The 57,671-nt window shown below is 38.0% G+C and carries 61 protein-coding genes and 1 tRNA gene (1 of these 62 running past the window's edge); 14 read left to right on the top strand and 48 right to left on the bottom strand.

Going from position 1 to position 57,671, the window contains the following annotated elements; translation table 11 throughout:
- From FG382_RS16535 to FG382_RS16495, 9 genes are all read right to left on the bottom strand, one after another.
- A protein-coding gene (locus tag FG382_RS16535) for an alpha/beta hydrolase (RefSeq protein ID WP_142540002.1) crosses the window boundary here: on the bottom strand, positions 1–293 show its 5' end (the start). 454 nt of this gene lie to the left of the window's left edge; only the first 293 of its 747 coding nucleotides appear in the window; it begins with the start codon at positions 291–293; the stop codon falls past the left edge of the window.
- A 96-nt stretch (positions 294–389) separates the two neighbouring features.
- Positions 390–617 carry a preprotein translocase subunit SecG gene (gene secG / locus FG382_RS16530; protein WP_142540001.1) on the bottom strand — a complete coding sequence of 76 codons (228 nt, stop codon included), beginning with the start codon at positions 615–617 and terminating at the stop codon, positions 390–392.
- Positions 618–882: 265 nt separating this feature from the next.
- Complete coding sequence (eno, locus tag FG382_RS16525; protein ID WP_142540000.1) at positions 883–2,175, bottom strand: phosphopyruvate hydratase; 1,293 nt, start codon at positions 2,173–2,175, stop codon at positions 883–885.
- Positions 2,176–2,177: 2 nt separating this feature from the next.
- On the bottom strand, positions 2,178–3,716 hold the full coding sequence (gene gpmI / locus FG382_RS16520; protein ID WP_142539999.1) for a 2,3-bisphosphoglycerate-independent phosphoglycerate mutase: 1,539 nt from the start codon (positions 3,714–3,716) through the stop codon (positions 2,178–2,180).
- Entirely contained in the window at positions 3,709–4,470 is a 762-nt protein-coding gene (gene tpiA / locus FG382_RS16515) for a triose-phosphate isomerase (protein ID WP_142539998.1), read from the bottom strand. The genes gpmI and tpiA overlap by 8 nt, the downstream gene beginning before the upstream one ends.
- 15 nt (positions 4,471–4,485) lie before the next feature.
- The gene (locus FG382_RS16510) at positions 4,486–5,670 is read right to left on the bottom strand and encodes a phosphoglycerate kinase (RefSeq protein WP_142539997.1); all 1,185 of its coding nucleotides are present in this window, start codon (positions 5,668–5,670) and stop codon (positions 4,486–4,488) included.
- Positions 5,671–5,772: 102 nt separating this feature from the next.
- Positions 5,773–6,780 (bottom strand): type I glyceraldehyde-3-phosphate dehydrogenase, encoded by a 1,008-nt coding sequence (gene gap / locus FG382_RS16505; protein WP_142539996.1) that lies wholly within the window; start codon positions 6,778–6,780, stop codon positions 5,773–5,775.
- A gap of 12 nt (positions 6,781–6,792) precedes the next feature.
- Complete coding sequence (locus tag FG382_RS16500; protein ID WP_142539995.1) at positions 6,793–7,830, bottom strand: sugar-binding transcriptional regulator; 1,038 nt, start codon at positions 7,828–7,830, stop codon at positions 6,793–6,795.
- 247 nt (positions 7,831–8,077) lie between these two features.
- Entirely contained in the window at positions 8,078–8,308 is a 231-nt protein-coding gene (locus FG382_RS16495) for a glutaredoxin family protein (RefSeq protein ID WP_142539994.1), read from the bottom strand.
- Between the two features lie 109 nt (positions 8,309–8,417).
- Here FG382_RS16495 and FG382_RS16490 point away from each other — a divergent pair, with 109 nt between their 5' ends.
- Together FG382_RS16490 and FG382_RS16485 are read left to right on the top strand one after the other, a co-directional pair.
- Entirely contained in the window at positions 8,418–8,942 is a 525-nt protein-coding gene (locus tag FG382_RS16490) for an RNA polymerase sigma factor (RefSeq protein ID WP_142539993.1), read from the top strand.
- Positions 8,917–10,080 carry a hypothetical protein gene (locus FG382_RS16485; protein ID WP_142539992.1) on the top strand — a complete coding sequence of 388 codons (1,164 nt, stop codon included), beginning with the start codon at positions 8,917–8,919 and terminating at the stop codon, positions 10,078–10,080. Before FG382_RS16490 ends, FG382_RS16485 begins: the two co-directional genes overlap by 26 nt.
- A gap of 43 nt (positions 10,081–10,123) precedes the next feature.
- Here FG382_RS16485 and FG382_RS16480 read toward each other — a convergent pair whose 3' ends face one another.
- The 3 genes from FG382_RS16480 to FG382_RS16470 form a co-directional block, all read right to left on the bottom strand.
- A complete protein-coding gene (locus tag FG382_RS16480; protein WP_211356412.1) occupies positions 10,124–10,570 on the bottom strand; it encodes a GNAT family N-acetyltransferase in 447 nt (148 codons plus the stop codon).
- A 106-nt stretch (positions 10,571–10,676) separates the two neighbouring features.
- The gene (locus FG382_RS16475; RefSeq protein WP_142539990.1) at positions 10,677–11,501 is read right to left on the bottom strand and encodes a TPM domain-containing protein; all 825 of its coding nucleotides are present in this window, start codon (positions 11,499–11,501) and stop codon (positions 10,677–10,679) included.
- Complete coding sequence (locus FG382_RS16470) at positions 11,501–12,079, bottom strand: LemA family protein (protein ID WP_142539989.1); 579 nt, start codon at positions 12,077–12,079, stop codon at positions 11,501–11,503. Before FG382_RS16470 ends, FG382_RS16475 begins: the two co-directional genes overlap by 1 nt.
- Before the next feature lie 154 nt (positions 12,080–12,233).
- On the opposite strand from FG382_RS16470, the gene FG382_RS16465 reads away from it, so the two are divergent.
- Positions 12,234–13,181, top strand: a complete 948-nt coding sequence (locus FG382_RS16465; RefSeq protein WP_142539988.1) for a catalase family peroxidase — start codon at positions 12,234–12,236, stop codon at positions 13,179–13,181.
- 64 nt (positions 13,182–13,245) lie between these two features.
- Here the strand turns inward: FG382_RS16465 and FG382_RS16460 are convergent.
- A tRNA-Arg gene (locus tag FG382_RS16460) sits at positions 13,246–13,317 on the bottom strand.
- Between the two features lie 166 nt (positions 13,318–13,483).
- On the opposite strand from FG382_RS16460, the gene clpP reads away from it, so the two are divergent.
- Entirely contained in the window at positions 13,484–14,080 is a 597-nt protein-coding gene (clpP, locus tag FG382_RS16455; protein WP_142539987.1) for an ATP-dependent Clp endopeptidase proteolytic subunit ClpP, read from the top strand.
- A 281-nt stretch (positions 14,081–14,361) separates the two neighbouring features.
- Here clpP and FG382_RS16450 read toward each other — a convergent pair whose 3' ends face one another.
- The 23 genes from FG382_RS16450 to FG382_RS16340 all read right to left on the bottom strand — a co-directional run bounded on the left by FG382_RS16450 (position 14,362) and on the right by FG382_RS16340 (position 38,330).
- Positions 14,362–14,619, bottom strand: coding sequence for an HPr family phosphocarrier protein (locus tag FG382_RS16450; RefSeq protein ID WP_142539986.1), 258 nt, complete (start codon positions 14,617–14,619; stop codon positions 14,362–14,364).
- Between the two features lie 19 nt (positions 14,620–14,638).
- Complete coding sequence (whiA, locus tag FG382_RS16445) at positions 14,639–15,580, bottom strand: DNA-binding protein WhiA (RefSeq protein ID WP_142539985.1); 942 nt, start codon at positions 15,578–15,580, stop codon at positions 14,639–14,641.
- 63 nt (positions 15,581–15,643) lie between these two features.
- A complete protein-coding gene (locus FG382_RS16440; protein ID WP_142539984.1) occupies positions 15,644–16,600 on the bottom strand; it encodes a gluconeogenesis factor YvcK family protein in 957 nt (318 codons plus the stop codon).
- Between the two features lie 4 nt (positions 16,601–16,604).
- Complete coding sequence (rapZ, locus tag FG382_RS16435) at positions 16,605–17,489, bottom strand: RNase adapter RapZ (protein ID WP_142539983.1); 885 nt, start codon at positions 17,487–17,489, stop codon at positions 16,605–16,607.
- On the bottom strand, positions 17,482–17,964 hold the full coding sequence (locus FG382_RS16430; protein WP_142539982.1) for an NUDIX domain-containing protein: 483 nt from the start codon (positions 17,962–17,964) through the stop codon (positions 17,482–17,484). The genes rapZ and FG382_RS16430 overlap by 8 nt, the downstream gene beginning before the upstream one ends.
- Before the next feature lie 198 nt (positions 17,965–18,162).
- Positions 18,163–19,113: a thioredoxin-disulfide reductase gene (trxB, locus tag FG382_RS16425; RefSeq protein ID WP_142539981.1), complete on the bottom strand. Its 951-nt coding sequence runs from the start codon at positions 19,111–19,113 to the stop codon at positions 18,163–18,165.
- 69 nt (positions 19,114–19,182) lie between these two features.
- On the bottom strand, positions 19,183–20,709 hold the full coding sequence (locus FG382_RS16420; protein WP_142539980.1) for a tetratricopeptide repeat protein: 1,527 nt from the start codon (positions 20,707–20,709) through the stop codon (positions 19,183–19,185).
- A gap of 75 nt (positions 20,710–20,784) precedes the next feature.
- A complete protein-coding gene (gene hisIE, locus FG382_RS16415) occupies positions 20,785–21,411 on the bottom strand; it encodes a bifunctional phosphoribosyl-AMP cyclohydrolase/phosphoribosyl-ATP diphosphatase HisIE (protein WP_142539979.1) in 627 nt (208 codons plus the stop codon).
- Positions 21,408–22,163: an imidazole glycerol phosphate synthase subunit HisF gene (hisF, locus tag FG382_RS16410; RefSeq protein WP_142539978.1), complete on the bottom strand. Its 756-nt coding sequence runs from the start codon at positions 22,161–22,163 to the stop codon at positions 21,408–21,410. Before hisF ends, hisIE begins: the two co-directional genes overlap by 4 nt.
- Entirely contained in the window at positions 22,157–22,900 is a 744-nt protein-coding gene (gene hisA, locus FG382_RS16405) for a 1-(5-phosphoribosyl)-5-[(5-phosphoribosylamino)methylideneamino]imidazole-4-carboxamide isomerase (RefSeq protein ID WP_142539977.1), read from the bottom strand. Before hisA ends, hisF begins: the two co-directional genes overlap by 7 nt.
- A 271-nt stretch (positions 22,901–23,171) precedes the next feature.
- Entirely contained in the window at positions 23,172–23,768 is a 597-nt protein-coding gene (hisB, locus tag FG382_RS16400) for an imidazoleglycerol-phosphate dehydratase HisB (protein WP_268238279.1), read from the bottom strand.
- Positions 23,765–25,048 (bottom strand): histidinol dehydrogenase, encoded by a 1,284-nt coding sequence (hisD, locus tag FG382_RS16395; protein ID WP_142539976.1) that lies wholly within the window; start codon positions 25,046–25,048, stop codon positions 23,765–23,767. Before hisD ends, hisB begins: the two co-directional genes overlap by 4 nt.
- Before the next feature lie 9 nt (positions 25,049–25,057).
- Positions 25,058–25,687 (bottom strand): ATP phosphoribosyltransferase, encoded by a 630-nt coding sequence (gene hisG, locus FG382_RS16390; protein ID WP_142539975.1) that lies wholly within the window; start codon positions 25,685–25,687, stop codon positions 25,058–25,060.
- Entirely contained in the window at positions 25,680–26,858 is a 1,179-nt protein-coding gene (locus FG382_RS16385; RefSeq protein ID WP_142539974.1) for an ATP phosphoribosyltransferase regulatory subunit, read from the bottom strand. Before FG382_RS16385 ends, hisG begins: the two co-directional genes overlap by 8 nt.
- A gap of 180 nt (positions 26,859–27,038) precedes the next feature.
- Positions 27,039–27,548, bottom strand: coding sequence for an acyltransferase (locus FG382_RS16380; protein WP_142539973.1), 510 nt, complete (start codon positions 27,546–27,548; stop codon positions 27,039–27,041).
- Positions 27,545–28,201: a pyrophosphatase PpaX gene (gene ppaX / locus FG382_RS16375; RefSeq protein ID WP_142539972.1), complete on the bottom strand. Its 657-nt coding sequence runs from the start codon at positions 28,199–28,201 to the stop codon at positions 27,545–27,547. The genes FG382_RS16380 and ppaX overlap by 4 nt, the downstream gene beginning before the upstream one ends.
- Positions 28,198–29,136, bottom strand: coding sequence for a nucleoside recognition domain-containing protein (locus FG382_RS16370; RefSeq protein WP_142539971.1), 939 nt, complete (start codon positions 29,134–29,136; stop codon positions 28,198–28,200). Before FG382_RS16370 ends, ppaX begins: the two co-directional genes overlap by 4 nt.
- 17 nt (positions 29,137–29,153) lie before the next feature.
- Positions 29,154–29,963 (bottom strand): prolipoprotein diacylglyceryl transferase, encoded by an 810-nt coding sequence (gene lgt / locus FG382_RS16365; protein WP_142539970.1) that lies wholly within the window; start codon positions 29,961–29,963, stop codon positions 29,154–29,156.
- A gap of 24 nt (positions 29,964–29,987) precedes the next feature.
- Complete coding sequence (gene hprK / locus FG382_RS16360) at positions 29,988–30,923, bottom strand: HPr(Ser) kinase/phosphatase (RefSeq protein WP_142539969.1); 936 nt, start codon at positions 30,921–30,923, stop codon at positions 29,988–29,990.
- A gap of 956 nt (positions 30,924–31,879) precedes the next feature.
- Positions 31,880–33,001 carry a DUF4097 family beta strand repeat-containing protein gene (locus FG382_RS16355; RefSeq protein WP_142539968.1) on the bottom strand — a complete coding sequence of 374 codons (1,122 nt, stop codon included), beginning with the start codon at positions 32,999–33,001 and terminating at the stop codon, positions 31,880–31,882.
- Between the two features lie 101 nt (positions 33,002–33,102).
- Positions 33,103–35,970 (bottom strand): excinuclease ABC subunit UvrA, encoded by a 2,868-nt coding sequence (gene uvrA, locus FG382_RS16350; RefSeq protein ID WP_142539967.1) that lies wholly within the window; start codon positions 35,968–35,970, stop codon positions 33,103–33,105.
- 5 nt (positions 35,971–35,975) lie between these two features.
- A complete protein-coding gene (uvrB, locus tag FG382_RS16345) occupies positions 35,976–37,958 on the bottom strand; it encodes an excinuclease ABC subunit UvrB (RefSeq protein WP_142539966.1) in 1,983 nt (660 codons plus the stop codon).
- Between the two features lie 132 nt (positions 37,959–38,090).
- Complete coding sequence (locus tag FG382_RS16340; protein ID WP_142539965.1) at positions 38,091–38,330, bottom strand: IDEAL domain-containing protein; 240 nt, start codon at positions 38,328–38,330, stop codon at positions 38,091–38,093.
- Positions 38,331–38,508: 178 nt separating this feature from the next.
- Between FG382_RS16340 and FG382_RS16335 the strand changes: the two genes are divergently transcribed.
- Entirely contained in the window at positions 38,509–39,051 is a 543-nt protein-coding gene (locus FG382_RS16335; protein WP_170206556.1) for a competence protein ComK, read from the top strand.
- On the opposite strand, the gene FG382_RS16330 is transcribed toward FG382_RS16335, so the two are convergent.
- Entirely contained in the window at positions 39,048–39,413 is a 366-nt protein-coding gene (locus FG382_RS16330; protein ID WP_142539963.1) for a YhjD family protein, read from the bottom strand. The two genes, FG382_RS16335 and FG382_RS16330, sit on opposite strands and share 4 nt — an antisense overlap.
- Positions 39,414–39,657: 244 nt before the next feature.
- Entirely contained in the window at positions 39,658–40,887 is a 1,230-nt protein-coding gene (locus FG382_RS16325) for an EAL and HDOD domain-containing protein (RefSeq protein ID WP_142539962.1), read from the bottom strand.
- Between the two features lie 251 nt (positions 40,888–41,138).
- Between FG382_RS16325 and FG382_RS16320 the strand changes: the two genes are divergently transcribed.
- Positions 41,139–42,575, top strand: coding sequence for an FAD-binding protein (locus FG382_RS16320; RefSeq protein WP_142539961.1), 1,437 nt, complete (start codon positions 41,139–41,141; stop codon positions 42,573–42,575).
- A complete protein-coding gene (locus tag FG382_RS16315) occupies positions 42,572–43,105 on the top strand; it encodes an MFS transporter (protein ID WP_142539960.1) in 534 nt (177 codons plus the stop codon). Before FG382_RS16320 ends, FG382_RS16315 begins: the two co-directional genes overlap by 4 nt.
- Positions 43,106–43,115: 10 nt before the next feature.
- Here FG382_RS16315 and FG382_RS16310 read toward each other — a convergent pair whose 3' ends face one another.
- A complete protein-coding gene (locus FG382_RS16310; RefSeq protein WP_142539959.1) occupies positions 43,116–43,919 on the bottom strand; it encodes a class I SAM-dependent methyltransferase in 804 nt (267 codons plus the stop codon).
- 223 nt (positions 43,920–44,142) lie between these two features.
- Here FG382_RS16310 and FG382_RS23545 point away from each other — a divergent pair, with 223 nt between their 5' ends.
- Positions 44,143–44,262: a putative holin-like toxin gene (locus FG382_RS23545; protein WP_425328528.1), complete on the top strand. Its 120-nt coding sequence runs from the start codon at positions 44,143–44,145 to the stop codon at positions 44,260–44,262.
- 265 nt (positions 44,263–44,527) lie between these two features.
- Here FG382_RS23545 and FG382_RS16305 read toward each other — a convergent pair whose 3' ends face one another.
- From FG382_RS16305 to FG382_RS16290, 4 genes are all read right to left on the bottom strand, one after another.
- Positions 44,528–45,319, bottom strand: coding sequence for an aminoglycoside adenylyltransferase domain-containing protein (locus FG382_RS16305; RefSeq protein ID WP_142540166.1), 792 nt, complete (start codon positions 45,317–45,319; stop codon positions 44,528–44,530).
- A gap of 18 nt (positions 45,320–45,337) precedes the next feature.
- On the bottom strand, positions 45,338–45,901 hold the full coding sequence (locus FG382_RS16300) for a DJ-1/PfpI family protein (protein WP_142539958.1): 564 nt from the start codon (positions 45,899–45,901) through the stop codon (positions 45,338–45,340).
- A 94-nt stretch (positions 45,902–45,995) separates the two neighbouring features.
- Entirely contained in the window at positions 45,996–46,433 is a 438-nt protein-coding gene (locus FG382_RS16295; protein WP_142539957.1) for a GNAT family N-acetyltransferase, read from the bottom strand.
- A 70-nt stretch (positions 46,434–46,503) separates the two neighbouring features.
- The gene (locus tag FG382_RS16290) at positions 46,504–46,977 is read right to left on the bottom strand and encodes a GyrI-like domain-containing protein (protein WP_142539956.1); all 474 of its coding nucleotides are present in this window, start codon (positions 46,975–46,977) and stop codon (positions 46,504–46,506) included.
- A 420-nt stretch (positions 46,978–47,397) separates the two neighbouring features.
- Here FG382_RS16290 and FG382_RS16280 point away from each other — a divergent pair, with 420 nt between their 5' ends.
- The 5 genes from FG382_RS16280 to FG382_RS16260 all read left to right on the top strand — a co-directional run bounded on the left by FG382_RS16280 (position 47,398) and on the right by FG382_RS16260 (position 52,528).
- Positions 47,398–48,312 carry a DoxX-like family protein gene (locus tag FG382_RS16280; RefSeq protein ID WP_142539955.1) on the top strand — a complete coding sequence of 305 codons (915 nt, stop codon included), beginning with the start codon at positions 47,398–47,400 and terminating at the stop codon, positions 48,310–48,312.
- Positions 48,313–48,924, top strand: a complete 612-nt coding sequence (locus tag FG382_RS16275; protein WP_142539954.1) for a DUF4166 domain-containing protein — start codon at positions 48,313–48,315, stop codon at positions 48,922–48,924. It abuts the gene before it with no gap.
- On the top strand, positions 48,914–50,479 hold the full coding sequence (locus FG382_RS16270) for a YndJ family protein (protein WP_229677437.1): 1,566 nt from the start codon (positions 48,914–48,916) through the stop codon (positions 50,477–50,479). Before FG382_RS16275 ends, FG382_RS16270 begins: the two co-directional genes overlap by 11 nt.
- Before the next feature lie 101 nt (positions 50,480–50,580).
- The gene (locus tag FG382_RS16265) at positions 50,581–51,207 is read left to right on the top strand and encodes a LysE family transporter (RefSeq protein ID WP_142539952.1); all 627 of its coding nucleotides are present in this window, start codon (positions 50,581–50,583) and stop codon (positions 51,205–51,207) included.
- 88 nt (positions 51,208–51,295) lie between these two features.
- Positions 51,296–52,528: an MFS transporter gene (locus tag FG382_RS16260; RefSeq protein WP_142539951.1), complete on the top strand. Its 1,233-nt coding sequence runs from the start codon at positions 51,296–51,298 to the stop codon at positions 52,526–52,528.
- 29 nt (positions 52,529–52,557) lie between these two features.
- Here the strand turns inward: FG382_RS16260 and FG382_RS16255 are convergent, their stop codons facing one another.
- The 5 genes from FG382_RS16255 to FG382_RS16235 all read right to left on the bottom strand — a co-directional run bounded on the left by FG382_RS16255 (position 52,558) and on the right by FG382_RS16235 (position 56,573).
- Positions 52,558–53,349 (bottom strand): class I SAM-dependent DNA methyltransferase, encoded by a 792-nt coding sequence (locus FG382_RS16255; protein ID WP_188713354.1) that lies wholly within the window; start codon positions 53,347–53,349, stop codon positions 52,558–52,560.
- The gene (locus tag FG382_RS16250; protein ID WP_142539950.1) at positions 53,349–54,200 is read right to left on the bottom strand and encodes a hypothetical protein; all 852 of its coding nucleotides are present in this window, start codon (positions 54,198–54,200) and stop codon (positions 53,349–53,351) included. The genes FG382_RS16255 and FG382_RS16250 overlap by 1 nt, the downstream gene beginning before the upstream one ends.
- 14 nt (positions 54,201–54,214) lie before the next feature.
- Positions 54,215–55,675, bottom strand: coding sequence for an amidase family protein (locus FG382_RS16245; RefSeq protein WP_142539949.1), 1,461 nt, complete (start codon positions 55,673–55,675; stop codon positions 54,215–54,217).
- Entirely contained in the window at positions 55,675–56,109 is a 435-nt protein-coding gene (locus FG382_RS16240; protein WP_142539948.1) for an NUDIX hydrolase, read from the bottom strand. The genes FG382_RS16245 and FG382_RS16240 overlap by 1 nt, the downstream gene beginning before the upstream one ends.
- Before the next feature lie 140 nt (positions 56,110–56,249).
- The gene (locus FG382_RS16235; protein WP_142539947.1) at positions 56,250–56,573 is read right to left on the bottom strand and encodes a DUF378 domain-containing protein; all 324 of its coding nucleotides are present in this window, start codon (positions 56,571–56,573) and stop codon (positions 56,250–56,252) included.
- Positions 56,574–56,735: 162 nt separating this feature from the next.
- On the opposite strand from FG382_RS16235, the gene FG382_RS16230 reads away from it, so the two are divergent.
- Positions 56,736–57,215, top strand: coding sequence for a GyrI-like domain-containing protein (locus tag FG382_RS16230; RefSeq protein WP_142539946.1), 480 nt, complete (start codon positions 56,736–56,738; stop codon positions 57,213–57,215).
- Positions 57,216–57,671 lie beyond the last annotated feature (456 nt).

Raw genomic sequence — 57,671 nt, 5'->3', positions numbered from 1 at the left:
AATACGCCTCCAAGTGAAAGTCCGGCTACCGCAATCTCTTCATAGCCTTCTGCTTTTAAACGGTCATACCCACGCATGACATCCTTCCACCAATCTTTCGGACCGGTTTCAAGCAGCTCCTCCGGCGGAACTCCATGCCCTTTATAGTGAGGGGCAAGGGATGTGTAGCCGTTTTTCTCTAAGAAACGTCCAAGCATGCGAACGTCCGATGAATTCCCAGTGAAACCATGCAGCAATAGCACAGCACGTTTTCCAGCTTCAAAGAAAAATGGTTTTGGTGTTGTAATTTTCATATAGAATACCTCCAATCAACTAGCCCAAACTTAGTATGTAAAAGAAAACGCCTAACCAATCAGATGTCGGTCAGGCGGTTCGGTTCAACTCAATTATTAAAACTTTGTAACAGCAATAGTCAAAATAAAAAATAACACTGCAAGTACAATCGTTATTCTATGTAACACAAGGTCCATACCTCGGGCTTTTTGTTTTCCAAAAAGTTGTTCCGCTCCACCAGAGATGGCTCCTGAAAGACCAGCACTTTTCCCCGATTGTAACAATACAACAACGATTAATGCGAGCGATACAATGACAAGTAAAACCATTAGTAACGTATGCATTTGTTCCACCTCCTGATAAAACGTTCACAACATAAGTAATTTTACCAAAAAGTGTGTGAAGTTACAACTCTTTAAGTAAATTAATCTATCTGATATTTTCCATTTTACTGGCTATTCCAACTAAATGACTCAAAATTACAACTAAACCTGCAAATTTTCCAACTAAATGCTTCAAAATTCCAACTAACCACACCAAATTTCCAACTAAGCCTGAGCCAACACAAAAAGGGAGCCAGCAATAGCTGCTGACTCCCTTCAAACATGATTATTTTAAGTTATAAAAAGTATCTTTTCCTAAGTATTGAGCTGTGATATCTAGTTGATCTTCGATACGAAGTAATTGGTTGTATTTTGCTACGCGGTCTGAACGAGATGGTGCACCCGTTTTAATTTGACCAGCGTTTGTAGCAACTGCGATATCTGCAATTGTTACGTCTTCTGATTCACCAGAGCGGTGAGAAATAACTGCTGTATAGCCTGCACGTTTAGCCATTTCGATCGCATCGAACGTTTCTGTTAAAGTACCAATTTGGTTTACTTTTACAAGGATTGAGTTTCCAACGCCTTGCTCTATTCCTTGTGACAATTTTTTCGTGTTTGTTACGAATAAGTCGTCTCCTACTAGTTGCACTTTTTTACCTAATTTTTCAGTAAGTAATTTATGTCCAGCCCAGTCGTTTTCATCTAAACCGTCTTCGATTGAAACGATTGGGTATTTTTCGCAAAGCTCTTCATACCAAGCTACCATTTCTTCTGAAGTTTTTACTACGCCTTCACCAGCTAAATGGTATTTTCCGTCTTCTTTATTGAATAATTCAGAAGCGGCAACATCCATTGCAAGAAGTACTTCTTCCCCTGGTCTATAACCTGCTTTTTCAATCGCAGTCATGATCGTAGAAAGTGCTTCTTCGTTAGATTTTAAGTTAGGAGCAAATCCACCCTCGTCTCCAACTGCTGTGTTTAATCCTGCATCTTTTAGTACTGCCTTTAAGCTATGGAAAATTTCAGCTCCCATACGTAGTGCATGACGGAAAGATTCTGCTCCGACTGGCATTACCATGAATTCTTGAATGTCCACGTTGTTATCAGCATGTTCTCCACCATTTACAATGTTCATCATTGGAACTGGTAGTTGTTTCGCATTGAAGCCACCTAAATATTGATACAACGGAATATCTAAGTAATCTGCTGCTGCATGTGCAACGGCAATCGATACACCTAAAATTGCGTTTGCACCAAGGTTACCTTTGTTGTCTGTACCATCTAGTTCAATCATTGCGTGATCGATTCCAACTTGGTCAAGTACGGAAAAGTTCTCTTCTAATTCGGCTGCAATGATGTTATTTACGTTATCAACTGCTTTTAAAACACCTTTCCCTAGGTATCTTGCTTTGTCACCATCACGAAGTTCTACTGCTTCATATTCACCAGTAGATGCGCCAGATGGAACGATTGCACGACCAAATGCTCCGCTTTCTGTAAAAACCTCTACTTCTACTGTTGGGTTCCCGCGTGAATCTAATACTTCACGAGCTTGTAAATGTGTAATAATTGGCATTTTTAACTCTCCGTTTCGATTAGTGTTTTACCTGTCATTTCAGGTGGTGTTTCTATCCCTAACAAGTGTAACATGGTTGGTGCTAAATCGGCTAAAATTCCGTCAGAACGAAGCGAAATTTCTTTTTGGGTGACAATAACTGGCACTGGATTTGTCGTGTGCGCTGTCATTGGCTGCCCTTCTAGCGTCGTTACTTCATCTGAATTTCCGTGGTCTGCTGTTATAATAGCACGTCCACCTTTTGCTAAAATAGCATCTACTACTTTACCTAAACATTCATCCACTGCTTCAATCGCTTTAATCGTTGGCTCCAGCATTCCACTATGCCCAACCATATCTGGGTTGGCAAAGTTTAAAATAATGGCATCGAACTTATCATTCGCAATTTCCGAAAGCAGTGCGTCCGTTACTTCATATGCGCTCATTTCCGGCTGCAAGTCATACGTTGCGACCTTAGGTGAATTTATCAGAATACGCTCTTCCCCAGGGAATGTTTCTTCTCGTCCACCGCTCATGAAAAAAGTAACATGTGGGTATTTTTCGGTTTCGGCAATTCGAAGCTGTGTTTTCCCGTTCTTCGCGAGTACTTCTCCGATTGTGTTATACAAATCATTTTTTTCAAACACTACATCGGAAACCACATCGTCACTATAGTGCGTAAATGTGACGAACTTAAGGTTTGTCGGATGCTTTTCACTAAGCTTAAAGCTATCGAATGTAGGTGTGTTCAATGCCATCGATAATTGAATGGCACGATCCGGACGGAAATTAAAGAAAATAACTGCATCCCCAGAATCGATTGTGACAGCCTGTTTTGCATTTTCTTCTACGACAAATGGTAAAACGAATTCATCTAAAATATCTTCTTCATATGATTTTAATATCCCAGCTGTCGCAGATTCGGCCGTTCTTCCGATTCCATCTACTAATGCTCGGTAAGTAAGCTCTACACGGTCCCAGCGACGATCACGGTCCATCGCATAATAGCGGCCGCTAATAGAGGCAAATTTCCCGATACCGATTTCCTTCATTTGCTTTTCGGTTTCTTCTACAAAACCTACTGCCGTTTGCGGCCCAACATCACGACCATCTAAAAATCCATGGACAAACGCTTCTTGTAGCCCTTGCTCTTTTGCTAGCTTGAGTAAAGCAAATAAATGAGAATAGTGACTATGAACGCCACCGTCCGAAAGGAGCCCCATCAAATGGAGCTTGCCTCCCGTTTGATTTACATGCTCGATTGCAGCTAATAGCTTCGGCTCTAAAAAGAATTCACTTTCTCGAATAGACTTATGAATACGCGTTAAGTTTTGGTAGACAATTCTTCCCGCTCCAATATTCAAATGACCAACTTCGGAGTTCCCCATTTGTCCTTCTGGCAATCCTACTGCTTCTCCAGAGGCGATTAATGTAGCATTCGAAAAGTCTTTCCAATAACGGTCATAGTTTGGTTTCTTCGACTGTGCAACCGCATTTCCGAATTCTTCGTGGCGCAGTCCGAATCCATCTAAAATGATTAAAGCTACTGGACTTTTAGGCATTTTGTCCAGCCTCCAATAATTTTACGAAAGAGTCTACTTGTAAGCTTGCTCCTCCAACTAAAGCACCATCAATATGCTCTTTTGAAAGAAGCTCTTCAATATTTTCTGGTTTCACACTGCCACCATATTGAATGCGCACGCTGTTTGCCACTTCTTCTCCAAATCCATCGAGAATGGTTTCACGAATCGCTTGACACACTTCATTTGCATCATCAGCAGTAGCTGTTTTACCAGTGCCGATTGCCCAAATTGGCTCATACGCGATAACAGAAGCTTCCACATTTTCCTCAGAAAGCCCTTCTAAAGCAGCCATTACTTGAGCAGAGACAATATTTACGGTTTCATTTTGTTCACGCTGTTCTAACGTTTCACCTACGCAAATAATAGGAGTTAAATTATTTTCAAACGCAGCTTTTACTTTTTGTTGAACAGACTCATCTGTTTCATTGAAATATTGGCGTCTTTCCGAATGTCCGATAACGACATAGCTAACACCAAGATCTTGTAGTTGGTGTCCACTCACTTCACCAGTAAATGCACCTTCTTTTTCTTCATGCATTGTTTGAGCACCAACTGCAACAAACGAATCATTTGTCGCTTGTACAAGCTGATCCAAAAAGATTGCCGGTGCACAAATAACCGCATCCACCTTGCTGCTATCTACTTGTTTGTCTTTTAACTGTTCTACAAAATCCTTCGCTTCTGAAAGTGTTTTATACATTTTCCAGTTTCCTGCTATGATCGGTTTACGCATCTAAAATCTCCTCCATTACTTATCGTTTAAAGCGGATACGCCTGGTAAGTCTTTCCCTTCCATAAATTCAAGAGAAGCTCCTCCACCAGTAGAAATATGATCCATTTTATCGGCAACCTCGAATTTTTCAACAGCAGCTGCAGAATCTCCACCACCGATAATGGTATATCCAGCCGTTTCAGCCATTGCGTCCGCTACCACTTTTGTCCCATTCGCAAAAGCCTCCATTTCAAACACACCCATTGGTCCGTTCCAAATGATCAGCTTGCTACTTTTAATAACATCCGCATATAGAGCAGCCGTTTTCGGCCCAATATCTAATCCCATCCAGTCAGAAGGAATTTGGTTTATATCTACTACTTTTGTGTTTGCATCTTTTGAGAATTCATCTGCCACGACTACATCGACCGGCATATAGAATGAAACACCTTTTTCTTTCGCTTTTTCGATAAAGCCTTTTGCTAATTCAATCTTATCCTCTTCTAATAGAGAGTTTCCAACATCATGTCCTTGGGCTTTCGAGAACGTGTACGATAAGCCTCCACCGATAATAATATTATCTACTTTATCTAATAGGTGATCGATAACACCGATTTTATCTTTTACTTTTGCCCCGCCAATAATGGCAGTAAATGGACGTTCAGGAGTTGATAAAGCTTTTCCTAAAACTTCTAATTCCTTTTCCATCAATAATCCCGATACAGCTGGCAATAATTTCGCAATACCTTCTGTCGTTGCGTGGGCGCGGTGTGCTGCTCCAAATGCATCATTCACATACACATCTGCAAGGGATGCGAATGCTTTTGCAAGTTCAGGATCATTTTTTTCTTCTCCTGCATGGAAGCGGACGTTTTCTAATAACACTACATCCCCATCTGCCATTGCAGAAACCGCTTGTTCCACTGCTTGTCCAATGGATTCATCTAATTTTGTTACAGGCTTATTCAAAAGTGTCGCTAAATGCTCTCCTACTTTTGTCAAACGTAGCTCTTCTTTTACTTCCCCTTTTGGGCGTCCCATATGACTAGCTAAAATGACTTTCGCCCCTTGTTCGATCAAATAGTTAATCGTCGGGATTGCCGCACGAATACGAGTATCATCTGTAATAGCTCCATCTTCCATTGGTACGTTAAAGTCTACTCGACAAAACACACGCTTTCCTTGTAAAGTTACATCGCTTAATGATTGTTTTTCCTTCATGAATTAAGCCTCCCAATTATGCCAATTATGTAAAAAAAGAAGGAGCAAGGGTAACCCTTGCTCCTTTTACCCTCTTATATTATAGAGGTTATCTCTTACAAATTAAAGTCCGCGCTCAGCCATCAGTAATGCAAGGTCGATACAACGAGCAGAGTAACCTGATTCGTTATCATACCAAGACAATACTTTCACCATATTATCTCCTAGTACCATTGTAGAAAGTCCATCTACTGTTGATGAAGCAGTGTTTCCATTATAGTCAATTGAAACTAATGGAAGCTCACTGAATGCTAGAATTCCTTTTAATTCATTTTCTGATGCTTCTTTTAATACATTATTAATTTCTTCTACTGTTACTTCTTTGTCTAGTTCCGCTACAAAGTCTACTAAAGAAACATTAGGTGTTGGTACGCGGATTGCCATACCATCTAATTTTCCTTTTAGTTCAGGAAGTACTTTCGCTACTGCAGAAGCTGCTCCCGTTGTTGTTGGGATCATCGATTCTGCTGCTGCACGAGCACGACGGTAATCGCTATGTGGTAAATCTAAAATACGTTGGTCATTTGTGTATGAGTGTACTGTTGTCATCATTCCACGTTTAATACCAAATTTGTCAGATAACACTTTTGCAAGTGGAGATAGACAGTTTGTCGTACAAGAAGCGTTTGACACAATATGATCTGTTGTTGGATCATATTTGTCCGCATTTACGCCCATAACAAATGTCGGCATATCATCTTTTGCTGGAGCAGATAAAATAACTTTTTTCGCACCTGCTTCAATATGTTTTCCAGCTTTGTCTTTCGTGCTGAAAATTCCCGTAGATTCGATGACGATATCGATTTCTAGCTCTTTCCAAGGAAGTGCAGCTGGGTCTTTCTCTGCAAGAACGCGTATTTTTTTACCGTTTACAATTAAATATTCGCCTTCTGATGATACTTCTGCATTTAAAATGCCGTGCACTGAATCATATTTCAATAGATGTGCAAGCATTGCAGCATCTGTTAAGTCATTAATTGCTACTACTTCTATTTCGCTTTTTTCTAATGCTTCTCTAAATACTTTACGCCCGATACGTCCGAATCCATTAATCGCTAATTTTACTGTCATATTAAATTCCTCCTAATTGGTTTGTTCAATGATTTTCATCATTTCATTTGCTGCACCTTCATCTGTTACTAGGACAGTTTGCTGAGGTGCTTGTTTAAAATAAGACAATAATGCTTTTGCTTTTTTGGCACCACCAGCAACTGCTAGTAAATGCTCTATATGTTGTAGCTGTTTTAACTGAATACCAATCGTTCGAATCCGGTGAACCGCTTCACCTTGTTCATTAAAATAATACCCAAATGCTTCACTTATTGAACCTTCTTCTTTTAGGCGCTCGATTTCATGCTCGTTTGTATTTCTTCTACGAGCCATTTCTTCCGCATCGCCAATGCCATGAATGACAATATTCGTTCTTTCATATAGATCCATCATTTCTTGTATGAATGGCTCTTTCTTCATCGTAGTGTACGCTTCTTCACTCAAACTATCCGGCATATACAAGGTTCGGTAGGATCCATTCATTTTCCCCGCAAAAAGGGAAGCAATGGTATTTGCTTGAAACGAAACGTCTTTTCCGACTCCGCCTCGAGCAGCGATAAACAATAATTGTTTCCACTTCGTTGTTTCATGTACAAAATTCGCGATGGAAGCAATGGTAGAACCACCCGTGACAGCGACAATTTTTTCGTCTGTCAAAATACTTTCTAAATACTTTGCTGCTTCTTGCGACAAAAGCATGGTCGCATTCGTATTAGTATCTACATTTCCGGGAACAATAATTACTTCTTTTATGTGTAAATGTTTTGCCAGTTGTTGTTCTAGTTGTAATCTTCCTGACCATACTCTTACAACTTCTTTTAAGTCGATTAATAATTGTGTACCTTTAGAAGTTATTGCAGCTCCGTCTCTTGAAATATCAATTAAACCTTGATTTCTCAAAGTATCTAATTCTTTTCGAGTGTCTCTTTCGGACAAACCTAGCTGTTCTCCTAAAACTCGCCTGCCAATTCCTTTCGTAAGTTGAATCGTTTGAAGTATTCGATACCTCTTTTGCAACAACTCACTCATTTCCGGTATTAGCTTTAGCTGAGCAGTGAGCAATGATTCCATTTTTCACTTCCTCATTGGTTGTGACGTTTTTGTCCCACTTAATTAAAAAATGTCCCACTTAATTAAAAAAAAAGTGAATTTCTATAAATTATCATATAATATCTTATGCAATTTTGCAATAATAGTGCATAACTTGTTGCTAGAAATCCTCCGCTCCATGGGGATCTTGCGATTCTGGACTCCTATGTTGCGATTTGTCCTCTCTGTCTTGCGATTCCCAAATACTACAAAAAAATCTGGTGCATTCTTAAAGCAATGCATCCAGAATAGCTGGGTAATCCACTTGTCCATATTGAATTATTTCATTTTCAAATACAACGACAGGAATCATCAGCATGTATTTTTCATGAAGTGCATCATCTTCCTCGATGTTATACTCCTTTATTTCAAACGGTACATCCTCTTGCACTAGCTTCAGAACTATTCTTGCATCCTCACATAAATGACAGCCTGGTCTTGTGTAGAAATGGACAATCATTTTATAACATCCTCCCCAATAGCATTTATTCCATTTTAATAAAAGGTTAAAATTAAAGCGATACTTTTTATTCGTTCCTTCGTCTATAGCAGTAAGGGGAGGTCAAGAGATGGAAATGGAACAGCTATACAAAGAGCACAGTGATCAAGTTTACAGCTATATATACTTTCTTGTCCGACATAAAGAATGTGCAGAGGATCTTACGCAAGAAACCTTTTATAAAGCATATAAAGGATTGGACTCCTTTCAGAAACAGGCTTCTACTGCCACTTGGCTATTGAAAATAGCGCGTAATGTGACCTATGACTATTTGCGAAGGAAAAGAATTATCCAATTTTTCTCTTTTGAAAAAGCGCATGATTTGGAGACAAACGCAATATCGCCAGAGAGACGGTTTGAACAAAAAGAGCAGCTTGTGAGAATGTATGATTCCTTAAGTAAGCTTAAAAAAGACTATCAGGAAGTCCTGCTACTACGCAAGGTACAGGAATGTTCGATTCAAGAAACTGCCTATATACTTGGCTGGACCGAGGCAAAAGTAAAGATGAAAACGACACGAGCATTTGAAGCACTAAAAAAGGAATTTCATCAGGAAGGAGGTCACGCAGATGGAACCATCAAACGAATTCGATGAGCTTTTTGAGGAAATGAAAGAGGTAAAGCGTTCAGAAAAAGCAAAACATAATACATGGCTTGCCTTGAAGAGTAAAATAGAAGAAACGAGAAAACGCACGATATTTCCAGCATTCATATCATTAGCAATTATAGCAACCGCCTCTTTTCTCTTCATTACTTTTTTGAAACCCTCGGAGACGGAGAAATCAGCTGAATCTCTTTCCAATGAAGAAACTATAAAAGCAGTATTAGAAAGAGAATATAACGGTCCAAATATGGAAATTTCCCAGTTAATGAACGATTGGATGGACTTACAAAGCGAAACCGAAACGCAAAAGCAAGAGGACTACAATCATCTACTGGAATCAAAGGAATACAAAGATTTCATGAATTATTATCCAGCCACTTTTGGTGCATACTTTACAGAGAATATGCTGACAAAAGCGATTAGGACAAATTTGGTATTCAAATATAATTTCTATCTAATAGACAATGACATTGAAATGAAACTAGAGAATGTCAAAATTGCACAGGAAAAAGCTCACCCAAATATTTATCGCCCCATCATAGAGGTTTCCTTAACAAATAGCAAAGGACAGAAAATTTTTCATACAGTGCGAGAAGAATTTATTTTTTCCAAAACAGAGCCTGGAAAAATCGGTGGCTATAATGGAGTAAAAGATGGCGGGAGTATGGAACTTCGAGAAAAAATAGAAAACTTTGATGCATACGTTGAAAATAATGAAGATGTGCGAACCCCATCGATTGATGTTTCTTATGACACACTTTGTTTCAATGGTCGCTTGCCCGTCCCACAAGGTACAGTAGAATTTAAGTCTGGTTGTACATCCGATAGATCCCAAATCAATTCCGTCATGACTATCATGGAGAATTTTTTTGTTAAAGAAGTAACAGAAAAAGAAGCCATGGAGAGAAGCGAACTGTTCACTCAAATTGGAAACTATCAGATTTACTTAACAAACAGTGCAGATAAAGACAATACTTTATATACTATTACATCATTCTCCGACGGATTCCTCGTATTCTCTCCAGGCTCTAGCCTTGGAATTACTGGTGACATTACTACTGAATCGAAAGTTTTCTTCTATGAGGAGATCAAGCAGAGACTAGATGAATTTGCTGATAACAATAATTAAAAAAACCAACTCATCGTTGGTTTTTTTCTTGTTGAAGGCTTGCTCAAAATTTCAATATAAACTCTACTTCCCCTTCATTCATGTTGCCCGTTTTTTGGAAACCAAAGCTTTCATATAACTTGATAGCTACTTCATTGTCTGGCTTCGTTGATAGATAAATTGTTTCACAGCCGTCTAGCTGTTTCATTTCGTCCAAGATCAACTGTATAGCCTCTCTGCCATAGCCTTTTCCCTGACATGTACGATCAATCATTAAGCGACAGATCCAGTAATTCTTCGTATCCTCATCTAATCCATACATTGCAAAGCCAATAACCTTCTCATCTACCTCAACGCCTTTAACGATCCATCCTGTTTCGTAAATCGATTGCACGATCGATAATGCATTGGAGGCTACAAATTTTTCTACTACGGTTGCCTTTCCATCCTCATTAGTCGTTAAAAGAACCGTTCTTAACCAATTATCCTTGTTGATCTCTACTAGTTTCAATCCCAAATCCCCCAATCGTCTCTTCCAGTTTATTTTATCAGGAGTAGGAATTTAAGCATATAACTACACGAAAAAAAGCCCTAAAAAGGGCTTTTCTATTTATCATCTACCATTTGCGGCCTGCTCCACCGCCTCCGGAGCTACCACCCCCGAAGCCGCCGAAACCTCCGCCTGAACTTCTTCCGCCAGAGCCTCCGAACCCGCCAAAGCCACCCCCGAAGCTTCCTGGTCCAAACATTCGTGTACTAGAGCGTCTTCCACCTGAACCCGGTCTTCCACCACCGCCTCCGCGTCCACCAGTTATAATGGTGATAATCATATAAATCACGAAGATAACGATAATAATCGTGGAAAACGAAAATCCTCCGCCGGAAGCTGCTGGATCTTTCGGTTCTTCAAGTTCTCCGTCCCAGCCGTATTCTGTTGCAACTTCATTGTATAAAACCTGGTATGTGGAGAGAACTGCATCATCAACGGCCCCTTGCTCTAGGTATGGATAAGTGTAATCATCCAAGATACGTCCGAGTTTTCCATCAGGCAACGCACCTTCGAGACCTTGACCTACGGCAATATATACATCTCGATTATCTTGCTTTGTAGGGTCTGTTTCGATCACAAACAAAACACCATTGTTTTTCTCTTTATCACCGATCCCAAACTCTCGAATAACGTCCACACTAAACTGATTGACATCTTGCCCATTTAAGGAATTAATAATCATGACGACAATTTGTGAGCCTGTCGCCTTATCCAATTTCAGTCCGAGCGCTTCTACTTCCTGCTTTGTCTTTTCTGATAAAAAGCCCTCATAATCCTGTACATAGGATTCCCCAGGTATCGGCTTAGGTATATCCGATGCTGCTACTGCTACGATTGGCACAAAAAGAAATAAAAGTAGCGCAGCTAGGAGCAGACGCGCAACTTTTTTCATTATTCTCCATCTCCTTCAAAGTCCACTACTGGAGCATCCTGTGCAGCTGCGTCTGCTTTAAAATATTCTTTTTCATCAAAGCCAAAAATAGAAGCAACTATACTTCCTGGCATACGTTTTACCTTTTTATTGTAGTCCGATACTACTGCATTATAGTCTTGTCTTGCTACAGACAAACGATTTTCTGTACCCGCAAGCTCATCCATTAATTGACGGAAGTTCGCATCCGCTTTTAACTCTGGATAATTTTCTACCACTACTAATAATCTGCTTAAAGCACCAGATAATTGGTCATTGGCAGCTGCTTGATCCTCCGGAGTAGTCGCTCCTGCTAATTTCGAACGAGCGTCTGCGATATTACTTAGTACTTCTTTTTCATGAGAAGCAAAACCTTTCACCGTATTCACTAGGTTTGGAATTAAGTCCAAACGACGTTGCAGCTGATTTTCTACTTGTGCGTATGCTTTATTTACATCTTCTTCGGCATCGACAAAGCCGTTTTTACTTGAGAATAAAACTACTGCAATAATCGCTATAATCGCGATAATGATGACTAGCGGTCCTAAAAATTTTTTCATTCTATTCACCTCTAACTTAAGTATAGTATTCATTTACCTTTAAAAAGCTATTGTGAAACATAATCTGCATTCATAGCTTGTTCATTTCTTTTGATTAATATAAAAAATTTAGGGTAAGGATGAATAGACCGATCAATAATCGGAGGTGATTCACATGAATAGTATGAACAATACGGGTGATTCCATGCCAACAGATGCAATTGACACACTGGAAAAGATTCAAGGTAGGTTTCCGGGAGCACGTCGCGCACATGCGAAAGGGTTGTTTTTCGAGGCAACGTTTAGACCTAATGGGAATGCCATAGCCTATACAACAGCTGCACATTTGCAAAAGGAAGCGGTTTCTGCAACTGTCCGGTTTTCCAACAGTCCGCCAAACCCGACCGCTTCGGATTTTCTTTCACCTTTTAAAGGGATGTCTGTGCAATTTCATTTGCCTGATGGAACAGCAAGTCATCTAATTAGCACCACCATACCTATTTTCATAACAAAAGATCCAAAAACCTTTATAGATATGTTGAAAATTTTGACGGCAACTAAAACTGGTATGGATAAAGTGGATTTAGGAATAGGTGTGCTGAATATTATTAAAAAGTACCCAGAGCGAAAAAATATCTTGCTTGCCCTGCAGGAACAATTTAAACAGCCACCCATAAGCTATGCGCTGCTCCACTATTACCCAATACACGCTTTCTATTTTGTCAATCAAGATGGAAAACGCCAAGCGATCAAATATGAGTGGCAGCCTGTACAAGAAAAAGAAGCATGGCTAGAGCAACCAGCAGCAAAAATAACCTCTCCCGATTATCTTGAGGAAGACCTTCACGAAAGATTAAAAAATGGACCGGTTTCTTTTAACCTAGTCATTCGTTTAGGCACAAAGGATGACGCTACTGATGACCCAACAGTTGATTGGTCAGAAGACAGGCAACAAATAGTAGTTGGTCAATTAACATTGAACAAAGCTCTGTTTCCAAATGAGCCTATTTTGTTTGATCCGACTATAGTGACAGAAGGAATTGAGCTCACTGCAGATCCTATTCTTCATTTTCGTCATGATGCCTATGCGGTCTCTTATGAACGTCGGATGAAAAATGAATAGAAAAAACACCTGAAGCGTGGTAACTAACTTCAGGTGTTGATGTCTTGCACTTTTTAAAATAATACGCCCCCGGAGGGAATCGAACCCCCATCTCAAGAACCGGAATCTTACGTCATATCCATTAAACTACGGAGGCAAGCGACTAATCTATTATACAAATGATTTATAAATATTTCAACTTAACTTTTTAGTGCTTAATATTTGACCTTCCTTGACCTTAATGTGTATGATAAAGTTACAGCTGAGATATACTTTTCAGTAATCAATAATAGACAATACCACCTTTGAAGGAGGCAATCAGGATGAATTTAATTCCTACAGTAATCGAACAAACAAATCGTGGAGAACGTGCGTATGATATTTATTCACGATTATTAAAAGACCGAATTATTATGCTTGGAAGCGGCATTGATGACAATGTAGCTAACTCAATCGTTGCACAGCTTCTATTTTTAGAAGCGGAAGATCCAGATAAAGATATTTCTATCTACATTAACAGCCCAGGCGGTAGCATCACAGCTGGTATGGCAATCTACGATACTATGCAGTTCATCAAACCAGATGTTCAAACAATTTGTATCGGTATGGCTGCTTCAATGGGAGCATTCCTTCTTACAGCTGGAACACCAGGAAAACGCTATGCGCTTCCAAATGCAGAAGTAATGATTCACCAACCACTTGGTGGAGCACAAGGGCAAGCAACAGAAATCGAAATTGCTGCAAAACGCATTTTATTCTTACGCGATAAATTAAATACAATTATTTCGGAACGCACAGGTCAACCAATCGAAATAATTGCTAGAGACACAGATCGCGATAACTTCATGACTGCTGAACGTGCAAAAGAATATGGTTTAATCGACCACATCATCGAACGCAGTGAAATGAAAAAATCATAATAAAAATTGTACCCAAGGAAATTTACTTTCCTTGGGTATTTTTATTGGGTGAAACATAAATCCTCTGATGCGGCAAAGTACAATTTAGATACTCGCAACCTATACAGAAAACAAGCCGCAACCATCGGCGTCTCACTCCAAGTAAACCTGCATTTTTGTGAATTAGTTGCTTTCAATGACTATTTGGTTGCTCTCACGCTGAATTGGTTGCTTTCGGTATTTAAGACACAAAAAAAGCCATCCCCGAGTCCAAATTGACCGAATGGGACAGCCCTTTTCTATTATTCCTCGTGCGCAATAAATTTTGCTAATGTTTCTACCGCTTCTTCCTCGTCGGAGCCTTCTGCGCTTAAGTTTACAGTAATTCCTTTGCTTATTGCTAAGCTCATGATGCCCATAATACTTTTAGCATTTACTTTTTTCTCATCTTTTTCTAAGTATACATCCGCAATATAACGATTAGCCTCTTGTACAAATAACGCTGCTTGTCTTGCTTGTAATCCCGATGGTAATTTCACTTGGACTTGTTTTTCTGTCATCAATATACGCTCCATTTCACTAAATTGTTTCGCCTCTACGAAGTGCATCTGCGATTTCATCTATTTTTCGTAATCGATGGTTAATACCGGATTTACTAACATTTCCAGTGGAAACCATTTCCCCTAATTCTTTTAATGTTACATCTTGATATTCTACACGTAAACGTGCAATTTCTCTAAGTTTGTCTGGTAATTGGTCGAGACCGATAGAGCTTTCTATATATCGTATATTCTCTACTTGGCGAATAGCTGCACTGATCGTTTTATTTAGATTAGCCGTTTCACAGTTAACTAAACGATTCACGCTATTTCGCATATCTCTTATAATGCGGACATCCTCAAATTTCAATAAGGCACTGTGGGCTCCTGCGATGCTTAAGAAGTCAGAAATCTTTTCCGCTTCCTTTAAATAGGCAACAAAGCCCTTTTTCCGTTCAATCGTTTTCGCATTCAACTCAAATCCATTCATCAAATCTACTAGTGCGTCACTATGCGTTTTGTATAACGAATAAATTTCTAAATGATAAGAAGACGTTTCCGGATTATTAACAGAACCTCCAGCTAAAAACGCACCTCTTAAATAAGCGCGCTTACAGCAATTCTTTTTCACTAACTCTTTTGAAATAGAATATTCAAATTGAAAATGGTCCTTCAATATTTGTAAATCCTCTAATAACTCTTTCGCTCCATCTCGGATACGACAAATATAAACATTATTTTTTTTCAATCTCATTTTTTTTCGAACAAGCAATTCTACTTGATATGGATATAACGATTTTATCAGTGTGTACAATCTTCTAGCAATAGCTGCATTTTCAGTTTGTACATCTAAACTAAGCGATTTATTGCTAAATGAAAGCGATCCGTTCATTCGAATAAGTGCTGATAGTTCAGCTTTTGCACAACATGGTTTGGACTCTTCTTGCGTCATTTCTTTTTTTGTTTCAGAAGCAAACGACATAATCCGTTTCCCCCTTTCTTGCTAATGATTACGCTCACTTGTTGAGAATTCAACTATAATCATTTATGCATATTCTACTAGCCATTCCGCTACTTTCATCGCGTCATGACGCACTGCGCCACTATGGACGATGGAAATGTCTTTTTTCACAACTTCTAAGTTTAATGTTTCTAGTTGCTCTATATCTATTTTGACAGGTGATGCTTTTTCTTTCTTGTATAAATATTGTACATTTTCAGGGATCTCTTCATTACTTATCAATACCGCATCTAAGAAATTTTCACCAACATGATCGATTAAAGCATGAACATGATCGTATGCAGTATAGTCACTCGTTTCCCCGGCCTGTGTCATTAAATTACAAATATAAACCTTCTTCGCTTTTGAACAAATAATTGCCTCTTTTATACCTTCCACCAATAAATTCGGTAAAATACTAGTATATAGGCTTCCAGGCCCAATTGCGATAATATCGGCTTCTCGTATTGTATTAATTGTTTCTGGTAACGGTTTCACATCAGATGGCGAAATAAAGACCTTCTCTATTTTCTTTCCATATGATGGAATTTTGGATTCTCCACTTACAATTTGCTGATCTTCAAATTGTGCATGGAGTGTCACTATTTGATTGGCTGCAGGAAGAACCTTCCCATGAACCTTTAATACACGGCTCATCTCACTAATGGCATTAGCAAAATCACCTGTAATAGAAGTTAACGCTGTCAGCATTAAGTTTCCTAAAGAATGGCCATTCAGCTCTTCCGATTTAGAAAAACGATACTGGAACATTTCTTCCACTAAAGGTTCTACATCTGAAAGGGCCGCTAATACATTCCGAACATCTCCAGGTGGTGGAATATCATAATCATCCCGTAATCGACCAGAACTTCCACCATCATCTGCTACAGTGACAATTGCTGTAATGTCGAGTGGGAATTTCTTTAAACCACGAAGCAATGTAGATAGTCCCGTACCACCACCAATAATCACTATTTTCTTACGGTGTTTTGTACGCTCCATTCCTTCATTCCTTTCTTATCGTTACATCTCTATGTGTAATAACCGTTTTATCATCTGCTTTTAATAGTTTACCAAAGTATTCAGCTAAAGTAACGGAACGATGTTGTCCACCAGTACAACCAAAAGCAATGATTAGCTGCGTTTTACCTTCTCGTTTATATTGGGGAATCATAAACAAAAACAAATCGGTTAACTTCTCGATTAATGTCTTTGTATCTGCCCATTTTAATACATAGCTAGATACCTCTTCATCTAGACCTGATTTCGGCTTGAGTTCTTCTATATAGAACGGATTGGGAAGAAATCGAACATCAAATACTAGATCGGCATCAATCGGGATACCATGTTTAAATCCAAAAGACATTATATTCACAGTAAATACTTTACTACCTTTTGACGAAAATTCATCTTGTATTTTTTCCCTTAACTGGCGGGGTTTCATTGTAGAAGTATTATAGATAAATTGAGCTCTTCCTCTTAACTCAGAAAGTAACTCTCGTTCTTTTTTAATGCCATCTAGTGGTAGCCCAGAATCTGCTAGTGGATGAGAGCGTCTAGTCTCTTTATATCTTCTAACTAATACTTCATCTTTTGCATCTAAAAATAATACTTTTGGAGTTATCGTTGTAGCTTCTTGCAGCTGATTGACCGATTCCACTAAAGAATGGAACATTTCTCCTCCTCGTAAGTCCATAACTGCTGCAATGTTTCGAGGTTGTTTATTGGAATCGATCATTAGCTTAATGAATGTACTTAAAAGCTCTGGTGGCAAATTATCAATACAATAATACCCAAGATCTTCAAAACTCTGAATGGCAACTGTCTTACCTGCTCCAGACATTCCTGTAATAATGACCACTTCAGTTTCTGGCTTTTGCGTACTATCCATTGTTTATTTCTCCCTCCGATGATTGCTGAATCGTTTCTGTTATCAATGAAAAATCAGGTGTGTAAACGAATGTTCCATATTGCATACCTTTTTCTTGCACAGCAAATAACAAATTTGTTCGATCGCCTTCAGCCATTGGAAGCGTGTGTAAAGCTTCTACTGGATGCCATTCTAAAAGACCTTCTCTTGTTTCATGAAATGGTGTTCCTTCCAAATCCTTCGCAACAAATGTGAATAACATCCACTCATCAATTTGTTTGCCACCCTCTTCAATCACCATCGTGTAAATTCCTTTTAAATGCGGTCTAATAGGTTTCGCATTTGTTTCTTCGGTAAACTCTCGAATTGCAGAAACTAGGATGGATTCTCCTGATTCCATCTTCCCGCCTGGAGCAACGTACCAGTTTCTCCTAGGCTTTTTTAATAAAAGAACTTTGCCATCTTTGCATATTAGTAAATTTGCGATTCTTTGCACGAATTGTCACTCCACATCTATCATGTGTTAATAATTTTATTATACATTAATTTTCACAAAAAGAGGCTGCTTCACGATTAAAATCGCGAAACAGCCTGTTCAACTATTTCTTATATAAAAAGGGGGGTCAATTTATATTTCTAACTATACGCTATAATTGTTTCAAGCAGGTTACAAATCGATTAAGAAATAATTAAATCAAGCGTTCGTCGCTGTCTTTTCTTTTACATTTTCAATATAATGTTGTGCCGCTTGTGCAGCGATACTTCCGTCTCCAGTAGCCGTAACAATTTGACGAAGCATTTTATCACGCACATCTCCAGCGCCAAAAATTCCAGGTACAGCTGTTTCCATTCTTTCGTTCGTTACGATATATCCATTTTCGTTTAAAATTCCTAAATTTGAAAATGGTTTTGTTAATGGAAGCATTCCGACATATACAAAAACGCCATCTGTTTCGAATTCTCTTTCAGAGCCATCTACAGTTGAAACTAATGTTACGCTTCCTACTTTACCTTCTTTACCGTGAATTTCTTTTAATGTTGTATTCCAGATAAAGTCGATTTTTTCGTTTGCAAATGCTCGATCTTGTAAAATTTTCTGTGCACGTAACGCATCACGACGGTGAACAATCGTTACTTTATTTGCAAATTTCGTTAAAAATGCACCCTCTTCAACAGCGGAATCTCCTCCACCTACTACTACTAGGTTTTTCCCTTTAAAGAATGCACCATCACAAACTGCACAATAACTTACACCGCGTCCACCAAGTTCTGTTTCTCCGGGAATTCCCATTTTTTTATACTCTGCTCCGGATGAAATAATAACTGCAAGTGCTTTATATTCTTTCCCACTTACTTTTACTGTTTTATAAACTTCTCCATCCACGATTTCAGATACGTCTCCATATGCATATTCTGCACCGAATTTTTTCGCATGCTCAAACATTTTTGTCGAAAGCTCTGGTCCTAGTATCATTTCAAAACCTGGATAGTTTTCGACCTCTTCTGTATTCGCCATTTGTCCACCTGGAATACCACGTTCTATCATTAAAGTAGAAAGATTCGCACGAGAAGTATAAACAGCGGCAGTCATCCCTGCAGGACCTGCTCCAATTATTATCACATCATAAATTTTTTCTTCAGTCATCTGACATTCCTCCTACATTGCTTCTACCATCAATTTATAGGATTTTTATAACTGCTTCAACTTATATGCCTATGCGTCGAATAATGGCAAAAATTGCATGAGTTCATTTACATATTTCGTCAGAGTAGAAGTTGTAATTCCGTATTCTTCTGCATATTGTTTTTTCGTCACATTTTTCTTTCTGGAAGATTCAAACATATATTCCGTAGCAGCCGCAAGTGCTCTTGGATTTTTGAAGCCATACGCCTTTTTTAATGCGCGTTCCACTAGGACAAACCACATTTGAAATAAAAATGTAGCCGATTGCTCTAAAGGCTTGTGCTTTTCATAAAGTAAATCGGTAGCGGCAATGGCTCTTAAAAAAGCTTTCTCAGCTACAGATTTTTCATTAAATGAATGTCCTAAAGAATTCGCCAAAAATAATTTTTCCATGGTCGTCAATTCTTCTACCACTATCCATTTAGGATGGGAAATAATTTCTTGACGATGCGCTGATTTTCCCAACAGATAAAAACCTAATATTCGCTCACTCACATGTTGGTTCTGTAGCTTTTCTAAAATGAATTCTTTTTGGTTCTCCATCTGCGATTCATCTAGATCTTTTATATGTGGTAACCAAGGTTCAAATCCTGCTTTTTCTGGATCTAATTTTAATAATGTATTCCAAGCACTTTTCGCCACTTCTTCATGTCCAGAAAAATAGGCGGAATGAGATAACCAAAAATAAAAACCAGGATCCCCTTCAAATCCTTTACGTTGCAAACTTCTTAACCATTTAAATGCTTGTTCGTATTTGCCGATAAGTGCAAATGTAGCACCTAATTTATAACGATGCTCGATGAAATAAGGATTAATTTTAGATAAAAACTCAGTGATTTCTTCTAGCTCTTCCGTATTTTTTTCATAATAATAAATAACGGCTAAATTACAGAGCGCGTGAATATTACCTCTGTTTTCCCTTAATACTTCATGAAGTAGCGCCTTTGCTTGTTCTTCTTCCCCAATATAAAAATAGGCAAGCGCCAGATTATTAAATGCTGCCCAAAAATCAGGATATTGCGTAATAATGTCTTCTAGCAATTCAACCGCTTCTGGAAATTTCCCTTGTTCCATTAGCCGACGAGACTTTTCCTGTAAAAAAAGAGCTTCAGAGGACGGTGCATCTACTTGAAGAGAAAGAACATCTTCCTGCTCCGTGAAATCTACTATTTCCATCGCATCCTCTGTATATTCTCCATTTATATTCATCTCTAAATATTTTTTGGCAAAACGATTTGCATCCATAAAATTTCCTATATGAGCATTCACCTCTGCCAAAAAGAAAACGATTTCTGGGTCACTTGGGTTGACTGTATAAGCATGTCTTAAAAGTTCGTGCGCTACATCGAATTTATCTAATTCCATTTGTAAAATGGCATATTGCATTAAAATAACTGGGTCATCAGGGCTTAAATCTATCGCTCTTTTTAAATATTTATGAGCTTTCTCATACTTTTCTTTTTGTAGCTCATCTAAAGCTTTTTTATAGTAATATTCGCCCGTAGGCAAAAATGAAATAATATTTTCCTTAAAAACCTTTTTACTTTTTTTATCCAAGATAATCCTCCGAAAAATAATAAGGAACGTCGAAAGCGTTCCTTATTAGTATAATCTTCAGTATATCATAAAGTATTATTTTTTATCGGCTTTCTCTTCATGTCTTTTTTGCAGTACTTGTAGCAAATCATAAAAGCTGACTTGTTGATTTTGTAAGAGGACGAGCAGGTGATAAATTAGATCAGCAGCTTCCCATTTTAGCTCTTCTGCATCATTGTTTTTAGAAGCAATAATAACTTCTGCAGACTCTTCCCCAACTTTTTTACAAATTTTATCTACACCTTTTTCAAATAGATAAGTCGTATACGCCCCTTCTGGCATTGTTTGCTGTCTTTCCTTAATCGTATTAATAAGTGAAGTGACTACATTGTAACCAACAGTCTCGTCAAACTTATCTAAACTATTGTGGAAGCAAGTATCCTGACCAGTATGGCAGGCAGGCCCAGTAGGTAAAACTTCTACTACTAAAGCATCTGAGTCACAGTCCGTCCGAATAGATACTACTTTTTGTGTATTTCCCGATGTTTCTCCTTTATGCCATAATTCCTGTCTACTTCTGCTGAAGAACCATGTTTCTTTTGTTTCTACTGTTTTGTTATACGATTCCTCGTTCATGTAAGCTAGCGTTAATACTTCTCGTGTTATGGCATGCTGTACAATTACTGGGATAAGTCCATTGTCATCATATTTTAAGTTGGTCATTTCACTTCGACTCCTCTTTCACGTATGTAATTTTTCACTTCAGCTACACTCGTTTCTTTGAAATGAAAAATGGAAGCTGCAAGCGCTGCATCCGCATTTGCTTCTGTAAAAGCCGCTAATATATGTTCGACATTTCCAGCTCCACCACTGGCAGTAATAGGAATAGAAACAGCTTCCTTTACTCGTTTTGTAATCTCGATATCATAGCCATCCTTTTCCCCGTCACGATCCATGCTTGTCAGTAATATTTCCCCTGCTCCAAGCTTCTCTACTTCTATCGCCCAGTCTACCGCTTTCCAGTCCGTTCTTTTTTGACCACCATGTGTGTATACGAACCAGTCCTGCTCTTCTTCCGACCACTTCACATCAATAGCAGCGATAATTTTATTGGAACCGAAAGTTTTTGCTCCTTCTGTAATAACAGCAGGATTGCTTATTGCTGCACTATTAATAGATACTTTGCTTGCCCCTGCATCTAGCAGTTGTTTCATATTCTCCGTAGTACGAATTCCACCACCAACGATCAAGGGGATAGAAATTTGAGCTGCTGTTTTTTTCACTGCTTCTAGCATCGTATCGCGACCTTCTACAGACGCCGAAATATCTAAAAATACGAGTTCATCTGCTCCTTCTTTATCATAGAATGCAGCTAACTCTGCAGGATCTCCAGCGTCTCTTAGCCCAACGAATTGAATTCCTTTTACAACACGCCCGTCTTTCACATCTAGACACGGAATAATTTTCTTTACCATTTTGTAACCTCCTGTAATGCTTCTGTCAATGTGAACCGGTTATTGTACAATGCTTTTCCTGTAATAACCCCACGCACTGTCGTATCCTTTGCCAGTTTTGCTACTTCTCCTAAATCTTCTAGTGAGCTTATCCCACCTGAAACGATGACGGATAACCCTGTTGCCTGTGCAAGCTCTTTGTTTGCTTTTAAATTTGTCCCTTGAAGCGTTCCATCGGTTGCAATATCTGTAAAAATAACATGCTTAGCCCCTTTGGAAGCAAAATATTGACCTACTTCTATTGCAGATTGGGAGGATGTCTCTAACCAACCATGAGTCGCTACCATGCCATCTTTTGCGTCTAACCCGATAACGATTCGGTCACCGCCAAACTCTTCTAGCAATTCTACTACTAGCTCTGGCTTTGCTATTGCAAGACTTCCAATAATGACACGCGTCACTCCGTTCGTTAAATAAAAACTGACATCTTCCTTTGAACGAATACCCCCGCCAATTTGCACACTGACAGGAAGCTCCTTAGCGATTCGAATCACTTCATTGGCATGGATCTTTTCGCCATCTTTTGCGCCATCTAAATCGACTAGATGAATCCAAGTCGCTCCTTCATCTGCAAATTTTTTAGCCATATCAAATGGCGAATCACCATAAATCGTTTCTTGCTCATAATCTCCTTGATATAAACGGACACATTTGCCGCCTTTCATATCAATTGCTGGATAGACTTGAATGAACGTCATTTTATTTCCCCCTATTAATCTGTCTAGTCTTCAGCGCCTTGCTCCTGCGCACAGCTCGTCGCAGAAGAACGTTGCCCCTCGTGGTCAAATGTGAAAAAGCTGCTCCTGCGCAAGCTCGTCGCAAACAAAATAGCTTGTGGTGGCTGGGGAGCTGCCTCCTGGGCCCGCACGATGCGGGTCATGTCTGCCTTGCCACACGATGTGGCGCACTTGGCAGACCTACCCCGTCCCCATTTGCCTGTCAGGGCAGACATAGGCGATTCCGCTTTTCTTATGTAAGCAGTCCTTTTGTGGAAGGTACACCTTTCACTCGTTCATCTTTTGTAATCGCATCATCAATTGCACGAGCTAGTGCCTTGAAAATAGCTTCAATCATATGATGAGTATTGACTCCGTAGTGTACAATTACATGTACATTCATGCGTGCTTCCAGTGCAAATTTCCATAAAAATTCATGCACAAGCTCCGTATCAAAATTCCCAACTTTTTGCGTAGGAAATTGAGCGCGAAATTCTAAGTGTGGTCGATTAGAAATATCAATTACGACTTGTGCTAATGCATCGTCCATTGGGACATATGCATTTCCGTAACGTTTGATGCTTTTTTTGTCTCCTAGTGCTTCTTTTACCGCTTGACCAAGTACGATTCCAATATCTTCTGTTGTATGGTGGTCATCGATGTGTGTATCGCCATTCGCTTTAATCGTTGCGTCAAATAAGCCATGTTTTGTAAATAGATCGAGCATATGATCCATAAATGGCACGCCAGTATCAATTTCCGCTTTTCCTTCTCCATCTAAATCTATTTCAACCCACACTTTTGTTTCATTTGTCATTCTGTCTATTTTTGCCGTTCTTTTATTTGTCAATTTAAATCCCCCTTCTCCCAACTTCTCGATTCGACCGAACGTGCATGACCTTCTAATTGTTCTAGTCTTGCAAGGCGTGCGATTTTTGGATATTGCGCTTGCCACATTTCTTCTGAATAATAGACAACGCTCGTTTTCTTTACAAAATCATCGACACAAAGTCCGCTTGAAAAGCGTGCTGTGCTATTAGTAGGTAACACATGATTGGTACCAGCAAAATAATCTCCAACTGGTTCACTGCTAAATCTACCGATAAAAATAGCGCCGGCATGATTGATTTTTTCGGAAATTGCTTCTGCATGCTCCGTCATAATTTCTAAATGCTCCGGTGCAAGCTCATTAATAGCGGTTATAGCTTGTTCTAATGTCCCCGCAATATAAATACATCCAAAATTCTCAATAGATGCTCTTGCTATTTCTTCTCTCGGAAGTTCTTTCAATTGCTTTTCCACTTCTATTGCAACTTGCTCTGCTAATTTTTCACTCGTTGTCACAAGCACGGAGCAAGCAAAACGGTCATGCTCCGCCTGTGCCAATAAATCCGAAGCTACCTCGTCTGCATATGCCGTTTCATCCGCAAGTACCGCTATTTCACTTGGTCCTGCAATCATATCGATCGCAACTTTTCCAAATACTTCTCTTTTCGCAAGTGCCACGAAGCTGTTGCCTGGACCTGTAATTTTATCCACCGCTTTAATCGTTTCGGTTCCGTAAGCTAGAGCAGCAATTGCTTGTGCTCCTCCGACCTTATAGATTTCAGACACCCCTGCAATACGTGCCGCTACTAATACAGAGGCCGGTAGCTTGCCATCTTTTGATGGTGGCGATACAATTACTACCCGTTTCACACCTGCTACAAGCGCTGGGATTGCATTCATCAATACGGAAGAAGGATACGCTGCAGTGCCTCCTGGAACATATAGCCCTACTGCATCGAGTGGCGAAATTTTATATTGAATATAAGAGTTGTTAGCTAGTGGGAAATCTATATTTTGTCGTACTTGCTGCGAGTGAAATAAACGGATATTGTTAGCCGCTTCTTTTAAATCTTCAATCAATTGTGGATCGAAGCTTGCGTATGCCTCATCTACTTCTTCTTTGGTTACTTGTAAAGAAGCTAGTTTTGCGCCGTCCCATTTTTCTGTATAAGCAAAAAGGGCTTTGTCTCCCTTTTGTTTCACTTGCTCAATTACCTCATGCACCGTCTCTAAGTGATTTTCATTTGCTTGATCTACAGAACGTTGCAAGGAAATTGCATTTGTAAGCTTTTCTATTTTCATAGGGCTCCCCTACCTTTTGATCAATTCGTTTTTTAATTGTGCAACGAATGCACGAATCCGTTCACTTTTCACTCTGTAGCTTACAGGATTGACAATTAAGCGAGAGGATATATCGACAATTTTTTCATATTCGACTAAGCCATTTTCTTTTAATGTTTGGCCCGTAGAAACAATGTCCACGATGCGATCAGCTAATCCAATCATCGGCGCCAATTCAATAGAACCATTTAACTCAATAATTTCCACTTGCTCTCCCTTTTCTTTATAAAAGTTCGTCGCAATTGTAGGATATTTCGTTGCAACTCTTGGTGCTATTTCGTTCATCATCGTATTGGGTAATCCTGCTGTTGCAATATAACAATTACTAATATGCAAGTCGAGTAATTCATGAACATCGCGTAGCTGCTCTAATAGCACGTCTTTTCCAGCGATACCGATATCAGCAACTCCATGCTCCACATAAACTGGAACATCCATTGGCTTCGCTAGTATAAATTGTATTCTTTCCTCTGGAGCCTCGACAATCAGCTTTCTAGAGTCATTAATCTCTTTCGGAAGATCAAACCCAGCTTCTACAAATAATTCATATGCTTCTTCGAAAATACGCCCTTTCGGCATTGCAATTGTTAACTCATTCACGTAAAGAACCACCTTCTGAGACAATTAATACTTCATCAAAACTTTGTTTATACACATCCAACTCATAAACACTCTCTATATATTGAAGCGTTACCCGTTCCGCATTGTTTCTTCTTGCTTCTGCCAGCACATTGGCCTTCAAATAGGCACCTTCTGTAAATAAAAGAAGCGTATGCTTTTCTTCGACATCCCTTTTCGGCAACACTTCCAAAAGTCTGTCTACTCGTATACCAAATCCCGTAGCCCCTACTTGCTCATCAAACTGCCTGAACAATTCATCGTATCTTCCACCGTTTCCAATTGGGAAACCACTTCCTGCCGCATAAATTTCAAATAACATTCCTGTGTAATAACTCATATGACTAGCAAGAGAGAAATCGAAGGAGACAATGGATGGATCTTTTAATTGAAGTTCCAATAAGCGCTTAAACTGCTCCAGTTGATCGATCAAATATTGCTGTTCATTCGTTAAATAGGCTCGGAAGTTTTCAAATACTTTAAAGTCAATCGTATAATCTATTAGCTTTGTAAGATTCTCTTTTTGTTCTTGTAATAAGCCTAGATTGTCTAACTCCTGCTCGAAACCTACGAAGTTTTTTTCTACTAATAGCTGTCTTAGCGCGTCTACTTGATGCACTGTATCCGTATTATTCGTTAGAAAGGCTGTTAATAGACCGGCGTGGCCTATCGTAATCCGAAAGCTTTCTACCCCAAGCGCCTTAACAAGCTCGACTGCCGTATGAATAATTTCGCTATCTCCGTATGCACTAAAATCACCGATTAGCTCTAGTCCAAGCTGTTCGAATTCTGCTGGACGACCACCTTCTCGTTGCTGTGCTCGGAAAACATTTGCATAATAAGCAAGACGCAACGGATTTTTTTCTTTTAGTAGCTTCGATGCTGCAATTCTTGCAATAGGAGTCGTCATGTCTGGACGCAATACAAGCGTTTCTCCTTGATTGTCTACTAGTTTAAAAAGAGAAGATTCATCAATTGCGGAAGCTTTTCCGATTGTTTCAAAATACTCAACAGAAGGTGTTTTGATAAAATCATAACCTTTGTTTCGTATAAAGTTTCTTGCTGTTGAACGTATATATTCTTTTTGTTCGTTTACTTCCGGAAATGAATCTCTCATTCCTAGCGGTTTCTCGAACATTTGAATTTTACCCATTTCACCACTCCTTATTTAACTTCACCATGCTAGAGTACTAATATGTTAAATTATATAAATTTTATCCTATATTACTCTTTTCGTCAATCTATCCGTTAGTTCCTTTTAGAATATTAAGAAAAACAATGTATTTGCTCTATAGAAAAAAGCTATCCTCCATATGAAGAATAGCTTTGTTTGTTATTTATTATTTCTTTCCATCATCTGTTCCTTCGTATAAATAATACGCATCGGATTGCCTCCGACAAAACAACCTTCAGGAACGTCCGCATTCACTAGAGTCGCTGCAGAAACGACCGCGTCATTTCCAATCGTAACACCGGGTAAGATTGTGGAATTGGCACCAATTAACACACGATCTCCGATAATTACATCACCGATTCGGTACTCATCGATCAAATATTCATGTGCTAATATCGTTGTATTATAACCGACTATCGTGTTATCCCCTACTTTGATTCGTTCTGGAAACATGACATCTACCATCACCATCAAGGCAAAAGACGTTTCTTTTCCAACTTTCATTTTCAGAAACACACGATAAAAAAAGTTTTTCCAGCTTAAAAATGGAGAGTATCTGGCTGCCTGTATAAAAATAAAATTTTTCACTACTTTCCAAAAAGGAACTGTATCATATACATGCCATAACGAATTCGCCCCACTTACAGGATATCTTTCCGTTCTCCTCATACCGTCTGCCCTTTGGCAATTTCGAGAAGCTCACTTATATGATGAATCATATAAGTTGGTAGGTAAGTCGCTAAAAAAGCTTCTCCTTTCACAGACCACGCGACAGCAGCTGTATCTACTCCCGCTCTTTGTCCACCTACGATATCATGTAAATTATCACCGATCATTAATGCATCTTCTTTTCCAACACCAAGTCTTTCAAGCGCAAGTTCGATTGGCTCGGGATCTGGCTTCGCATTTTTAACATCGTCTAAACCAATGATTGTGTCAAATAAATTCTCACATTTCATCAGGTTAATCCCTCTATCAATCATTTCTCTTCTTTTTGTCGATACGACCGCTAGTTTGTAGCCTTCTTCTTTTAATTTGTACAAAGTTTCGACAACCCCATCAAACGGTACGACCATATCATCATGATGCTTAACATTCCATTCACGATAAGCGGCCATAAGTGATTCCGTTAGTTCCGGATTGATAGAATGGAATGTTTCATGCAAAGTGGGTCCGAGAAATGGTAAAACACTATCTCTATCATATTTCCCAGGAAATCTTTCTCCTAAAACATGTAAAAAACTTTCGATAATAAGATCATTCGTGTTTAATAATGTTCCATCAAAATCAAATAATAATGCTTTATAGGCTTTTCCCTTCATAGCGTTACCACTTCCTCTTGTTTTCTTTGCTCCACCCTACGCCAAATATAAGCGACAATTATCGTCAATATAAATGCTGTCGCTAATCTTATTAAAAATAAAGGTAGTATGGGGACTCCCAATGGTAGAAATATTAACGTGTCTTCCACTACAGCATGACATGCCACTAAAAAGATAAAGGCAAGTGTTGCATCCTTTTTACTTACTCCATCCTCTTGCACTGCTTGTATCATAACGCCAGCACCATATGCAAGACCAATGGTAAGCCCTGCAACAAGCGTCAATGAAGCATTCTGCTGAATGCCGATAACTTTCGTAAACGGAGCAATCTTCTCGGAAAACTTCTGCAAATAATTACGGTCCTTTAACACTTGAATAATAATCATTAAAGGAATAACAATTAGTGCAAGTTGCAAGACACCAAAAGTCGCCTTTTGCAAGCCAAGCAAAATAATCTCTCCCCAACCATCAGGAATTTTTTCTGCACTGGCAATAGCACCATACTTGGCGATTTCTCCGCCACCTTGCCAAACTAAATTTATAACCATCGCCGATAAAATAGCTAATCCAAAACGAACGACTAAAACAACCCAAAGCTTTACTCCTACTCGAAGTGCAACGCCTGTTTCGATAAAGATATTATGTGAAAAGGACAACATCGTTGCCAATATAAACACTTCTTTTACCGTTAGATCCAGCGAAAGAATTCCTGCTATACCAGCATAGAGGTTCAATGCATTTCCTAAAACGAGTGGAATAGCTGCCTCCCCTCTAAGTCCAAGTAGACCCATAAACGGCGAGATTAAATCGATTATCCATGGGAGAATAGGAGTATATTGCAAAATAACTACGATTAAAGTAATTGGAAAAATGACCTTACTTAATGTCCATGTAGTTTTTAGACCTGCTAAAAGCCCCCTTTTTAATGTCCCCACACAATTCCCTTCTTTCTCTACTTATCCTGATATCGAACGACAGGTTTAACCGTCATTCTTCTATATACAAACAAAATAATTGCAATGGCAATCGTTACTAATGAAATAACCTGAGCTTGGCGTAAATCTCCTATTAAATAAAGGCTATCTGTACGCATTCCTTCAATAAAGAATCTACCTACTGAATACCATGTTAAATAAAATAGAACCATTTCTCCGCGACGTAAATTTACTTTACGCAGAAGAATGAGGATGATAACTCCTATTAAATTCCAAACCGATTCATATAAAAAAGTGGGATGATAATACTTACCATCAATATACATTTGATTGATAATCCATTCAGGAAGCTTTAAATTTTCTAAAAAACTTCTCGTTACTTCCCCACCATGTGCTTCTTGGTTCATGAAATTTCCCCAGCGTCCAACTGTTTGTCCAATTAGAATACTCGGTGCAACAATATCAGTCACTTTCCAAAAAGAAGTACCTCTCTTTTTCGTAAAAATGTAAGCCGTGATAAAAGCACCGATTAAAGCACCGTGAATCGCGATTCCACCATTCCAAATCTCAATGATTTTGCCAGGATTCTGTCCGTAAAAATCCCACTTAAAAATAACATAATAAATTCGAGCACTAATAATCGCGATGGGTACAGCCCAAATAAGTAAATCAGTTAAATAATCGGGATGAAATCCGCGTTTCACCATTTCTTTTTGTGCTACTAAAAAAGCTATTATTATGCCAAACGCAATAATTATACCGTACCAACGTACTTCTAATGATCCTAATGAGAAAGCCACCGGATCTATCGCTTGTAATAAATTCATATGTAACTCCCTTCAACTGACTCCTCAGTAATTTGCTTCACCGTTTTGACCTATTACATCATCTAATCGTTTGGCAAAATCTTCTGCTGCGTTAATGCCCATACGTTTTAATCGATGATTCATTGCCGCTACCTCAATAATTACAGACAAGTTTCGTCCTGGTCGAACGGGAATGGTTAGCTTTGTAATAGCTGTATTAATAATTTCTATTTTTTCTTCTTCAAGCCCTAATCGATCATACTTCTTTTTCTCATCCCATATTTCAAGCTCGATAACTAATGTGATACGTTTAAATTTTCGAATGGCACTTGCGCCAAAAAGCGTCATAATATCAATAATGCCTAACCCTCGAATTTCAAGAAGATGCTCGATTAAAGCAGGCGCACTCCCAACTAACGTATCTTCCCCTTCTTGTCTAATTTCCACGCAATCATCCGCTACTAAACGATGTCCCTTTTTCACCAATTCCAAAGCAGTTTCACTTTTACCAACACCGCTTTTACCAGTAATTAGGACTCCGACTCCATATATATCTACTAACACTCCATGTACTGCTGTTGTAGGAGCAAGCATGCTTTCTAAAAAGTTAGTTAGCATACTAGAAAATCTTGTAGTAGGCATAGTCGTCGTTAAAACAGGGACTGAGTTTGCATTGGAAGCATAGATTAACTCTTCTGGTACTTCCATTCCATGTGAAACGATAATCACTGGTGTATCTGATGCACACAGCTTCATCATTCGCTCGCTTTTTTCTTTCGCTGGTAATAATGCAAAAAACGAAATCTCTGTTTTCCCCATTAGTTGAATACGATTGGATGGATAATGTGTGAAGTAACCCGCCATTTCAATTCCTGGTCGAGAAATATCGCTAATTGCAACGTGGCGTCCAATTCCTTCCTCCCCGCTTACTAATGAAAGATTGAACTTTTCTTTTATATCCTTTGTCGTCACATGAGGCATATCTCTCCACTCCTTTCATGCATCTTTTCCGCACATAGTTCTTATTTTAGCATGATTAGTGATCTTATTTGTATTCATTTATCTTGCGCTCTCTTATTTATTAAAGTCTAATGCAATAGAATAGTGCAGGACTCCCTTTATATAGCATAAAAGTAAGCAAATCTATGCCTAGAACCATCACTTCTCCAAGCAAAGAATTTACTTGATGTGAGACGATAAGGAATACTATTTATAGCGCAGTATAGGGAAACTGCGCGGTAGTGAGTTGAATGAAGTGGACGCTTGGATTTCCGCTACAGGGTGGACGCTTTCCGCGAGCACGACTTCCATCTCCTCGGAGCTCTCGCTCCTGCGGGGCTTTCAGCTCTTACTGTTCCCGCCGGAGTCGCCACCCCTTCGCTACAATCCAATAGAGTTTGCTATTTACTCCATAATGAGAAACTAAAGTTAGTCCTATGTTGCATTTTCTATGGGTGAAAACCTGTGATTAGTTGAATAAGATAGACTATCTAGCGTTTGTGATCAATTATTGGGAGCTGCCATTGCTTGAATGGCTAATAGCAACCTTTCCTATAATTTATGCTGTCCATAAAATGAATCTAAATATGAAACTGCTCGACAGTTGTAAATAAATTAAATAACTTTTTTGTGTTTAATTATGGATTAGTCAGCAAGTTCTATTAATTGAAGCGCAAGGCGGCGACACCTGCGGGATCAGCGGGACAGGTGAGACCCCGCAGGAGCGTGCGACGAGGAGGCTCACCGCCCGCCCCGCGGTAAGCGTCCGCCTGGAGCGGAAATCAATTGCCTTTGCCGCATCACTTTACTACGCAGTTTCCCTAAAAAGTGACATGCCCCAATGCCATTAGGAAAATTTTAACCAATATATATACTTGTTTCAAAAAACAAAAGCCGTAAGAAGCGATATGCTCCTTACGGCTTTTGGACGGTTATTATTATTCACTGTCTACTGTATATCGTACAAGCACGGATCCTGTTTTTGCGTCTCCGTATACTTTTAGCGGTTCTGCTTCAGCATCCACTATTTTAGTGAATCCTACTCTTTTATTTAATAATTGCTCGGATTGGTTTAGTTGCGTGACATCTGAAAGTTGCACGTCAATTTTGCCAATTTGCGTAGTAGTTTCTCCTTTTAACGATACATCTTTCGGTACGTACAATTCAACAGTTCCTGCAACAGCAGTACCTTCGATTTTACGTGCTTCTTTGTCTTTCGTCGTTAAAATGACATGACCACTTACCGAAGAACCTTCCAGCTCCTTCAGTTTTCCATCTACATAAATACGACCATTCATCGTTTCTACTTCGATTGAATCTCCAATAACATCTTGGACTTGTACGGCTCCATTTACAGTTTCAAGGTCTGCGCTTTTAAATTTCAATGCATCTAATGTTATTTTTCCGTTTGTTGTTTTTAACTTAAACGAGTTTGCTTCCAAGTTCTTTGCGATAAATTCACCATTGAACAATCGCGCTGAAACATGATTATATGCTTTTTTCGGTACATAAAGCATTACTTGGATTGAAGTTGTTTTCATATCGCTGTATACACGCAGTTTATTTCCCTCTGTAGTGAAAATAAATTCTTCTGCAAAACGTGCTTTCGCTTCTTCTTCTGTTGAGTTTCTAAAAGATTTTACTTTTACAGTTGCATGCACGTATGCTTCTTCTGTCGGATAAATTTCTATTTTACCATTCGCTATATTCACAGAAATATCATCGAAAGACGCTTGGTCTTTTACTAGACTTTCCTCAAAAATAACCGGCTCACCGAAAGGCATTTCAAAGTCAAACTCTTTCATCTTATCCACAGTTCCTTGCATAAACTGCATAAAACGTTCACCCATTACAGTGAAATCACGTTTTAAGTCTTCTATAAAATCTGCGCTTTGGTGCTTGTTTTGTCCATGTGTTTGTTCTTGTTTCGGTTCTTCTTTGTCTAACGAAATGATAGGTGTTGACTGTTTTCCGAGTTCCTCTAGTAGTGCTAATGCTTCTTGTGCAGTAATCGTGCCATTTTCAACCATATCTAAAATACGTTTACGTTCTTCTTGCATAGTGAAAGGCCTCCTCATAAGTTTAAAATATAAAACGAGTTACTTACCCTATTAATTACGTTTAAACTTCAATAAGGTTTCATTTAGATTGAGTAGTTTTTTTACTTCGTAGAAGCTACGGTAATAACTTCATCCATACGTTTTCGATCACGCTCAAGAATAGGCTTTAGGTACTTACCAGTATAAGAATCTTTTGCTTCGATAATTTTCTCTGGTGGTCCAACCGCTACTATTGTTCCGCCTTTGTCGCCGCCTTCAGGTCCTAAATCAATCATATAGTCGGCGGTTTTAATTACATCTAAGTTATGCTCGATAACGAGTACAGAATCCCCATTTTCTACGAGGCGTTGCAGGACGATAAGTAAACGAGCAATATCATCGACATGTAAACCTGTAGTTGGTTCATCTAAAATATAAAATGTTTTTCCGTTGGATCGTTTATGCAGTTCAGAGGCTAGCTTTACTCGCTGTGCTTCTCCTCCTGATAGTGTAGTTGCTGGTTGGCCTAACTCCACATAACCTAGTCCAACATCGACTAGCGTTTGTAGTTTTCGACTAATTTTAGGATGGTTTTCAAAAAATACTAATCCATCTTCCACAGTCATTTTCAGCACTTCTGCAATATTTTTCCCTTTGTAATGTACTTCTAATGTTTCTCGATTATACCGTTTACCATGGCATACTTCACAAGGCACATAGACGTCCGGTAAAAAGTGCATTTCAATTTTAATGATTCCGTCTCCGCGGCATGCTTCACAGCGTCCACCTTTTACATTAAAACTGAATCTACCTTTTTTATAGCCTCTTACCTTTGCTTCATTAGTCGCTGCATATAAATCTCTTATATCATCAAATACACCTGTATAGGTTGCTGGATTGGACCTTGGTGTACGGCCAATTGGAGATTGATCAATATCAATCACCTTTTCCAGCTGGTCGATGCCTTCCACGCTTTTATTTGCTCCTGGTTTTACTTTGGAACGATTTAACTTAGAAGCAAGCGATTTATACAGGATTTCATTCACTAATGTACTTTTCCCGGACCCCGATACACCTGTTACTGCTGTAAATACACCTAATGGAATATCTACATTGACATTTTTTAAGTTATTTTCATTTGCACCTTTAATTTTAATATATCGTCCATCGGGCTTTCTGCGCTCCGTTGGTAGAGGGATAAACTTTTTACCGCTTAAGTATTGACCAGTAAGCGAATTTTTATTTTTCATAACTTGTTCTGGAGTACCTGCAGCAACGATTTCTCCGCCGCGAATACCAGCACCAGGCCCAACGTCGATTAAGTAATCCGCCGCCATCATCGTATCTTCGTCATGCTCTACAACGATTAAGGTATTACCTATGTCACGCATACTTTTTAATGTATCAATTAATCGATCATTATCACGCTGATGCAAACCAATCGATGGCTCATCCAGAATGTATAATACACCTGTTAGCCTTGAACCAATTTGTGTTGCTAGACGAATTCGTTGTGCTTCACCACCAGATAATGTTCCGGAAGCTCGGTTCAATGTTAGATAATCGAGACCGACATTTTCTAAAAATCCAAGACGCTCATTAATTTCTCTTAATACTAATCGTGCAATTTGCATATCTTTTTCAGACAATGTTAATTCGTGAAAGAATTTATTTGCTTCTTCAATAGAAAATTGCGTTATTTGGCCTATATGCAATGTGTCTACTTTTACTGCTAGTGTTTCTTTTTTCAAACGGTACCCTTTACAGGTCGGACAATCATGTTGCCCCATATATTTTTCCATTTGCTCGCGGATATAGTCCGAGGATGTGTCCTTATATCGGCGTTCGATATTAGCTAGAACACCTTCAAATTGAATGAGGCTATCGCGCACTTGACCAAATTCATTTTCATAGCGGAAGCGAATTTTATCTCCGCCTGATCCGTACATAATTTTCTTCCACTGATCTATCGGTAATTTTTCTACCGGCACATTCATCTTGATTTTGTAATGTTTACACACAGCTTCTAATAATTTGGGATAATATTGTGAGCTTGTTGGCTGCCATGCAACGATTGCTCCTTCTTCCAACGTCATACTTTTATCAGGTACAACTAGTTCTGGGTCTACTTCTAATTTCGACCCTAAACCATCACAATCAGGACATGCACCAAATGGGCTGTTGAATGAAAACATTCTTGGTTCTAACTCACCTATCGAAAATCCGCAAATCGGGCATGCGTGATGTTCGCTAAATAAAATTTCCTCATGCTCCATAACATCAATTAATACACGACCGTCTGCAAGTCGAAGTGCAGATTCAAGCGAATCACTTAGCCTTGCTTCTACTCCCTCTTTCAGAACGATTCTATCTATTACTACTTCAATATTATGTTTCTTGTTTTTGTCTAAATTTATATCATCATCTAGATCCGTGATTTCTCCATCTATTCGAACTCGTACAAAGCCTTGCTTTTTCATGTCTTCCAATAACTTTACATGCGTTCCTTTACGCCCGGATACAATTGGCGCTAGTACTTGCATTTTCGTTCTTTCTGGATACTCCATTAGTCGATCAACCATCTGCTCAATTGTTTGAGAAGATATTTCAATTCCATGTGTAGGACAGATTGGTTTTCCGACACGTGCAAATAACAAACGTAGATAATCGTAAATTTCCGTTACGGTAGCTACAGTAGAACGTGGATTTTTACTTGTTGTCTTTTGATCGATGGAAATGGCTGGCGAAAGACCTTCAATGACGTCGACATCCGGTTTATCCATTTGCCCCAAAAATTGTCTTGCATAGGCCGATAATGACTCTACATATCTACGTTGACCTTCAGCGTAAATAGTATCAAATGCTAAAGACGATTTACCAGATCCCGACAAGCCTGTCATTACAACCAGCTTATCTCTTGGTATTTTTAAGCTGATATTTTTTAAATTATGTGCCCGAGCACCTTCTATAATAATTTCTTGGTTTTTCACTTGGTTCACCCTTCCAACTTCAGTTCAAGGATTGCATCACGTAATTGTGCTGCCCGTTCAAAATTAAGTGCTTTAGCAGCATCTTTCATTTCTTTTTCTAAATTTTGTAGCAATGTATTTTTTTCTTCTTTCGTTAGAGGTTTTCCACTTGTCAGCTGCTGTGCATAACTTGCTTCTTCTTCCGCCACTTGCGTTGCACGAATAACCTCACGAATTTTCTTCTGAATTGTTTTCGGTGTGATCCCATGCTTTTCGTTATATTCCATTTGAATTGTGCGACGTCGTGTCGTTTCATCCATCGCTTTTTGCATGGAATCCGTTATTTTATCTGCATACATGATTACTTCGCCATTTGAATTCCTCGCCGCACGCCCTATTGTTTGGATTAATGAACGCTCCGAGCGTAGAAACCCTTCTTTATCTGCATCTAAAATCGCCACTAGAGTCACTTCTGGTAGGTCAAGCCCTTCCCTTAACAAGTTGATTCCGATGAGGACATCATATGTTCCTAAACGAAGATCCCTTATTATTTCAATTCGCTCTAATGTTTTTACTTCCGAATGTAAATACTGTACTTTAATGCCGATTTCTTTTAGATAATCTGTCAGATCTTCCGACATTTTCTTCGTTAATGTCGTAATTAAGACACGCTCATCTTTTGCGGTGCGTTCCTGAATTTCATTGATTAGATCATCAATTTGTCCTTCTATCGGCTTCAATGTAATAATCGGATCCAATAACCCAGTCGGGCGAATGATTTGTTCGACCATTTCAGGAGTATGTTCTAGCTCATAAGGACCTGGAGTTGCAGATACATATACTGCTTGTTGGATATGGTCTTCAAATTCACTAAAAGTAAGTGGTCTATTATCAAGTGCTGACGGCAAGCGAAAACCATGGTTTACTAATACTGATTTCCTTGCTTGGTCTCCATTAAACATTCCTCTTACTTGTGGTAATGAAACATGGCTCTCATCTACTACTAATAAAAAGTCTTTTGGGAAGTAGTCTAATAATGTATAAGGAGTTGCCCCTGCTTCTCGTAAAGTAAGATGGCGGGAATAGTTTTCGATACAGGAACAAAATCCCATCTCTTGCATCATTTCTAAATCATAGCGTGTACGCTGCTCCAGTCGCTGCGCTTCCAATAATTTATCCTCATCACGTAGTATCTTCAATTGTTCTTCTAATTCTTTTTCAATATTCTCTATGGCAATCTTCATCTTTTCTTCTCTTGTAACGAAGTGAGATGCCGGGAATATTGCTACATGGTCACGCTCTGCCAGTATTTCCCCAGTGAGTGCGTCTACCTCACGAATTCGGTCAATTTCATCTCCAAAAAACTCGACACGAAGACATTTTTCGTCTCTGGACGCTGGGAAGATTTCAACAACATCTCCACGAACACGGAAAGTTCCTCTTGTAAAATTTATATCGTTTCGTTCATATTGAATGTCGACTAGTTTTCTAAGCAGTTGGTTTCGCTCAATTTCCATTCCTGTCCGCAAAGAAACGACCAGTTCTCTGTATTCCTCTGGATTTCCGAGCCCATATATACAAGAAACAGATGCAATAATGATGACATCTTTTCTTTCAAATAAAGATGATGTAGCAGAGTGTCGAAGTTTATCAATTTCCTCGTTAATGCTGGAATCCTTTTCAATATACGTATCTGTTTGAGGTACGTATGCTTCCGGTTGGAAATAGTCGTAATAACTAACAAAGTATTCGACCGCATTATTAGGAAAGAACTCTTTAAACTCGCTATATAGCTGTCCTGCAAGTGTTTTATTATGTGCCATTATAAGGGTCGGCTTATTTGTTTGCTGGATGACATTTGAAATCGTAAATGTTTTCCCAGTACCCGTTGCCCCGAGCAATGTTTGATGTTTTTTTCCTTCTTGTACACCTTTTACTAATTCTTTTATTGCTTCTATTTGATCTCCTGCTGGCTCATACGGAGCTTGCAAATCAAAAATTTGTTCCATACATAAGCCTCCCACGATTTGAATAATTTCAGTTTAACATACTCTTTTTTTGAACACTAATAAAACGAACGTATGTTTTTCAATATGTTATTTGCGCAGAACAAAAGCCGCTTAAGTATAAGCGGCTTCCGTCTATTGCTTTGGATTATTTAACTGCTGCAAAGCATTTGTAAACTGCATAAATGCTTTTTTGTCTTTCTGATCCAGTGCCTCATCTATCAACTTCAATAATCGATTACTACTTTGTTCCCGGTGGATAATGTTCAAAAACATATCAAGATAAATTTCGTTCAACAGTTTTTCTGCAGAGCTTTCTTTCCCAGGCTGACCCATTGCTCTTAAAAATTCTGCATATGAATATTGTTTGTCCATTTCCATCACCCCGATGCCTTTTTTCCATTATATAAAAGCTGAACGTGAGTTGCAATCATTTTTGGAAAATTTCGATTTTATAGTCAAAAATAATAATTTTAAAAATTCGACAATTTGTCTTGATTTTTTCCCATATTTAACTATAATCGAGTTATAACTGACTAAGGAGTGAATGTATATGTTCAATAAAAAAGACGAAAAACCTTTCCTAGTTACATTTGATACCGCTGTACTTCAACCAGTTGTAATTAATAACAAAGTTTTTACCAAGGCTATTAGCCATTCCGGCGAATCCAAAATAATAGGTAAAAAGCCTTACGACGTTGTCCGCTATTCCTGTTCCCATTATGGTTCTACTATTCAACAATCCACTAAATTATCGAAAGAAGCTATTGGTAATTATTTAAAACTACCTATTCTTATCGCACACGACTTTGGAAGTCCCTGTATTTTAATTCCTATTCTTTCTCCAAAATCTGATTTAAATGTGTGGTTTTCTCTTCGAGCCATCGAATCATTTTATCCTTCTGAAGACGGCTCTACAATCGTTTTATCAAATGGACAGACAATACAAGTGCCTTCTTCTCCACAAACGATTAGCCGACAAGTTGGATTTGCTAACATATTAAATATGCACTTGTTAAGAAGAATGAGCTATCTGGTGAATAATGGATTTCCTCCTTCTCGCAGACCATTATTTCAAAAAGATTTATTTAGTTAATGTGCATTCTCTACAATCGCCAAATACATTGCTAGTAGCTCTTCCACCCGATTGCGGAGTCGGACATTTAAGTAGCGACGATGTTCTTCATAGCCTCCATGAAAAAATACATATTCGGTGAACATATCATCACCTTCTCCGCGAAGAACTTTCATACTGTGCCTTTTCATATAAATATGAGTCTTTTTTAATTCACTTTGAACATGCTTTGTGGCTCCTTCTACCATCGCTACATATGGACGTTTTAACTTAAAGGGGCCTCTTTCAAAAATCATTCGATCCTTTTCTAAAATAGTTAATACCATTGGGAGATAAATCATGTTTTCTAAATAAGGGATCGCCTCTTCCGGTATCAGTGGCATATCGCATTCTCCTTTTAAAGAACATTTGTTCTCATTATATTGTACTACTTTCAGAAGAAAATGCAACAATTTAAAAACGTTACTTTATGGAAAAAATGAATAACAATTACTAGTAGATTGACCGAAAGCCGCTGTCCTTACTGCTCATGGTAAATTCATTAAGTCATAATCGTCTGGTACTCCCGAATGCCTTGACGTATCCATTTGAATACATCAAAAAACTCCCTGCCAACATGACTGGGAGTTAATTTATGATTTCAGTTGCAAAGCGTCTTGCTTCTAGATAAAGAGTATTTAATGTGGAGTGGTCAATGCTAAGCAGAGCTGCTCCAACGATCATATCATCCCAGCGGACCTCATCACATGCAATGGCAAGTTCTAGAAAAGGAGTCATTTCCGTTTTAGTTCCGGAAAGTGTTTCTGCCACTTCATCCGAAAGTGGTAGATCTTGTAGTAAATGGATCATCGGCCGATGCAATAATGTATCTATTAAAGAAAACATACCTACTAGAAAATACTCAGAAGCATTTTGTAAAAATTTACGCCTTGCTAGTAACTCACAAATTTTTGCTCGAAACAATGATGCTTCAATGAGAGCCATACCATCACCTGAATGATTCTTTTTAGATTCACGTAATAATAAAACATACATCCAATGGTTCAATTCCTCCAGCCCAAGGATAAGCACACCTTGCTTGATCGAGCGGACTTTAGATTTGGAACGGACCGCAGGGGAATTGATCATCTTTAGGACTTTAAAAGAAAGTGATACATCTCGTTCGATTTCATTAGAAATTTCTTCTACAGAAACAGAATTATTCCGCAACAAATTGATAATCCGAAAATATTGCGCTAAATTTGCTGGAATCTCTGATCCTTTTATCACTTCAGGCTTTGCAAAGAAGTAACCTTGAAAAAGTTTATAACCAGCAGCTCTCGCTTCATGAAACTGTTCTCTTGTTTCCACTTTTTCAGCTAGCAACATGATATTCGGGTAATTGGCTTTGACGATTCGTTCAATGGCATATCTTTCGGTTTGAGTGCTTAATAGAAAATCTACTTTAATAAAGTCTACAAGAGAAAATAATTCCTCGTACAGTTTCACATTCTTTTGTAGAACAAAATCATCTAAGGCGATTAAAAAGCCGAGAGATTTAATCTCCCGCAGATTCTCAATTAAAGCTATCGTAATCGGAATATCCTCTAAAATTTCAACAACAATTCGATTCGCTGGAAATTTAGAAAACACTTCTTTTTTTAATAAATTCTCCGTAAAGTTAATAAAACATAATTTTTCCCCTGCTAATTCATTAATTCCTATTGTTAAAAAGGAATGCGTTAAAACATCTAAAGTTGCTTCATCTCCTGCTATCGTAGGAAAAGTATTGTCCTGTCCATTTCTATACAATAATTCATATGCAAATATATGTTCATCTTGAGTAAAAATCGGCTGTCTTGCAACGAAAATGTCCAAGTGATTACCTCTAATCCTTTAAGTTTCATTGATATAATTGTAACAAATCAGAATATGAAAATCGACCTACAGTTAGAAGGGTAAACAGATGAAACAGAATATTTATGACCCTCCCGCAACTATAGTCACCGGTGTAATTGGCTTAATCATAAACTAGTAATAGGCTACCAAATGGTTAATTGGTAGTTTTTTTATTTTGGTATATTTATTAACATGATAAAGTAAAGTTATTGGAAAAGGAGGAGAGACAAATGTATAAATATCGCTATTTCGCTGTTTTTTTATATGTATTAATATTTATCGGCTCTATTCACTTTTTTCAAATCCAACTGTCCAACCCAATTATAGAAGATCACGGACGTCTTTTGCCTGTCAAAATGAAGGCAATAAAATCAAGCGATGATGAAGATGAGTTGCGAAAAATTATACGAGAAGCTAAAAAAAATGCTGATCCGATTTCTATTAGCGGAATGCAGCATAGCCAAGGTGGGCAAACACTCTATCCAAATGGCATTCTCCTTGATATGAAAAGCTATAATAACATCTTAAAGCTAGATAAAGAGAAAAAGCTCATTACTGTGCAAAGTGGGGTAACTTGGGCTGATATTCAATCTTATATCAATCCATATGGCCTTGCCTTAAAGGTGAGTCAGTCTCAAAATATTTTCACTGTTGGCGGTTCCTTAAGTGTGAATGTCCATGGTCGGGATATTGCATACACTTCTTTGATCGAGTCTGTAGAATCCTTTAGATTATTGAATGCGGAAGGCAATATTATGCATGTCAGTCGACAAGAAAATCCTGCGCTATTCCAACTCGTCATTGGAGGTTATGGATTATTCGGAGTCATTCTTGATGTCACTTTGCAATTAACAGACGATGAACTTTATCAAATTCGAACAACATCCCTAACTTTTGATGAATACAGTGCTTATTTTAAAACGAAGGTCCTTCAAGGTGAGGCTGTTAAAATGCATTTAGCAAGAATCTCAGTTGCACCAGAGAGCTTTCTAACCGAAATGTATACAACCGATTACTACATGGCCGATGATCAAGGGCAGTTGGAATTGAATAGCACGTTAAAACGGGAAAGCCTAATTGCCATTCCGAAATTCTTTCTTGGTCTATCCAGATTAAACGGCTGGGGGAAAAATCTACTTTGGAAGACGCAAGAAGCATATAATCACCGAATAGATGATTCTTATATATCGAGAAATAATGTAATGCGCTCCGAGTCTACCTTTATGGAATATGAAAATGTGAACAAAACGGAAGTATTACAAGAGTATTTTGTGCCCATTGATCAATTTACTTCCTATATTGACGATTTAAGAAAGACCTTGGAACAGGAAGAAAATTTTAATTTATTGAATATTACCGTACGCTATGTGAAGAAAAACGAAGAAGCAGTCATGTCCTACGCAAAAGAGGATATGTTCGGGCTAGTAATGCTTATCAATCAAGGTTCAAGTAAAGAAAGCATCGATGAATCTGGTAGAATTATTCGCAAAATGATTGATATCACTTTAGATCACGACGGGAGTTATTACCTGCCCTACTATCACTTTCCTACAGAAGTACAATTAGAGGAAGCTTACCCTAGAACAGAAGAGTTCTTTAACATGAAGAAAGAATATGATCCTGATGGTCGGTTCAAGAATCTTTTCTATGAGGAGTATCATAAATGAATTACAGAAGATTTATTATTTATCAAGGCAGTATCGGAATGGCATCTAGTATGATTTTTCCATTTTATGTACTGCTTCTAAAAAACGTCGGTCACAGCTATTCCCAGTTTGGTTGGGCCTATGGATTATTTGCCCTTACAGCAGCTGTAAGCTATCCAATAATCGGTAAACTTGCGGATAAAACAGGAGATAAAGTTCTATTGATTAGTTATGCTTGGGGAATGGCGCTGATTTTGCTCATTTTTCCGCTCGCTTTTGAGATTTGGCATGTTTATATCCTTCAAGTTGTAATGGGATTACTCGGTGCTGTTCAGAAAAACTCAGAAAAAACAGTCCTTGCCCGAACCGTTCAAAAGGAAACGGCTGGAAAGGAAATTGGACATTATCATATTTGGACATCTGTCAGTGCTGCAATCGCTATTATAGGAACAGGGTATTTAGTAGATTTTTTAACAATCGGCAGTATTTTTTACCTTGCTTCTGCTGTGTTCGCTTGGAGTGGGTTTTATATAATGAAACGAGAGGAATGAAACACCGCTTTCATTCCTCTTTTATCGCAATTAACGTATATAATGCCGGTACTTTATCCTCTATTCCTTCAGGTGTTCCTGTTGGAAATGCCCATCTCACTCCTACTTCTTCTTCTAGATAACTAATTCGGAATCCTGCCCCTGAAATGGCTGTAACAATTTCCCCTAAAGTCCATCTTCGAATGGTTACTTTTTGTAGAGAAGCCCTTTCTTCCTCAGATAATAGAGTGCTATAGGCCACATCCTCTTCAATTAAATCCTTATTAAAATAATCGCCATTTGCAATCATTCGACCTCCTTCAACATTCATTAACTTTGAAACAAAAGGATGATAATCTCTCAGAATGAATTGTCCACCAGTCTTTAGTGAATCATAAACCACTTTAAATAAAGGAAGTAGATCCACAAAATAGTGTAATACCCCTAATTCCAAAAGGGTAGCATCAAAATCAGTTAGCACGTCAACATCCGGAACTTCTAATATATCTGAAACTATGTATTTAATATTCACTTTCGCTTCGTCAGCCAATTCCATCGCATATTTTTTATTATCCTGTGAAATATCTACGACCGTCACTTCTGCTCCCAATAAAGCAAAAGATACCGCCTTATTTCCTTTAGATCCTAAAAGATTAGCAATTTTTTTATCTTTTACCTCCCCTATGAACTTTAAATAATGGGCTACGGAATTCGTAGGGTTTGCTATTAACTTTTGCGCATATTCTTTTGGGGTACCATGACGATTTGTCCAGGCTTGATAGGCAGATTGATTCCATCCTATTTGGTTTGTATGGCTAACTATTTTTTGTTTCATACCGCTACCTCCAATAGAAATTTATTTTACTCCAGCGGCCTTGCTAGACTTCGCATTAACATCGCATAAAGCATAAAATAAGAACGTATGTGTGGTATAATAAAAATAATAAAATAGGGTTTCATGGGTGGTCAGCATTTCATTCCGAAATACTTTCTATGTACGTTTTTCATGGGAAGAGGAAGGAGATGTTGCTATGAATATTTTCGAAGCGCTTGTAGTAATGATTAGTTTTTCTACATTGATCGTATCTATCATTGCGCTGTCATATACTTTTTCACAAAAAAAGAAACCACCCAAAACCTTGTCAGTGACGGGATGGTTTACCATGCTTAACTGCTGATCGCCTTTGTAGCGATGCTATTTTATTACTAGGCTGTTCGGTGGTGAGACACCGTCCAGTCTTTTTTAATGTATGTCATAATGACCTAATTATACCAACAGAACACTATGATTTCAACTTTACCTGTCCAAAACTTCTTAATCGACCAGTTTTCTTAGCCTCCGTATATGAATCTATCGAAAGCTCTCTTCCTTGCTCTCTTGTACTAAGGGTTTTAAATCAATAGCTAACAATTCCTCTATTTGTTTTATTTCCAATTCGCCGCTCAAACTTCCGTCCTCAACAACTCTTCCACTTCTCTTTTTAAATAATCTCTTATTCGAAATAGATGTGTTGATTCAACGATAGGATTTTGTTCCTCACTCGCATAAGCCGCTACAACTTGTTGGATCGTCGAGTTAAACTCTTTTGGAAGAACAGTTAATCCCCAATCACCTGCTTCTTGCTTGGAGGAAATAACTCCTTCCTTTACATACCAATACACCCTCAGAAGATTTAATGTACAGTAAACAGGATCTCTCACAATATTCTTTACGCAATCCTCAAAATCACTCAAAATGGAGGAAATATAATGAGTTTTAGGAACGATAGGAAACACTTCCGAAATGGCTCTTCCCCATATTACAATTCCTCGATGATTTGTAATTGTAATATGGGCGGCTAAATCGGCATCTGTCTTTGGCATATCTTTCAAAAAAGCCGTTTCTTCTTCATACCTATTCCTCCATTGTTCACTATAATGAAAATCAAATGGCGTAGGATAATCCCAATCCTTCAAATGTGCTTCATTTAAAAAGCTGACTTCGACAGGAAATGGGTTGTTGGAGCATTCTAAAAACAACTTCGCTAATATTCTTTTGGTTTCGATAGATATAGAATCTGCAGTTACAACTAAAATATCTATATCACTATTTTTAGGATTAAATCCTCCCATCGCAAGAGAGCCATGTAAATAAAATCCTACTAATTTTTCTGCTACAATTTCCTTTGTTTTATCAAGTAAATGATAAACTAGCTCTCTGATTTCTTCTGAACACGTTTCCCAATTATAGCTCATATTCATTCATATCCCTTTTTACATACCTTTACAAAACTTTAAAAGCGAATCATATTGCTCTTTATCTTGAAATAGATCAAGCATTTGGCCTACCGATACAGCAAACTCAGCAAATGCGGTGCCTTTAGCGGTAATCAACTGAGGACTTACTTCTATATCATCTCCAGTATAAATAGACTGTGAAAAAATTTTTTCATTATTTTCAAAGGTACTTTGGTTACATGTAAACTCCCGATCTTCTAAGAGTCCCGCTTTTCCTAGTAATACTGCAGAAGCGCATATGGAGGCGATTGGAATACCCAAATTAAATGCTTCTACTAACTTAGCAGAAATGGTTTCTTTATTTATAATAGCAGGGACGCCATCTCCTCCTGAAATAAGAATCAATGAAAAATCAGATATATTGATATCCGACAGGGCGCCCTCTACTTTTGTCCATAGTCCGCCAATACTTTCCACGTCTTCCCCATCAACGGATACTGTAGTTACCGTATATTTACCAACTTTTCTTAGTAAAAATAAAGCATGTGCAATTTCAAAATCTGCATACTGAGGATAAGCAAAGAATAATATCTTTTTCATTAAAAACCACTCCTACAATAATATTTCTAGATTTATACTACGTACCTAAAGCAACAGAACAGCCAACATTCATTGAAATGTTGACTTGCATGCTTCAAATCGAAAAATAATAAAAGTAAGTGGATTCTTTGATAAATCCAATTTTCTCATACAGCTTTTGCGCATTCACATTATCTGCAGCCGTCTCTAGTAAAATACCTTTTGCATCCGTTTCCTCAGCAAACGCAATCGCCTTTCCTATTAGTTTTTCTGCTATTCCTTTTCTCCGTGCCGTTTCTTTCACATATAAATCATTTAACACCCAGGACTTTTTCATGCTTACAGATGAAAAGGATGGAAATAATTGTGTAAAGCCAACAGGATTTCCTTCATCGAAAGCTAGGAAAATAATGGATTCGTTTTTTATTAATCTTTCTTCTAAAAAATTTCTTGCACCTTTAAAATCCGATTCTTGCTTATAAAATTGTCTGTATAAGTCGAAAAGTTCCACTAGGGAATCAAGATCATTAATCGTTGCTTGATGAATATTCATGTATGATAAACTCCTTATTTCACTAATATTTTTTAACAAGCTCTTCATGAGCATTTTCAATCGAAACAGTTTAGATAATTGTATCTAACAGCAATACATCTACATTTTTTGGATCTTGCCAACTAGAATATATTTCTAAATGCCATTTATCCTTTAGCCTTTTTAAACGTTTTTCTTCTATCCACTTATGTAAATTTTCATATGAATTTCTAATCATATTGTTCGCTCCTATATGTCTAAGAGCTGCATATTTTTGGGAAGGAACAGTTAAAACTACCATACCTTCTGGGATATTTTCATATTCTTTTACTTCCACACAAACCCAGTAACCGTCCTCTTCATCAGTAGTATTATCAACAACGAACGCCCCGATTTGAAAAGACAGATTAATTACTTGTTTAATTTCATCAATTCGTTGTTGTAATTCCATGGACGCTTTAGGAATTTCACTCATATATTGATCTCCTAGGCATTGCACTCTAAGTCCTACTAATTTCATCTCATCTAATTCTTTGATGTTCTGTTGAAAACGATGTTCCGACATAGTGATCCCCCTTCTTAAAAATACTTTATCTTTTTATCCCGCATTAACGGGCAGTAAGACTCCCACTTCAAGATTTAAGAAAAGCCAAAAGATAAGTGGGAAATCAACTGCTGGCATGCGCCCGATGAAATGATCCCAGACTAAGTACGCAACATCGTGTTGCTCCTGCGCAAAGCTCGTCGCAAAATAAAAGAGCGTGTGCAACGTCTGTGTGTCCCACATCGTGTGGGACACAACTAACAATCATTGGAGGATGACGGGGACTAAAAGCGCGACGTCCATGTCGCACCGTCCCCACTAGCACGTCCTGTGCGTCGAAAAACCCCCACTGATTGAAGTTTCACTTTATCTCTATTTCAATTCTTCACGCCTACTCAAAACTCCTTCATCTTATGATAAGCTTAGTTTGAGGTGAATCGTATGAAGCGAAAACCAATCTATGTAGAAATAGCTATTGATGCAGAAATGGATAAATTATGGGAAGCAACACAGACTCCAGAGCAACATGAACAATGGGATCTCCGCTTTTCTTCTATTACCTATTTACCAAAACAAGAGGATGAACCGCAACATTTTGAATATAAAACGAATATTGGTTTAGGGCTAAATATTGCTGGATGGGGAAAAAGTGTTGGTACTTTTCATGCAAAAGACGATTCCCGAACATCTTCCTTGCACTTTGGGACAGATCAAGCAATTTCCATTATTCGTGAAGGAAAGGGCTACTGGAAGTATAAGCCAGAACAAAATGCCCTTAAATTTCTCACACAATACGATTATGAAACGAATTTTGGTGCATTAGGCAGATTTTTCGACCATCTTATTTTTCGTCCTCTCATTGGATGGGCAACTGCACTAAGCTTTGATGTATTAAAAAGGTGGCTTGAAAAAGGAGAATCTCCAATTTCGCAGTACCGACGATTTTTTAGTCATTGGATGATTACTCTCCTGTTCGCTTTTGTATGGATATATCAAGGGTTAGTACCGAAACTAATAATGATGCATCCCGAAGAGGTTAGCATGACGAGCAGTTTGTTGTCCATGCGTGGAAGCGAGGCATATAATCTTGTAGCGACAATTGGCATGGCAGAAATAATCTTTGGTTTTATTTGGTTACTTTATCATCATAAAAAAAGATTGCTAAAAATACAGTTGTACCTTTTTCCTTTGCTCACTTTATCAGCAATTATTGCGGAGCCCGCTAGTATGAGTCATCCATTTAATCCTTTAACTTTTAACATCACTTTATTCGTTCTTTCTATTATTGGATTTTTTACGAGCAAGGATGTTCCGACTGCAAAAAGCTGCAAACGAATGAGAGAAGGAGTTAAATGAATGACTATCTATAAAGAAATATTAGGAGAACAATTTGAAAAACTTCATCCAATGCTCCAAAAAAGATATACGCTTCCCGAAGGAAAACCTTTTAAGGCGACTGGTATCATGAAAAAAATAAGCGGGGGTCCTAAATGGCTGTCCCCCTTCTTTTTACTAGCTACTCGCTGGAAGTTCCTTTTTCCAGAGCAAGGAGAGAACATTCCTTTTAGGATTGTTAATACAACAGGAACTGGTTCAAACGGTGAGCAACAAGTTCACTGGGAAAGAACTTTTCAGTTTCCTAAAAATAAAAGATATTTTAACGCGCTGATGAGCCTAGATTCTGATAAAAACATCGTAAAAGATTATTTAGGAGAGCCGAGTTTATTTTACTCGGAGTTAGTTTTCTTTGTTTCCGAAAAGGGACATATGCGAATTGAGTCCCGGAAGCAACGATTCGTTATGGGGCAACTTGAGATTCCTTTACCTAAAGTTTTTCAAGGGAACGTCCAGGTAACGGAATATTATATAGAAGAAAGAGATGTTTTTTCTATACATGTCTTCATAACAAATCCATTAATCGGTGCCTTATTTGAATATGAAGGAGAATTTCAAGCCGATGACTTTTAAGCGAATTGCACTTTTACATATTATTTTATTTATAGTAGCGGTGATTTTTACTGTGGGACCATTGTATTTTTTAATGTTAACTGTCGCCCAGCTTTTATTTGTGCCAGTCACTTTACAATTGATCTTAAAAAAAGAAAAGCGATTCTATTATTATTTTGCCATCCCTGCTTTTCTGTCGATATTTATTTTACAAGTCACACCACAGACTAAACTGGACGTTGTATTTGCAGCCATCTATCTACTTTTTACATTTGTAGTGGCTTTATTTGGGTTTGGACGTTTTATAAGAAGAGGCTTTATATACTTAGAAGAATTTGCGATTGACGCTGCGATGATGTATTTATTCATCGGTGGCATGTGGTTCTTTGCCTATATAGCAGAAATTGATACGGGGTTTTCCCCTTTACTTACTTGGTTAACGGGAATTCATTTTCATTATTCTTCCTTCCTATTACCCGTTTTTATTGGTTTTCTTGGTCGCTTTTATAAGACAACGGGTTATAAATTTGTTTGTACCATTATATTAATCTCCCCTATTGTAGTTGCACTTGGTATAACATTTGCCCCTTGGTTGGAAGTTGTTTCGGTACTTCTTTATATTATTGGGATTTACGGTTTGATTGTATTGACTTTGAAAGCGACTTTTCCAAGGACTCTTCAAAAAATAGGCGTGCTCGTATCATTTGGTTCATTAGGAGTCACGATTATTTTTTCTTTGTTGTATGCAGCGAGAGTTACTGCTGTGCATATCGATTTTATGTTGCGTTTTCATGGTCTAGTTAACTGTGTTTTATTTGCGTTATGTGGGATGATCAGTTGGGCTATAGTAACACCTTCGTCTAAAGAGCAAGGCTGGCATTTTCCTATTAGTAAAATAACAGGCACACACAAAATCGGCGAACAAATTTTAACTAAACATAAGGGAAAACAGCAATATAAAGGTCTTGTTGATGATATGGATATATATGTGAAAAAAAATAATCTACCTTCTACCATTATCGACTTTTATGAAAATACAACGGATTACAAACTGTTTTCAGAAGTCTACTGGCATAGTTGGTTCAAGCCCTTTGCTGCTGTCTATCGAAAGATTAGTAAAAAAATTCAGCAACTGAATCTACCATTTAACAATAAACAAATGGAAATGACAGGAGATATAATCGCGATAGAAGACGGGCGTGTAAAAACAAGAGCCTGGGTACGCAAAATAGAAAAAGATGTGATTTTTGTGGCCCTCTACTCATCACATCAAACAAACGATAAAGCGTATATGAATATTGCGTTGCCACTGCCCTGGTCATCGATGATTGGTATTCTAGAACTACATCGCCACGGAGAAAAGCTCCTTTTAACAAGTAAAGGGGCTGCTGAATCGGATGCAGGAATTTATTTGGCATTTGGTAAATCTATATTTAAATTACCATTACAAGAGCAATTTATAATAGAAGAAATTAAGGAAGGTCAGCTATATGCCAAGCATCAGATGCGGATATTTTCCTTCCGTTTTTTAACAATCAATTATGCTATTTATCCAAAGGAAGGCTATAGAAACTAACAATAAGATTAGTGTAGGAAAATTTTATTTTGAAGGAAGTTGTACAATTAGTCCGCTGTGAATATGATGCTAAGACATCATTTTAACGGAGGGCTATTTTTATGAATTCATTATTTACATACTTCTTTTTAGGTGTTTCATTAGCAGCACCGATTGGCCCTGTAAAAGCAACCTTGTTAAACAAAGGGATTAAGGATGGTTTTTTTCATGCATGGTTTTTTGGTCTTGGAGCAATAGCAACCGATATTTTATACATGCTCATGGTATATTTCGGAGTAGCACAGTTTATAGATTCTCCTTTTATGAAAACCTTTCTTTGGTCATTTGGTTTTTTCGTTCTCATGTATACGGGAATTGAAAACTTACTCACATTACACACTATTTCAATGGATGCTAAATACCGAAAAACAGTGCGTCTGAGACAATCCTTTCTATCTGGGCTTTTAATGGCATTCTTGAATCCATTAACTATCCTTTTTTGGCTAGGCATATATGGATCTATATTAGTAAGTGGCGGTGGAACTTTAACAGGAATCGAAATTATTTTTTTTAGCATTACCATATTGCTCGGAATTACTCTTGTAGATTTAATCATGTCCACTATATCGAGTGGTTCACGAAAGGTACTATCAACTTCCTTTTTAAAAACAGTTTCATTGATTTCTTCTCTATCTATGATTGGTTTCGGAATATACTTTGGCATTCAAGCATATCACTCCCTGTTTTAACCATCTTCACTCTAAGTATAATAACAAGGCGTGAGGACACCATACCTTTAATGATTGAACACAATCAAAAGATCATTGAGGTGTGCAAATGGAAACAGGAAACAATCAAGAGAATAAAGTTAGTATTTGGTGTATAGTAAGTATGGCCTCAATCCCTCTCGTTATGACACTTGGAAATTCTATGCTTATTCCAGTTCTACCGATATTGGAAAATAAAGTTGGGATTACTTCTTTTCAGTCGAGTATGATTATTACCAGCTATTCTGTTGCTGCCATCTTTCTCATACCAGTAGCAGGCTATCTTTCCGATCGTTTTGGTAGAAAGGTGGTTATTTTACCGAGTCTTATCCTTGCATTAATCGGAGGACTCATTGCTGGTTTTGCTTCATGGAAACTGGATAGTCCTTTTACATGGATCATAATCGGTCGAATCTTGCAAGGTGTAGGGGCATCCGGTGCTATGCCTATTGTATTGCCACTTGTTGGGGACCTATACAAGGATGATGAGGAAAAAACAAGTTCTTGCTTAGGAATTATTGAAACCTCCAATACGTTTGGTAAAGTGTTGAGCCCCATTCTCGGATCTTTATTTGCCGCTTTTTTATGGTTTTTACCGTTCTTTTCTATATCCTTCTTTAGTCTAATCTCCATCATATTAATATTCTTCTTTGTAAAGGTACCAAAAGAAAAAGATGATCCGGTTAAATTAAATGATTTTTTATCTAACTTAAAGAAAACATTCAAACAGGAAGGGAAATGGTTGTTCACCGTATTTTTGAATGGGCTGTTTGCTATGCTAATATTATTTGGTGTGCTATTTTTTCTGTCTGAAAATCTGGAGAAAACACATGATATTAAAGGGATAAAAAAGGGATTCGTTCTAGCCATTCCTCTCTTATTGCTGTGCATCGCATCTTATCTCACTGGTCGAAATCTAAAAGGCAAATTAAAGACCATCAAAAAAATGATGATTGCTTGTTTAATTGGTACTTCCGCAAGTGTCCTATTTGTCGGATATACAAGTAAAAAACTAATCCTTTTATTGGTTGTAACAAGCATACTAGGAATTTCGATTGGTGCACTACTACCTGCGCTAGATGCCATAATAACCGAAAATATAGAAAAAGAACAAAGAGGAACAGTTTCCTCTTTTTACAGTTCTGCTAGGTTTATCGGGGTTGCCGCCGGTCCTCCTGTGATGTCACTTGTGATGAATAATTATCTTAATGTAAGTTATATTACAGCTGGTGTGCTAGGAGTTATTCTTTTATTCATCGTATTTAGGTTCATAAAAGTGGAGGAAATTGAAATAAACTCATAAGGTATAGACGAATTTGGACCGAATAGTCATTAGACTGAATCGGTCCTTTTTTCTCCAACTTTTTTACATACATAGATCATTTCATAGCTGTCATTACTAATAGGACTCCCCTTCCAGTCTTTTAGTACGCGTATAATATGAAATCCATTTTCAGATAAGATCCTTTCCATTTCCAGTGGATATGTATATCGCAAGCTTATATTCGTTCTTTTTTCATCCACCGTTGTTCCATCATCGTTTTTATATTTTCTTATCGTCGTATAGTGTTGAATTTGATTTAATGCATCATAGTTGCTAATGGTATAAACGTCGACTTTTTTATTACAATTTGGATCGTTATACGTTTTCCAATACTCTTCTGTACTTGGCTGCAGCAATTCGTCTGAACTTGGAAATCTCGTTCCGAAAATAAACACTCCATCTTCTTCTAAATGTTGATGGACAGAGGACAAAAGCTTATCCTGCAATTCATTTGTATGGAAATGCTGAATAGAGTTTCCGACCATATAGATTAAAGGGCTTTTACAATTTATATCTAATTGCGTACAGTCTTGCTCTACCCATTCAATCTGAACATTTTGTTCTTTTGCCTTTTGCTTCGCTAGTTCAAGCATACCCGCATGTAAATCAACACCTATTAAATCGAAGCCCTTACTAGCTAAAGGAATTGTAATTCTTCCTGTGCCACAAGCTAAGTCAATAATAGGTCCAGCTTTCTTTGAAGCCCACTCCATTAAAAATGGTAATTCCTCTAGATATGCATTATTTTCAATATCATATGAAACTGGATCATCGTATTCTTCTAGATTGTCTATAAACATTATATTCTCCTTGTCTTAAACAGCCATTGCTTTACTTGTTCTTCAAATCCTTCATCTTTCCATGCCACAATAGCTTCCTTTTCACCAATTTCCTGCACTTGAGATTGAAAAAACAGATCTCCTAAAAAATAGGCTAATCTACTGTATCCAAAACTTTTCCCACCATTGATGGAAAACCATTCATGAAATAACGCTTCTCGGGTTAAGGCTTCGTAGTCCTTAGCAAAAGCTTTTTTTATAGTTTCTGCATTCTCTTTTGCAAAGGCTAACCATTCATATCCTTCATCGTTATAGGAAAAGTAAATAGAAGGATGTACATTTGGCACTGTTTGTCGGGAGAAATGTGTCGCTACTCCTTCTCTGTATAGCCCAATAAGAAGGCTTGTCCAATGGACGGTCGGCCAATTCATCCCCGCTTGGTCAGAAATAATATTTTGCGCGGCGTGACCAAATTCGTGCGCAACAATTACGCGTAAATGATCTGGCTTCGGCGATAGCTTTTCTAAAGCAAACGTAATATCCGGAATAATCTGGTGATTGGTATAAGCATTTGATCCAAACCCACCAACCATTAAATTTATATCGACAGGAAAAGTAATTTGGTACAGCTTTTCATATTCCGCTGCTATCTCCTCAATCACCGGTACTATATTTTCATGCACTTGTTTAATCGCAGCAAATTGCTGTGGATATTTCTTTATCGATTCAGTATGTCTTTCTTCTGTATCTTTGCAATGTAGAGCAAAATAATGCTCAAAAATAGCTGAATATTTCGCATAGTAATCTCTTAGAAAGTCGATAGATGGTTCATAATTATGAAGAAAATATGGAACCGTATCAATAATTTTCACTGTTATATTCTCCTTTAAGCAAGAATTGGACTTTTACGATGCTTAGTGGCTTGCTCAAAAGCATAAGCAAGTTTGATTAATACTCCTTCACTAAAAGCTGCACTTGCAAAAGTTACCCCAAATGGTCTTCCGTTTTTCATATATCCTGCCGGTATGGCGATAGACGGGTATCCTGCTTTCGCAGAAATGGTTGAACCAATGTAGGCTGGAAAAAGAATGGCATCCAGATCATATTTTTTTAAAGCATAGTCGATACCTTGTTCTTGAGAAAAATACAAATCCTCTAGTTTTGCTTTCAAATACTCCGGATCTCTTAAAGTATTGGAAAACCGTTCTCTATTTTCCAACTTATCTTGTCCATACTTTAACGCCTTTTCTCCTATTGTTTTATTAAACTGAATTAATTCACTAATAGAATGAACAGGTAATTGAGGCGTTAATTTAGAAAGGTAATTATCTAAGCTATGTTTCAATTCATATAACGAGACTCCCCAACTCCAGTCTCTGTGGAAAGAAGGGATATCTATATCCTTAATAACCGTTGCCCCTTTGTCGCTGAGTATTTGAACGGCATTTATAAATAATGCTTCATCATACTCATCAGATTCTCCTGAAATAACATGGAATACACCAATTCTCGCACCATTTAAACCATTAGGATCTAAATAAACGGAATAATCCTGCTCAACCCGTCCTTCACTTTTAAAAGTAGCGGGATCGAGTTCGTCAACACCGGATAACGCTCCTAATAATATAGCTGCATCTGTGACAGATCTTGCAAACGGACCTGCTGTATCTTGGGAATATGTAAAAGGGATGATACCAGTACGACTTACTAGACCAACTGTAGGTTTAATACCAACTACTGAATTTTGAATAGCAGGACTAAGAATAGATGCGTCTGTCTCCGTGCCTACAGATAAAACAGTAAAATTTGCTGCAACCGCTACCGCAGAGCCTGAACTTGATCCTCCAACAAAAAGATTTTCATCGCCATAAGGGTTTCTTACTTGCCCTCCTCTCGCACTATAACCTGCCCACATTTCTGAAGACATCGCATTGGCTAACTCTGTCATATTCGCCTTTCCTAAAATAACAGCTCCTGCTTTTCGTAGTTTCTCCACTAGGAATGCATCTTTATCGCTAATATGATTTTCCAAAGCTATGGTACCGGCACTTGTATGCATTGAATCGTTTGTCTCAATATTATCTTTCAGTAAAACCGGAATTCCATGTAAAGGTCCTCTTGCTCCTTTTATCGTTCTTTCATAATCTAATCCTTCCGCAATAAAAATAGCGTCTGGATTTATTTCTAAAATGGAATTAATTTTTAATCCATCTTGGTCATATTTTGCAATTCTAAATAAATAGTACATAACTAATTCTTTTGATGTAATTTCTCCGCTTTCCATACCTGTTTGTATATCTTGAATGGTTAATTCATCTTTAAAAAATTTATTAATCTTAATTTCCATTAAAATTCTCCCTTAGCCCTCATAGCATCTGCCGCTAGAATACTGTCTTTCAAGTAATGCTGGATCCCTAGATTATTTAAAATTTCATCCGTCGTCATCCAATGAACCGATTCCACTTCATCTGAGCTTTTTGCGTATGGTTCCCCTTTATCAAATTCACATAAAAACACAATATCTACTACCTCTTTTCCACTTGCTAATACAAAGGAAGTATTTCGGACATACAAAATAGGGTCTTTTACTTCCACTCCTACTTCTTCCCACAACTCTCGATGTAAAGTTCTTTCTAAAATAGCCGTAGAATCTCCTTCGCGTTCCACCGTTCCACCTACTAATGACAATTCCCCACCAGCATGTGCTTCCTTTGTACTTCTTCTGATTAAAAGCCACTTATCCTCTTTAAATACAGCAGCTTCCACATTAATTAGAAACATGAGCAATCCCCTTTCATCACTTATCTATGTAATCTTCGTGATGCATAAGGATATCTCCTTTTATTTTCAATTCAAGTTATCCAAACAAAAAACTGACGATCCTATAAAAGGTCGTCAGTTTTTTGATCGTGAATACGGAATTATTTCTTTTCCTCAGACTTTTTTCGCTCCGAATAATCTCTAATATCGGTTAAATCTGTTTCCTCACCAAATTCCGTTCCATAATTTACATTTCTTAAGCCTCGAGTATCTCTTTCCACTTCTACATCTCTTGATGGTTCAAATAAAAGTGGTAAGCAGATGAGTCCACTCAATCCGACAAGTGCATAAATAAATCTAGAGATACCTGCGGTTTGTCCTCCAAATATAGACGCTACTAAGTCATACCTAAAAAAACCGATTAATCCCCAGTTAATAGCACCAATTATAACGAGTACTAAAGCAATTCGATGTATCGTTCTCATTGTGATTAACACCTCCTTCAACATCATTGAAACACTCACTTATCTTTCGCTAAAAACAAACTTTCATACATAAAAGCATTTCGACTATAAAAACTGGAGTATGTCGTCATATTGGCATATAATTTCAATAGAGAAACATGCTATAGGAAAGGAGCAAAATAAATGCAACATCGTATTGTCGAACGACAAGCTTTTCAAGTAATAGGAGTAAATAGAGAATTTCCATACAAAGTAGAAGACGGTGGTATAACAGCATTTCAGAACTTTTGGAATACCATTCATGAAAATGGGACCTTCAATCAACTAGAGCAGTTGAGAAGTGGGGAAACAGAAGGACTTTTAGGTATTTGGGCAGAAGTGAATAAAGAAGAAAATAAAATGGATTATTATGTTGCAGTGGAATATAGCGGTGGCGTACCAGTCGGATTAAAAAGTGTAGACTTTCCACCTTCTAAATGGGTTGTTTTTGAAGTACAAGGGCCTTTTCCTTCCGCATTAGCCAGTACATGGGAACGAATCTATTCGGAATGGTTTCCTTCCACCGGATACGTGCCAAACGAAATAAAACCGTTTGAAGTATACATAGAAACGGATCCAAAAAATTTAAATGCCTATAATGAAATTTGGGTAGCAATCAAATAAAGTGAAACTTCAATCAGTTTTTTTTTTGACGCACAGGACGTGCTAGTGGGGACGTTGCGACATGGACGTCGCGCTTTTAGTCCCCGTTATCCCCCACTGATTGTTAGTTGAACCAATCGGGCTTTTACGGGCAGTTGACCTCCCACTTATCTTTATCGCTTTTCTTCAATCTTGAAGTGGGAGTCTTACTGCCCGTTAATGCGGGATAACATTTCGCTATCCTATTTAGTAACTTTTCCTAGATTGCTCCGAATATGCTTGAGAATGAAGCACAATATAGGGATAGTAACCATCCTAACGCACTATTTATAAAAAGCGTTTCCACAATATGAACTGCCCCGTAAATGTTAGACGCTAAACTAACATTTGCGGGGTGTTTTTTATGGCTAGATTTACAGCCGAAGAAAAATTCAATATGATAATGCGCTATTTAGAAGGCAATGAAAGTTATGAGGA

This window comes from Psychrobacillus lasiicapitis (genome assembly GCF_006861795.1).
Classification (GTDB): Bacteria; Bacillota; Bacilli; order Bacillales_A; family Planococcaceae; genus Psychrobacillus; species Psychrobacillus lasiicapitis.
The sequence above is the reverse complement of the archived record's forward strand: the minus strand, read 5'-3'. Positions and strand labels throughout refer to the sequence as shown.

What these genes read in the sequence shown, in the direction of transcription:
- secG (WP_142540001.1), bottom strand. Translation starts at nt 617, where the DNA reads ATGCATACGTTACTAATGGTTTTACTTGTCATTGTATCGCTCGCATTA.
- eno (WP_142540000.1), bottom strand. Translation starts at nt 2,175, where the DNA reads ATGCCAATTATTACACATTTACAAGCTCGTGAAGTATTAGATTCACGC.
- gpmI (WP_142539999.1), bottom strand. Translation starts at nt 3,716, where the DNA reads ATGCCTAAAAGTCCAGTAGCTTTAATCATTTTAGATGGATTCGGACTG.
- tpiA (WP_142539998.1), bottom strand. Translation starts at nt 4,470, where the DNA reads ATGCGTAAACCGATCATAGCAGGAAACTGGAAAATGTATAAAACACTT.
- FG382_RS16510 (WP_142539997.1), bottom strand. Translation starts at nt 5,670, where the DNA reads ATGAAGGAAAAACAATCATTAAGCGATGTAACTTTACAAGGAAAGCGT.
- gap (WP_142539996.1), bottom strand. Translation starts at nt 6,780, where the DNA reads ATGACAGTAAAATTAGCGATTAATGGATTCGGACGTATCGGGCGTAAA.
- FG382_RS16500 (WP_142539995.1), bottom strand. Translation starts at nt 7,830, where the DNA reads ATGGAATCATTGCTCACTGCTCAGCTAAAGCTAATACCGGAAATGAGT.
- FG382_RS16495 (WP_142539994.1), bottom strand. Translation starts at nt 8,308, where the DNA reads ATGATTGTCCATTTCTACACAAGACCAGGCTGTCATTTATGTGAGGAT.
- FG382_RS16490 (WP_142539993.1), top strand. Translation starts at nt 8,418, where the DNA reads ATGGAAATGGAACAGCTATACAAAGAGCACAGTGATCAAGTTTACAGC.
- FG382_RS16485 (WP_142539992.1), top strand. Translation starts at nt 8,917, where the DNA reads ATGGAACCATCAAACGAATTCGATGAGCTTTTTGAGGAAATGAAAGAG.
- FG382_RS16475 (WP_142539990.1), bottom strand. Translation starts at nt 11,501, where the DNA reads ATGAAAAAAGTTGCGCGTCTGCTCCTAGCTGCGCTACTTTTATTTCTT.
- FG382_RS16470 (WP_142539989.1), bottom strand. Translation starts at nt 12,079, where the DNA reads ATGAAAAAATTTTTAGGACCGCTAGTCATCATTATCGCGATTATAGCG.
- FG382_RS16465 (WP_142539988.1), top strand. Translation starts at nt 12,234, where the DNA reads ATGAATAGTATGAACAATACGGGTGATTCCATGCCAACAGATGCAATT.
- clpP (WP_142539987.1), top strand. Translation starts at nt 13,484, where the DNA reads ATGAATTTAATTCCTACAGTAATCGAACAAACAAATCGTGGAGAACGT.
- FG382_RS16450 (WP_142539986.1), bottom strand. Translation starts at nt 14,619, where the DNA reads ATGACAGAAAAACAAGTCCAAGTGAAATTACCATCGGGATTACAAGCA.
- whiA (WP_142539985.1), bottom strand. Translation starts at nt 15,580, where the DNA reads ATGTCGTTTGCTTCTGAAACAAAAAAAGAAATGACGCAAGAAGAGTCC.
- FG382_RS16440 (WP_142539984.1), bottom strand. Translation starts at nt 16,600, where the DNA reads ATGGAGCGTACAAAACACCGTAAGAAAATAGTGATTATTGGTGGTGGT.
- rapZ (WP_142539983.1), bottom strand. Translation starts at nt 17,489, where the DNA reads ATGGATAGTACGCAAAAGCCAGAAACTGAAGTGGTCATTATTACAGGA.
- trxB (WP_142539981.1), bottom strand. Translation starts at nt 19,113, where the DNA reads ATGACTGAAGAAAAAATTTATGATGTGATAATAATTGGAGCAGGTCCT.
- hisIE (WP_142539979.1), bottom strand. Translation starts at nt 21,411, where the DNA reads ATGACCAACTTAAAATATGATGACAATGGACTTATCCCAGTAATTGTA.
- hisF (WP_142539978.1), bottom strand. Translation starts at nt 22,163, where the DNA reads ATGGTAAAGAAAATTATTCCGTGTCTAGATGTGAAAGACGGGCGTGTT.
- hisA (WP_142539977.1), bottom strand. Translation starts at nt 22,900, where the DNA reads ATGACGTTCATTCAAGTCTATCCAGCAATTGATATGAAAGGCGGCAAA.
- hisD (WP_142539976.1), bottom strand. Translation starts at nt 25,048, where the DNA reads ATGAAAATAGAAAAGCTTACAAATGCAATTTCCTTGCAACGTTCTGTA.
- FG382_RS16385 (WP_142539974.1), bottom strand. Translation starts at nt 26,858, where the DNA reads ATGGGTAAAATTCAAATGTTCGAGAAACCGCTAGGAATGAGAGATTCA.
- FG382_RS16380 (WP_142539973.1), bottom strand. Translation starts at nt 27,548, where the DNA reads ATGAGGAGAACGGAAAGATATCCTGTAAGTGGGGCGAATTCGTTATGG.
- ppaX (WP_142539972.1), bottom strand. Translation starts at nt 28,201, where the DNA reads ATGAAGGGAAAAGCCTATAAAGCATTATTATTTGATTTTGATGGAACA.
- lgt (WP_142539970.1), bottom strand. Translation starts at nt 29,963, where the DNA reads ATGAATTTATTACAAGCGATAGATCCGGTGGCTTTCTCATTAGGATCA.
- hprK (WP_142539969.1), bottom strand. Translation starts at nt 30,923, where the DNA reads ATGCCTCATGTGACGACAAAGGATATAAAAGAAAAGTTCAATCTTTCA.
- FG382_RS16355 (WP_142539968.1), bottom strand. Translation starts at nt 33,001, where the DNA reads ATGCAAGAAGAACGTAAACGTATTTTAGATATGGTTGAAAATGGCACG.
- uvrB (WP_142539966.1), bottom strand. Translation starts at nt 37,958, where the DNA reads ATGGAACAAATTTTTGATTTGCAAGCTCCGTATGAGCCAGCAGGAGAT.
- FG382_RS16340 (WP_142539965.1), bottom strand. Translation starts at nt 38,330, where the DNA reads ATGGACAAACAATATTCATATGCAGAATTTTTAAGAGCAATGGGTCAG.
- FG382_RS16335 (WP_170206556.1), top strand. Translation starts at nt 38,509, where the DNA reads ATGTTCAATAAAAAAGACGAAAAACCTTTCCTAGTTACATTTGATACC.
- FG382_RS16330 (WP_142539963.1), bottom strand. Translation starts at nt 39,413, where the DNA reads ATGCCACTGATACCGGAAGAGGCGATCCCTTATTTAGAAAACATGATT.
- FG382_RS16320 (WP_142539961.1), top strand. Translation starts at nt 41,139, where the DNA reads ATGTATAAATATCGCTATTTCGCTGTTTTTTTATATGTATTAATATTT.
- FG382_RS16315 (WP_142539960.1), top strand. Translation starts at nt 42,572, where the DNA reads ATGAATTACAGAAGATTTATTATTTATCAAGGCAGTATCGGAATGGCA.
- FG382_RS16310 (WP_142539959.1), bottom strand. Translation starts at nt 43,919, where the DNA reads ATGAAACAAAAAATAGTTAGCCATACAAACCAAATAGGATGGAATCAA.
- FG382_RS23545 (WP_425328528.1), top strand. Translation starts at nt 44,143, where the DNA reads ATGATTAGTTTTTCTACATTGATCGTATCTATCATTGCGCTGTCATAT.
- FG382_RS16305 (WP_142540166.1), bottom strand. Translation starts at nt 45,319, where the DNA reads ATGAGCTATAATTGGGAAACGTGTTCAGAAGAAATCAGAGAGCTAGTT.
- FG382_RS16300 (WP_142539958.1), bottom strand. Translation starts at nt 45,901, where the DNA reads ATGAAAAAGATATTATTCTTTGCTTATCCTCAGTATGCAGATTTTGAA.
- FG382_RS16295 (WP_142539957.1), bottom strand. Translation starts at nt 46,433, where the DNA reads ATGAATATTCATCAAGCAACGATTAATGATCTTGATTCCCTAGTGGAA.
- FG382_RS16290 (WP_142539956.1), bottom strand. Translation starts at nt 46,977, where the DNA reads ATGTCGGAACATCGTTTTCAACAGAACATCAAAGAATTAGATGAGATG.
- FG382_RS16280 (WP_142539955.1), top strand. Translation starts at nt 47,398, where the DNA reads ATGAAGCGAAAACCAATCTATGTAGAAATAGCTATTGATGCAGAAATG.
- FG382_RS16275 (WP_142539954.1), top strand. Translation starts at nt 48,313, where the DNA reads ATGACTATCTATAAAGAAATATTAGGAGAACAATTTGAAAAACTTCAT.
- FG382_RS16270 (WP_229677437.1), top strand. Translation starts at nt 48,914, where the DNA reads ATGACTTTTAAGCGAATTGCACTTTTACATATTATTTTATTTATAGTA.
- FG382_RS16265 (WP_142539952.1), top strand. Translation starts at nt 50,581, where the DNA reads ATGAATTCATTATTTACATACTTCTTTTTAGGTGTTTCATTAGCAGCA.
- FG382_RS16260 (WP_142539951.1), top strand. Translation starts at nt 51,296, where the DNA reads ATGGAAACAGGAAACAATCAAGAGAATAAAGTTAGTATTTGGTGTATA.
- FG382_RS16255 (WP_188713354.1), bottom strand. Translation starts at nt 53,349, where the DNA reads ATGTTTATAGACAATCTAGAAGAATACGATGATCCAGTTTCATATGAT.
- FG382_RS16245 (WP_142539949.1), bottom strand. Translation starts at nt 55,675, where the DNA reads ATGGAAATTAAGATTAATAAATTTTTTAAAGATGAATTAACCATTCAA.
- FG382_RS16240 (WP_142539948.1), bottom strand. Translation starts at nt 56,109, where the DNA reads ATGTTTCTAATTAATGTGGAAGCTGCTGTATTTAAAGAGGATAAGTGG.
- FG382_RS16235 (WP_142539947.1), bottom strand. Translation starts at nt 56,573, where the DNA reads ATGAGAACGATACATCGAATTGCTTTAGTACTCGTTATAATTGGTGCT.
- FG382_RS16230 (WP_142539946.1), top strand. Translation starts at nt 56,736, where the DNA reads ATGCAACATCGTATTGTCGAACGACAAGCTTTTCAAGTAATAGGAGTA.